Annotated in this window: 57 protein-coding genes and 1 tRNA gene (2 of these 58 running past the window's edge); 27 read left to right on the top strand and 31 right to left on the bottom strand. The window is 61.7% G+C overall.

From position 1 onward, the window contains the following. The 6 genes from J3A64_RS13645 to J3A64_RS13620 form a co-directional block, all read left to right on the top strand. On the top strand, positions 1-629 hold the end of the coding sequence (locus J3A64_RS13645; RefSeq protein ID WP_210064532.1) for an ABC transporter permease subunit. The gene continues 1012 nt to the left of window position 1, outside the view; only the last 629 of its 1641 coding nucleotides appear in the window; its start codon lies off the left edge, out of view; the stop codon is at positions 627-629. Continuing rightward, positions 629-1561 (top strand): sugar ABC transporter permease, encoded by a 933-nt coding sequence (locus J3A64_RS13640; protein ID WP_210064531.1) that lies wholly within the window; start codon positions 629-631, stop codon positions 1559-1561. The genes J3A64_RS13645 and J3A64_RS13640 overlap by 1 nt, the downstream gene beginning before the upstream one ends. Before the next feature lie 2 nt (positions 1562-1563). Then, on the top strand, positions 1564-3486 hold the full coding sequence (locus tag J3A64_RS13635) for a glycoside hydrolase family 13 protein (RefSeq protein WP_210064530.1): 1923 nt from the start codon (positions 1564-1566) through the stop codon (positions 3484-3486). Positions 3487-3616: 130 nt separating this feature from the next. Then, on the top strand, positions 3617-5062 hold the full coding sequence (locus J3A64_RS13630; RefSeq protein ID WP_210064529.1) for an FAD-binding oxidoreductase: 1446 nt from the start codon (positions 3617-3619) through the stop codon (positions 5060-5062). A 276-nt stretch (positions 5063-5338) separates the two neighbouring features. Continuing rightward, positions 5339-6610, top strand: coding sequence for an MFS transporter (locus J3A64_RS13625; RefSeq protein ID WP_307807197.1), 1272 nt, complete (start codon positions 5339-5341; stop codon positions 6608-6610). Positions 6611-6645: 35 nt separating this feature from the next. Then, entirely contained in the window at positions 6646-7158 is a 513-nt protein-coding gene (locus J3A64_RS13620) for a pyridoxamine 5'-phosphate oxidase family protein (RefSeq protein ID WP_011773662.1), read from the top strand. Positions 7159-7161: 3 nt separating this feature from the next. On the opposite strand, the gene J3A64_RS13615 is transcribed toward J3A64_RS13620, so the two are convergent. Then, the gene (locus J3A64_RS13615; RefSeq protein ID WP_011773663.1) at positions 7162-8391 is read right to left on the bottom strand and encodes an amidohydrolase family protein; all 1230 of its coding nucleotides are present in this window, start codon (positions 8389-8391) and stop codon (positions 7162-7164) included. 198 nt (positions 8392-8589) lie between these two features. On the opposite strand from J3A64_RS13615, the gene J3A64_RS13610 reads away from it, so the two are divergent. Beyond that, the gene (locus J3A64_RS13610) at positions 8590-9291 is read left to right on the top strand and encodes a GntR family transcriptional regulator (RefSeq protein WP_286176316.1); all 702 of its coding nucleotides are present in this window, start codon (positions 8590-8592) and stop codon (positions 9289-9291) included. 60 nt (positions 9292-9351) lie between these two features. Here J3A64_RS13610 and J3A64_RS13605 read toward each other — a convergent pair whose 3' ends face one another. The 5 genes from J3A64_RS13605 to J3A64_RS13585 all read right to left on the bottom strand — a co-directional run bounded on the left by J3A64_RS13605 (position 9352) and on the right by J3A64_RS13585 (position 16043). Continuing rightward, a complete protein-coding gene (locus J3A64_RS13605; protein ID WP_011773665.1) occupies positions 9352-10767 on the bottom strand; it encodes a DUF4032 domain-containing protein in 1416 nt (471 codons plus the stop codon). Further along, complete coding sequence (locus J3A64_RS13600; protein ID WP_210064526.1) at positions 10764-12347, bottom strand: beta-N-acetylhexosaminidase; 1584 nt, start codon at positions 12345-12347, stop codon at positions 10764-10766. The genes J3A64_RS13605 and J3A64_RS13600 overlap by 4 nt, the downstream gene beginning before the upstream one ends. Before the next feature lie 117 nt (positions 12348-12464). After that, positions 12465-13547 carry an ABC transporter ATP-binding protein gene (locus J3A64_RS13595; protein ID WP_011773667.1) on the bottom strand — a complete coding sequence of 361 codons (1083 nt, stop codon included), beginning with the start codon at positions 13545-13547 and terminating at the stop codon, positions 12465-12467. A gap of 206 nt (positions 13548-13753) precedes the next feature. Further along, on the bottom strand, positions 13754-14551 hold the full coding sequence (otsB, locus tag J3A64_RS13590; protein ID WP_014920859.1) for a trehalose-phosphatase: 798 nt from the start codon (positions 14549-14551) through the stop codon (positions 13754-13756). After that, the gene (locus J3A64_RS13585; RefSeq protein ID WP_011773669.1) at positions 14541-16043 is read right to left on the bottom strand and encodes a trehalose-6-phosphate synthase; all 1503 of its coding nucleotides are present in this window, start codon (positions 16041-16043) and stop codon (positions 14541-14543) included. Before J3A64_RS13585 ends, otsB begins: the two co-directional genes overlap by 11 nt. A gap of 175 nt (positions 16044-16218) precedes the next feature. On the opposite strand from J3A64_RS13585, the gene J3A64_RS13580 reads away from it, so the two are divergent. Together J3A64_RS13580 and J3A64_RS13575 are read left to right on the top strand one after the other, a co-directional pair. After that, the gene (locus J3A64_RS13580) at positions 16219-17091 is read left to right on the top strand and encodes a thioredoxin domain-containing protein (RefSeq protein ID WP_043469807.1); all 873 of its coding nucleotides are present in this window, start codon (positions 16219-16221) and stop codon (positions 17089-17091) included. A 146-nt stretch (positions 17092-17237) separates the two neighbouring features. Then, positions 17238-17314: transfer RNA gene (locus tag J3A64_RS13575), tRNA-Thr, on the top strand. Positions 17315-17792: 478 nt separating this feature from the next. Here the strand turns inward: J3A64_RS13575 and J3A64_RS13570 are convergent. The 4 genes from J3A64_RS13570 to J3A64_RS23745 form a co-directional block, all read right to left on the bottom strand. Beyond that, positions 17793-18782, bottom strand: a complete 990-nt coding sequence (locus J3A64_RS13570) for an ArsR family transcriptional regulator (protein ID WP_210064525.1) — start codon at positions 18780-18782, stop codon at positions 17793-17795. A 327-nt stretch (positions 18783-19109) separates the two neighbouring features. Continuing rightward, on the bottom strand, positions 19110-20033 hold the full coding sequence (locus tag J3A64_RS13565; protein ID WP_210064524.1) for a ketopantoate reductase family protein: 924 nt from the start codon (positions 20031-20033) through the stop codon (positions 19110-19112). After that, positions 20030-20224: a hypothetical protein gene (locus J3A64_RS23750; protein WP_286176315.1), complete on the bottom strand. Its 195-nt coding sequence runs from the start codon at positions 20222-20224 to the stop codon at positions 20030-20032. Before J3A64_RS23750 ends, J3A64_RS13565 begins: the two co-directional genes overlap by 4 nt. Before the next feature lie 294 nt (positions 20225-20518). Further along, entirely contained in the window at positions 20519-20953 is a 435-nt protein-coding gene (locus tag J3A64_RS23745; RefSeq protein WP_286176313.1) for a hypothetical protein, read from the bottom strand. A gap of 244 nt (positions 20954-21197) precedes the next feature. Between J3A64_RS23745 and J3A64_RS13555 the strand changes: the two genes are divergently transcribed. Then, positions 21198-21482 carry a DUF1905 domain-containing protein gene (locus tag J3A64_RS13555; RefSeq protein WP_210064523.1) on the top strand — a complete coding sequence of 95 codons (285 nt, stop codon included), beginning with the start codon at positions 21198-21200 and terminating at the stop codon, positions 21480-21482. A gap of 261 nt (positions 21483-21743) precedes the next feature. Here the strand turns inward: J3A64_RS13555 and J3A64_RS13550 are convergent, their stop codons facing one another. The 7 genes from J3A64_RS13550 to J3A64_RS13520 form a co-directional block, all read right to left on the bottom strand. Continuing rightward, the gene (locus tag J3A64_RS13550) at positions 21744-22232 is read right to left on the bottom strand and encodes a DUF2306 domain-containing protein (protein WP_210064522.1); all 489 of its coding nucleotides are present in this window, start codon (positions 22230-22232) and stop codon (positions 21744-21746) included. Positions 22233-22593: 361 nt separating this feature from the next. Next, positions 22594-23334, bottom strand: a complete 741-nt coding sequence (locus J3A64_RS13545; RefSeq protein ID WP_210064521.1) for a DedA family protein — start codon at positions 23332-23334, stop codon at positions 22594-22596. A gap of 64 nt (positions 23335-23398) precedes the next feature. Then, a complete protein-coding gene (locus J3A64_RS13540; protein ID WP_187329922.1) occupies positions 23399-24478 on the bottom strand; it encodes a LacI family DNA-binding transcriptional regulator in 1080 nt (359 codons plus the stop codon). Positions 24479-24516: 38 nt separating this feature from the next. Next, complete coding sequence (locus J3A64_RS13535; RefSeq protein ID WP_011773681.1) at positions 24517-25419, bottom strand: carbohydrate ABC transporter permease; 903 nt, start codon at positions 25417-25419, stop codon at positions 24517-24519. Continuing rightward, entirely contained in the window at positions 25416-26297 is an 882-nt protein-coding gene (locus J3A64_RS13530; RefSeq protein ID WP_011773682.1) for a carbohydrate ABC transporter permease, read from the bottom strand. The genes J3A64_RS13535 and J3A64_RS13530 overlap by 4 nt, the downstream gene beginning before the upstream one ends. 46 nt (positions 26298-26343) lie before the next feature. Then, complete coding sequence (locus tag J3A64_RS13525) at positions 26344-27681, bottom strand: ABC transporter substrate-binding protein (protein WP_210064520.1); 1338 nt, start codon at positions 27679-27681, stop codon at positions 26344-26346. A 49-nt stretch (positions 27682-27730) separates the two neighbouring features. Beyond that, positions 27731-29167 (bottom strand): family 43 glycosylhydrolase, encoded by a 1437-nt coding sequence (locus J3A64_RS13520; RefSeq protein WP_011773684.1) that lies wholly within the window; start codon positions 29165-29167, stop codon positions 27731-27733. A gap of 222 nt (positions 29168-29389) precedes the next feature. On the opposite strand from J3A64_RS13520, the gene J3A64_RS13515 reads away from it, so the two are divergent. After that, entirely contained in the window at positions 29390-30949 is a 1560-nt protein-coding gene (locus J3A64_RS13515; protein ID WP_210064519.1) for a glycoside hydrolase family 32 protein, read from the top strand. A 26-nt stretch (positions 30950-30975) separates the two neighbouring features. Here the strand turns inward: J3A64_RS13515 and J3A64_RS13510 are convergent, their stop codons facing one another. After that, a complete protein-coding gene (locus J3A64_RS13510; RefSeq protein ID WP_143711609.1) occupies positions 30976-31209 on the bottom strand; it encodes a hypothetical protein in 234 nt (77 codons plus the stop codon). A gap of 102 nt (positions 31210-31311) precedes the next feature. On the opposite strand from J3A64_RS13510, the gene J3A64_RS13505 reads away from it, so the two are divergent. Beyond that, a complete protein-coding gene (locus J3A64_RS13505; RefSeq protein ID WP_210064518.1) occupies positions 31312-31932 on the top strand; it encodes a dihydrofolate reductase family protein in 621 nt (206 codons plus the stop codon). 123 nt (positions 31933-32055) lie between these two features. Then, positions 32056-33720: an ATP-dependent DNA helicase RecQ gene (locus J3A64_RS13500; RefSeq protein ID WP_011773687.1), complete on the top strand. Its 1665-nt coding sequence runs from the start codon at positions 32056-32058 to the stop codon at positions 33718-33720. Between the two features lie 21 nt (positions 33721-33741). On the opposite strand, the gene J3A64_RS13495 is transcribed toward J3A64_RS13500, so the two are convergent. Both J3A64_RS13495 and J3A64_RS13490 read right to left on the bottom strand, forming a co-directional pair. Beyond that, entirely contained in the window at positions 33742-34665 is a 924-nt protein-coding gene (locus tag J3A64_RS13495; RefSeq protein ID WP_210064517.1) for an NAD(P)H-hydrate dehydratase, read from the bottom strand. Then, entirely contained in the window at positions 34649-35434 is a 786-nt protein-coding gene (locus J3A64_RS13490) for a histidine phosphatase family protein (protein WP_014920873.1), read from the bottom strand. The genes J3A64_RS13495 and J3A64_RS13490 overlap by 17 nt, the downstream gene beginning before the upstream one ends. 124 nt (positions 35435-35558) lie before the next feature. Between J3A64_RS13490 and J3A64_RS13485 the strand changes: the two genes are divergently transcribed. Then, the gene (locus J3A64_RS13485; protein WP_210064516.1) at positions 35559-36854 is read left to right on the top strand and encodes an NAD(P)/FAD-dependent oxidoreductase; all 1296 of its coding nucleotides are present in this window, start codon (positions 35559-35561) and stop codon (positions 36852-36854) included. Here the strand turns inward: J3A64_RS13485 and J3A64_RS13480 are convergent. Both J3A64_RS13480 and J3A64_RS13475 read right to left on the bottom strand, forming a co-directional pair. After that, positions 36840-37124: a DUF3040 domain-containing protein gene (locus tag J3A64_RS13480; protein WP_011773691.1), complete on the bottom strand. Its 285-nt coding sequence runs from the start codon at positions 37122-37124 to the stop codon at positions 36840-36842. The genes J3A64_RS13485 and J3A64_RS13480 overlap by 15 nt on opposite strands. Positions 37125-37230: 106 nt before the next feature. Next, a complete protein-coding gene (locus J3A64_RS13475; RefSeq protein ID WP_286176752.1) occupies positions 37231-37968 on the bottom strand; it encodes a 3-keto-5-aminohexanoate cleavage protein in 738 nt (245 codons plus the stop codon). Positions 37969-38070: 102 nt separating this feature from the next. On the opposite strand from J3A64_RS13475, the gene J3A64_RS13470 reads away from it, so the two are divergent. Further along, the gene (locus J3A64_RS13470; protein ID WP_043805825.1) at positions 38071-38532 is read left to right on the top strand and encodes a GatB/YqeY domain-containing protein; all 462 of its coding nucleotides are present in this window, start codon (positions 38071-38073) and stop codon (positions 38530-38532) included. 35 nt (positions 38533-38567) lie between these two features. On the opposite strand, the gene J3A64_RS13465 is transcribed toward J3A64_RS13470, so the two are convergent. From J3A64_RS13465 to J3A64_RS13440, 6 genes are all read right to left on the bottom strand, one after another. Then, the gene (locus J3A64_RS13465) at positions 38568-39299 is read right to left on the bottom strand and encodes a DUF72 domain-containing protein (protein ID WP_210064514.1); all 732 of its coding nucleotides are present in this window, start codon (positions 39297-39299) and stop codon (positions 38568-38570) included. A gap of 80 nt (positions 39300-39379) precedes the next feature. After that, positions 39380-39853, bottom strand: coding sequence for a hypothetical protein (locus J3A64_RS13460; RefSeq protein WP_210064513.1), 474 nt, complete (start codon positions 39851-39853; stop codon positions 39380-39382). A gap of 284 nt (positions 39854-40137) precedes the next feature. Continuing rightward, positions 40138-40557, bottom strand: a complete 420-nt coding sequence (locus tag J3A64_RS13455) for a hypothetical protein (RefSeq protein WP_210064512.1) — start codon at positions 40555-40557, stop codon at positions 40138-40140. Next, a complete protein-coding gene (locus J3A64_RS13450; protein WP_210064511.1) occupies positions 40558-41541 on the bottom strand; it encodes a DNA/RNA non-specific endonuclease in 984 nt (327 codons plus the stop codon). An 86-nt stretch (positions 41542-41627) separates the two neighbouring features. Beyond that, entirely contained in the window at positions 41628-41846 is a 219-nt protein-coding gene (locus tag J3A64_RS13445) for a hypothetical protein (RefSeq protein ID WP_210064510.1), read from the bottom strand. 112 nt (positions 41847-41958) lie between these two features. Further along, positions 41959-42417, bottom strand: coding sequence for a MarR family winged helix-turn-helix transcriptional regulator (locus J3A64_RS13440; protein ID WP_210064509.1), 459 nt, complete (start codon positions 42415-42417; stop codon positions 41959-41961). 139 nt (positions 42418-42556) lie between these two features. Between J3A64_RS13440 and J3A64_RS13435 the strand changes: the two genes are divergently transcribed. The 9 genes from J3A64_RS13435 to lhgO all read left to right on the top strand — a co-directional run bounded on the left by J3A64_RS13435 (position 42557) and on the right by lhgO (position 51455). Then, positions 42557-43510 (top strand): SDR family NAD(P)-dependent oxidoreductase, encoded by a 954-nt coding sequence (locus tag J3A64_RS13435; RefSeq protein ID WP_210064508.1) that lies wholly within the window; start codon positions 42557-42559, stop codon positions 43508-43510. A 2-nt stretch (positions 43511-43512) separates the two neighbouring features. Next, positions 43513-44403 (top strand): amidohydrolase family protein, encoded by an 891-nt coding sequence (locus tag J3A64_RS13430; protein ID WP_210064507.1) that lies wholly within the window; start codon positions 43513-43515, stop codon positions 44401-44403. 1 nt (position 44404) lies between these two features. Beyond that, positions 44405-45628: an acyl-CoA dehydrogenase family protein gene (locus J3A64_RS13425; protein ID WP_210064506.1), complete on the top strand. Its 1224-nt coding sequence runs from the start codon at positions 44405-44407 to the stop codon at positions 45626-45628. Between the two features lie 37 nt (positions 45629-45665). After that, positions 45666-46121, top strand: coding sequence for a MaoC family dehydratase (locus tag J3A64_RS13420; RefSeq protein WP_011773701.1), 456 nt, complete (start codon positions 45666-45668; stop codon positions 46119-46121). A 58-nt stretch (positions 46122-46179) separates the two neighbouring features. Next, a complete protein-coding gene (locus J3A64_RS13415; protein WP_011773702.1) occupies positions 46180-47505 on the top strand; it encodes an MFS transporter in 1326 nt (441 codons plus the stop codon). A 12-nt stretch (positions 47506-47517) separates the two neighbouring features. Then, on the top strand, positions 47518-49068 hold the full coding sequence (gene menE, locus J3A64_RS13410) for an o-succinylbenzoate--CoA ligase (RefSeq protein ID WP_210064505.1): 1551 nt from the start codon (positions 47518-47520) through the stop codon (positions 49066-49068). Then, entirely contained in the window at positions 49065-49508 is a 444-nt protein-coding gene (locus J3A64_RS13405; RefSeq protein WP_307807196.1) for a DUF3237 family protein, read from the top strand. The genes menE and J3A64_RS13405 overlap by 4 nt, the downstream gene beginning before the upstream one ends. A 109-nt stretch (positions 49509-49617) precedes the next feature. Further along, positions 49618-50109, top strand: coding sequence for a DUF805 domain-containing protein (locus J3A64_RS13400; protein WP_011773704.1), 492 nt, complete (start codon positions 49618-49620; stop codon positions 50107-50109). Between the two features lie 128 nt (positions 50110-50237). Next, positions 50238-51455 carry an L-2-hydroxyglutarate oxidase gene (gene lhgO / locus J3A64_RS13395; protein WP_014920887.1) on the top strand — a complete coding sequence of 406 codons (1218 nt, stop codon included), beginning with the start codon at positions 50238-50240 and terminating at the stop codon, positions 51453-51455. On the opposite strand, the gene J3A64_RS13390 is transcribed toward lhgO, so the two are convergent. Beyond that, the gene (locus J3A64_RS13390) at positions 51456-52211 is read right to left on the bottom strand and encodes a CPBP family intramembrane glutamic endopeptidase (protein ID WP_011773706.1); all 756 of its coding nucleotides are present in this window, start codon (positions 52209-52211) and stop codon (positions 51456-51458) included. A gap of 96 nt (positions 52212-52307) precedes the next feature. Between J3A64_RS13390 and J3A64_RS13385 the strand changes: the two genes are divergently transcribed. The 3 genes from J3A64_RS13385 (at position 52308) to J3A64_RS13375 (ending at position 53713) form a co-directional block, all read left to right on the top strand. After that, a complete protein-coding gene (locus J3A64_RS13385; protein ID WP_011773707.1) occupies positions 52308-52523 on the top strand; it encodes a hypothetical protein in 216 nt (71 codons plus the stop codon). Between the two features lie 125 nt (positions 52524-52648). After that, positions 52649-52951 (top strand): DUF4193 domain-containing protein, encoded by a 303-nt coding sequence (locus tag J3A64_RS13380; protein ID WP_017199882.1) that lies wholly within the window; start codon positions 52649-52651, stop codon positions 52949-52951. Positions 52952-53167: 216 nt separating this feature from the next. Next, positions 53168-53713 (top strand): hypothetical protein, encoded by a 546-nt coding sequence (locus tag J3A64_RS13375; protein WP_210064504.1) that lies wholly within the window; start codon positions 53168-53170, stop codon positions 53711-53713. A gap of 111 nt (positions 53714-53824) precedes the next feature. On the opposite strand, the gene J3A64_RS13370 is transcribed toward J3A64_RS13375, so the two are convergent. Beyond that, a complete protein-coding gene (locus J3A64_RS13370) occupies positions 53825-55363 on the bottom strand; it encodes an APC family permease (RefSeq protein WP_011773710.1) in 1539 nt (512 codons plus the stop codon). Between the two features lie 12 nt (positions 55364-55375). Beyond that, positions 55376-55969: the 3' portion of an agmatine/peptidylarginine deiminase gene (locus J3A64_RS13365; protein WP_210064503.1), read on the bottom strand. It continues 432 nt past the right edge of the window; the window shows 594 of its 1026 coding nt (coding positions 433-1026); its start codon lies off the right edge, out of view — the gene reads right to left on this strand; it ends in the stop codon at positions 55376-55378.

Raw genomic sequence — 55969 nt, 5'->3', positions numbered from 1 at the left:
TCAACCGTGAGGACCTCCGCGGCAAGAAGGCGTACAGGATCCTGATGATCCTGCCCTACGCGTTCCCCGCCTTCCTGTCCGGCTTGGTGTGGTCCGGCATCCTCAATCCCGAGTTCGGCTGGCTCAATCAAACACTGCTGGGCGGCGCGAACATCGGGTGGCTCACGGACCCTGTCCTGGCCAAGATCAGCGTGCTGGTGGTCAATGTGTGGCTCGGCTTCCCATACATGTTCCTGGTCTGCACCGGCGCCCTGCAGTCGCTGCCGTCCGAAATCGATGAGGCCGCCCGCATGGATGGAGCCTCGGCGTGGCGGGTGTTCCGGTCCATCAAGTTGCCACTGCTCCTTGTGTCCGTGGCACCGCTGCTGATCTCTTCCTTTGCCTTCAACTTCAACAACTTCAACGTCATCTACATGCTGACCGGGGGCGGGCCGCGCTTTGCGGACACTGACCGCGATATCGGATCCACCGACATCCTGATCACGCTGGTGTACAAGGTGGCGTTCGGCCAAGGCACGGGGCGCGACTACGGCCTGGCCAGTGCGCTCGCCATCATCATTTTCATCATCGTGGCCACCATTTCGGCCATCAGCTTCAAGCAGACCAAAGCACTCGAGGACGTGAACTGATGAGCGTACGCACACTCGCCTCCAGCAAGGAAACAACGTTCGACGGCGGCCCATTGCCGCTGGCGCCTACACGACGTCCGTTCGGGGTCTGGTTCAAGGACAAAGGCTGGCGGCATGTGGTGGGCATCGTCACCACGATCTTCGCCGTGTTTCCGCTCCTGTATGTACTGTCCGCTGCCCTGGATTCCAACGGCACCCTGGTAGGTTCCAACGGCCTCTTCTCCAGGTTCGATACCGGCAACTTCGTGGCACTCTTCAGCGACCCCACCCGGCCTTTCGGCCGATGGTTCGTGAACACTTTGGTGATTGGTACGGTAACGTCCGCCGCCACCGTTTTCCTCGGTGCCATGGCCGCATACGCGTTCTCCCGCATGCGCTTCAAAGGCCGCCGGATGGGACTGTTGACCCTCCTCTTGCTGCAGATGTTCCCGCAACTGTTGGCCGTCGTCGCGATCTTCCTGCTCCTGAGCGGCGTCTCGCAAGTGATCCCCGCCCTGGGGTTGGGCAGCCAGCTGGGCCTCATCATGGTGTACCTCGGCGGTGCGCTGGGCGTGAACACGTATCTGATGTACGGGTTCTTCAATACAGTTCCTCAGTCCCTGGACGAAGCCGCGAAGATCGACGGTGCCAGCCATGTCCAGATCTTCTTCGGCATCATCCTGCGCCTGGTCACCCCGATCCTCGCTGTTGTGGGTCTCTTGGCGTTCATTGGCATCTCCAGCGAATTCGTCATCGCCAGCGTTGTCCTCACCGATCCTGACAGCCAGACACTCGCCGTCGGGCTCTATTCCTACGTAGCCCAGCAGCGCTCCGAAAATTGGGGCGTCTTCGCAGCAGGTGCCGTCATCGCGGCCATACCTGTCATGGCCTTGTTCCTCTTCCTGCAGAAGTACATCGTCAGCGGCCTCACCGCCGGCTCAGTGAAAGGCTGACCATGCCCATCGCCCTTCCGCACCATGACGGATCCGGACTTCATGCTCCCCACGCCGTGTCCCTTGGCGATACCGTCCGGCTCCGGGTGCGTGTCCCACAGGGGTGGGGTCCGGCGTCGAAGGTTTGGGTCCGGTCCGTCCAGGACGGCGAGCCGCGCTACGACGCTGCGATCCGGCTCGGTTCGGCTGATGGCTGGGACTGGTGGGAAGCGGCGATGCTCGTGGCAAACCCGGTGGCCAAGTACCGCTTCTTGCTGGAAGTCACTGAAACGCACGACGACGATGCTGCCGCCACCGTGGCGAGTGGAAGCACCGTTGGGCGGCGCTACTGGAACCTCAACGCCCAAGGCCTGTTCCGACGGGACGTTTCCGACTCGGCGGACTTCAGGCTGACGGCGTTTGCCCCGGCTCCGGATTGGCTGCGTAAGGGCACCACGTACCAGGTGTTTCCTGACAGGTTTGCCCGTTCCGCCCAAGCGGGGGACCACCCCACGCCCGATTGGGCTATCGCATGTTCCTGGGACACTCCGGTGGTGGGGACGGGCGCGCAGGCACCCACCCAGTTCTATGGGGGAGACGTTCCCGGGATTACGGGCAAACTTGGCCACTTGCAGGACTTGGGCGTGGATATCCTCTACCTGACGCCTTTCTTCCCCGCACGCTCCAACCACCGTTACGATGCGTCCACCTTCGATTCCGTGGACCCGCTCCTGGGCGGAGACCAGGCCCTGGTGGACTTGGTGGAAGCCGCACACGCGCGCGGAATCAAAGTCATAGGGGACCTCACCGCGAACCACTCCGGCGACGCCCACGAGTGGTTCGTCAAGGCGCTCGTCGATCCCGGCTCGGAAGAAGCCGGCTACTACTACTTCAGCGCCGACCATTCCAGCTACGAGTCCTGGTGGGGCGTGCCGTCACTGCCCAAGTTCAACTGGTCCTCGGAGGCACTCCGCCGACGTTTCGTGACGGACGATGATTCCGTGGTGGCCCGCTGGCTTAAGCCGCCGTTCAACCTGGATGGCTGGAGGATCGACGTCGGCAACATGACCGGCCGTCTGGGCGCGGTGGACCTCAACCATGACGTGGCCCGGCTCATTGCGGACAGGGTGCGCGAGATAAACCCGAACGCTGCTTTGCTGGCGGAGTCCACCTCCGATGCCTCCCCGGACTTCACGGGCGAGCACTGGCAGGGAGCCATGACATACTCCCACCTGACCCGGCCGCTGTGGTCCTGGCTCGCGAAAGACGCGCCGAACGTCAACTTCTTTGGCTCACCCCAATCCGGTCCCAACAAGATCGATGCTGAGGACGTCCTCGCAACACATCAGGACCTCGCCGCGGGATTTAGCTGGGGTGTGCGACAAAACAACATGAACGCCCTCAACACGCACGACACTGCGCGGGCGGCAACGGTGATGATCGACGGCGGCCCTGCCGTGGGTGCCGCCCTCACCTTCTGCCTTCCAGGAGTTCCGGTCATGTTTGCCGGCGACGAGTTCGGACTCGAAGGCTTCAACGGCGAGGACTCCAGGACGCCCATGCCGTGGGCTGAGAGCAACCACGTGCTGACGGACATGCGATCCCTCTACGCCAACCTTGCGCGGCTGCGCAGGGAACTGCCGCCGCTGATCGAAGGCGGGGTGCGCTGGCTGCACGCCGAGGGCGACGCCATGGTTTTTGTCCGTGAAACGGCAGAGTCATCAGTGCTGGTGTTCGTCGCAAGGGACACGGCAGAGGTGGTCCTCGACAACTCAGTCCTCTCCAACGGGCAGCTGGAAGCGTTGCTTGCCTCGCCACTGCACCACTCCGGAACAGTGAGCTCCGCACCCGCCGGTCCATCCGGCGTCGACGGTGTTTGCCTACGAGCCGAAGGTACCTCCGCAGGAATCTGGGCGCTGCCGGGGACGGTGCTCCCCACCGGATAGCCGGCGGCTGTGGCCGTGCTCTGCCGTTCTGTGCTGGCTAGACTGTGAGCACTAAAACACTGCGAAGACTGCCGGTTTGGCGTGTCCGCGGTGCGTACGTGGAGGGACCACTGTGTCGGACGAAACGGCTATGGCCGGAACATCAGAAGAAAGCATCAACACCCGGACGGCGGGCCACCGTGAACCTTCACGGCCCTCGACAGGCCAACAAGTATTCCTGGCAGAGCTCGCGGCCGGACTTCGTGCCGGGCAGGTGGCCGAGGATGAAGAAACCCTCACCGTGTACTCCGTGGATCAAGGACCGCTACTGGAGCGGCACCTGCCCCTCGCTGTGGTGTGGGCCGAGTCCGTGGAAGACGTGCAACACATCGTTCGGAGCTGCGCGGCCCACCAGGTGCCCATCGTCGCCCGGGGTGCCGGAACCGGCGTCTCCGGGGGAGCGCACGCCACCCAAGGCTGCATCGTCCTGGGCTTGGAACGGATGAACCGCATCCTGGACCTCAACCCCGACGACGAGACCGCCGTCGTCGAACCCGGCGTCATCAACGCCGACCTCAACACTGCCGCCGCCGAACACGGGCTCATGTACGCGCCCGACCCGGCCAGCTACAAAATGTCCACCATCGGCGGCAACGTGGCCACCAACGCCGGAGGACTTCGGTGCGCCAAATACGGCGTGACGCGCGACTCCGTGCTGGCCCTCGACGTCGTCATGGCCGACGGCTCACTGATGCACACGGGCCACCAAACCTTCAAAGGCGTCGCGGGCTACGACCTCACCGCGCTGCTGGTGGGCTCCGAAGGAACCCTGGGGATCGTGGTGGGAGTGACCGTTCGGCTCAAATACCTGCCGCGCGAAATTCACACGATTGCCGCGTTCTACCAAGACTTCCGCAGCGCCGCCGCCGGAGTGCTCGCAGTAGGCAAAGCCCGCGTTCAGCCCGCCATCATGGAACTCCTGGACAACGGCACCCTGGTGCAGCTCGACGAACTGAACGGCGGCGACCTCCAAAAGCGCGGCAAATCCCTGCTACTCATCCAGACCGACGGCTTCGGAGCGGCTGCAGAAGCCGACGTCGTCCGGCAAGTACTCGCCGACCGCGGCGCCACAGTCACCACGGAAGCCAGCGAAGAAGCCGAAATGCTGGTGGAACTCCGCAGAAACAGCCGCGGCGTCGAAGTGGACGACGAATTCCGGGTCGGCGAAGACATCGCCGTCCCACGCTCGCGCTTGGTGGACTTCGTGGCCGAACTCGAAGCCATGGCCGCCCGATTCCAGGTTCGGCTGAAAGTAGTGGCACACGCCGGCGACGGAAACCTGCACCCCACGTTCTGGATGGACCGCGTAGACCCCGCCACCGACGCCGACGCCCTCCAACGACTCAACGCAGCCCTGGACGAATCAATCCGCGTAGGCCTCGAAATGGGCGGCACCATCACAGGTGAGCACGGCGTGGGCCAATACAAGCTGCGTTGGCTCGGCCTGGAACAGCCCGAACCCGTGCGTGAGCTGCAGCGACGGATCAAGGAATTGTTCGACCCGCAGGGGATTCTGAACCCAGGGAAGGCTATCTAGAGCCGTGGTCCGGCCACACTCTCTCACATCCCTCGTGTTTGGCTGTGACGCTCTCTCACATCCAACCCTCCAGCGGACCACCTCAGCACTTCTTGGTATTCCAGACGCGAAGTAGTCGTATTCCCACCCATAGCGCATCCAGCTTTTTGCCGCATTTACTTTCCACCGCTCTCCTCATAGTCTTATTTGGTATACCAAAGTTGCTATGAGGGGAATGACGTGCGCGAGAAGCGGCAGGCTGGATCTGGACTGAATCCGAGGCTGAGAGTGGGTTTGGTGTTGATCGCGCTTGTCATGGTGTCCGTCAATCTTCGGCCGGCCATTACTACCGTTGCCGGGGTGATGAATCAGGTGCCGGGGGTGTTGAGCCTGGATCCTGGGCTGCTTCCGCTGCTGGGGACGTTGCCGGTGTTGGCCTTCGGTATATCGGGACCTATTGGGCCATGGCTGGCTCGACGACTCGGGACCGGTCGTGCCGTCGCGGTGGCGTTGCTGGTCCTGGCCGCGGCCTTGGTCGTTCGGGCGACCGTGCCTACACTGCTGCTGCCCGGAACCTTCTTGGCGGGCATGGCGATCATGACAGCCAGCGTGCTGGTGCCCCAGATCGTCAAAGCAAACCGCGGCACCGGCTGGTGGACTGGCCTGTGCACCATGGGATTCGGCCTCGGCGCTGCGCTGGGCGCCGGGCTGGTCCAGCCACTGCAGCAGGCCTTCGGCGGCAACCTGCCGTCGGCACTGGCTGTGTGGGCTGTCCCAGCGCTGTTGGGAGCCTTCCTGATCCACCGTTCCGGAGGACGCCCGACGGCGGCAGAGACTTCCGCGCGTGAAGCCGGGGCCGCGGCGGTTTCGTCGCTGACGCAGGACACGCCGTCGTCCTCTGTCTTACTGGCGCCCGTCAACCCGGGGGAAGTCACGCTGCTGCGCAAGCAGCGCACGGCGTGGGCGGTGACAGCCTTCTTCGGGCTTCAGGCCATGCTCTACTTTGCGATCACGTCATGGCTGGCTGTTTACCTCGTCTCCAAAGGGCTGTCATCGGCCGACGCTGCTGCGTTGCTGGCCTGGTTCAGCCTGGCCGGGCTCCCCGCAAGCCTGCTGGCTCCTGTGCTGGCCGGTCGTCCTGCCATTCTGCGGATCATGGCACCCGGCCTCGGACTGGCCGTGGCCCTCGCGCTTTTGGGAGTCCTCACGGCGCCAGCGGGTCTGCAGTTCGTCATGGTGGGGATCCTGGGAGTCGTCCAGAGTGCAGGCTTTGGCCTTGCCATGGCGTTGGTGGTGATCCGTTCGTTCGGTCCGCAGACAGCGGGAAAGCTCTCGGCCATGAGCCAAGGGCTGGGGTTCGCCCTTGCCTCGCTCGGTCCACTCGTGGCCGGACTCCTCCATACCTGGACAGGAGGTTGGGAAGTTACGTTCTGGGCGCTCGCGGCCGAAGCGGTGATTCTGGCTGCTGCAGGCTTCCTGGCGATCCGTGGCCCCGTAGTCAACGTTGAGCCCGTGAGCCGAAATTCATCCCCCAACGGACTATTCACTCTCGCACGCGGGGGTGAATAGTCCGTTAGACGGTGTTCGGCCACTGTCGGCGGGCTATGCTCCGGCGTATCCTCGGCGATATGACGAACTCACCATCAGGGACTCAACAGCCGGAAACACCCGCCACGGAAATCCTGGAAACCAACGAATGCTGGGAGCTCCTCCGTGGCGTCTCGGTGGGCCGGCTTGCCGTGTGGGTGGACAATCACCCGGACATCTTTCCGGTGAATTACAAAGTGGATCACGGGACCATGGTGTTCCGGACGGGCGAAGGCACCAAACTTCACGCAGCCCTGGGCGACGCGCCCGTGGCCATCGAAGCCGACGGCGTCAACGCCGAAACAGGGGTGGCTTGGAGCGTGGTGGTCAAGGGCCAAGCGTCGGCCGTGAAGCTGACGCAGGACGTGCTGGATACCATCGGACTCCTGCTGTTCCCGTGGGAAGCCGGCCAGAAGGACCAGTTCATCCGTATCACGCCCAGCGAGGTGACGGGCCGTCGCTTCAAGGTAACGCCTCCTGTGACGTGGTGGTCGCCGCTGGATGACGCGCCCACGGCGCGAGGCGAGTAGCCCTCAGACCAGCTCCAACTGGTCAGCCACCACCTTGCCGGCGTGGATGACGGTCCGGTCTTTACCACGGTCCATCACTGTGGAAGCCACAGTTTCGCCATCCACCAGCAACAGTTCCGCAGGATCGCCAACCTCGACGCCGGGACGATGGGCCGTGTCCTTCAGCCTGGTAGCGCTGGGGTCAAGGATGCTCGCACCACCGATCGTGGCGATGGCCAGGCAGTGCTCGATCAGCTCGTCCTTGCGGAAACCGTGGGTGAAGGCAAGCTGCCAGGTGCGGTCCAGCATGTCCGTGTTGCCGTACGGGGACCAGTAGTCACGTTGGCCGTCCTCGCCCAAGCCCAAACGAACGCCGGCTTCGGTGAGCAGGGGGATGGGCAGTTGGCCTGCAGCAGACGGAGCAACCGAGGCCAAGGACACGTCCAGTTCCGCGAAGGCATCAATGAGCCTGCGCGTTGTGGCCACATTAACGCTGCCCAATTGGTAGGCGTGGGACATGGTTACCTTTCCCTGCATCCCCAGCGCCCGGGTGCGCTCGAGCACCAGGTCGGTGCTGAAAACACCCAATTCGCCGGGCTCGTGGAGGTGGATGTCGATGGGAACCTGGTACTTCTCTGCCAGGGCAAACACGATGTCCAGGTGCTTGGCCGGATCGCGGTCAAGAGTGCAGGGATCGATGCCACCCATGACGTTGGCACCGGCTCTCAGTGCCTCCTCCATAAGCTCCACCGTCCCTTCCTCCAGCAACAATCCAGCCTGGGGGAAAGCGATGATGTCCACGGAAGCCTGGCCGGCGAATTTCTCCTTGGCGGCAGCAACGGCGTCGAAACGCTCGAGCCTGCAGTCCACGTCAACCTGCGCGTAGGAGCGGACCCGGGTGGTACCCCGGGCGATCATCCGGCCCAGGGTGTCGTTCACGCGATCCTGCAGGGGGACTTCCGCGTTGCGCCAGTTTTGACGGTCGTTCATCATCATGGTCCACACGCCCGGACCTCCGGTGTGCTCCCGGAACGGAAGGCCGATACGGGTGGAATCAAGGTGAACGTGGACGTCCGAGAAGGACGGGAGCAGCAAACGTCCGCGGCCATCCACCACCGTAACGCCATCTGGAAGCACACGGGCCGGATCATGCGGTTCGACGGCGACGATCTTGCCGCCTGCTTCGCCCGCCACCAGGGTGACGTCGCTGAGCGCTTGCCCCCAGGGGCGGACGGCGCGGATCAGGGTATTCAATGGTTACTCCTTCGATAGTGAATCTATTGCCTGCTTCTATTGCACGCCCGCCAGCACCGTCGCGGCTCTTCGACACGATGCGCAACGCCTACACGGTCCGGGATGCCCGGAACCGCCCGGCCGATGAGCTGTTTCCTCCCGTGTATGCTCGGTTGGAACGCTGACCGGCGCCGTCCGGCACCTGGAGCGGACGCTGGCATGAAGGGAAGTTTGACTGTGGCTGAAGCGATGCCGGAATCCGGTAATGGCCGCGATGAAGAGGCCCGCGCGGAGAACGTCTACCAACTGGTGTTGGAAGGCATCGTCACGGGAGCGTACGCCCAAGGAATGCGCCTGCGGGAACGTGAACTCTCGGAGCTTTACAACGTCTCCCGCATTCCCGTGCGCGAAGCCATTCAGCGCCTGGAGCAGGACGGGTTCGTGGCAACCTTCCCACGCCGCGGTGCCGTAGTACGGCAACTGACCCTCACGGATGTTAACGAGCTCTTCGATGTTCGCCTCTGCTTGGAGACGTTCGCCGCAAGGATGGCCGCTACCCGTGTAGCGGAGGGCAGCGACGGCGGACGGCTGGAGGAACTCATGGAGGCCTCCAAGGCAGCCATTGACGAAGAACGGACCGACGACGTTGCTGTCATCAGCGCCGAGCTTCACGCCGAGATTGTGCGCCTGTCCGGCAACCGGCTGCTGATTGAATCGGTGAAACCGCTGTTCGGGCGGATGCGCTGGATCTTCGGGCTGGCCCATAACCGCAGCAACGAACTCCAGCGGGACGAACACACCGAGCTGTGCAACGCCATCCTGAGGGGTAAGCCGGACCTGGCCTACTCGCTGGCGTACTCGCACATCGAGTTGGGCCGCGAACCCGTCTTGGCAGGCCTCGCGGAAACGCTGGAACCCTAGGTTAAAGCTCGACGTCGGCACTCGCCTGAGTGCCGACCGTCGAGTTCGTTTCAACGTGCGTTAGTCGTCCGCGTCCGGGTACTCGTCCTCGTCGTCGTACCGGCCGGATTCCTCCACTTCCACCTCAAGGATCTTGAGGAGCTCCGTATCCGGGTTCAGCATGATGGCGGCCTCGTCGCGGCGGTGCTGCAGCACCGTATCCAGGTAGGACTGCACGGTCTCCGCCAGGGGCACGTACCTGTCCTGCTTCTGGCTCATGTACCAGCGGTGCTCCAGGACCTCGTGCACCACTTCCGCGGGCTCCAGCTTTCCGGCCAAGTGGCGCGGAATGGAACGCACAATGGGCTCGAAGATCTGGCTGACCCAAATGTGGGCGCTGATTTCCTCGTCCAGATCCGGGTTGTTGTCCGCGCGGAACTGGTCCATGTCGTTGAGGAGCCTGCGGGCCTGGTTTTCCTGGGCGTCCAGGCCCGTAAGGCGCAGCAAACGACGCTGGTGGTGACCGGCGTCCACCACCTTGGGCTGGAGCTGGATGGTGGATCCGTCCGCCGTGGTCTTGATGGCGTACTCCTCCACATCGAAGCCCAGCTCGTTGAGGCGCCGGATTCGGGCGGCAACGCGCCACCGTTCGCCGAGCTCGAAGGACTCCTTCTCGGTCAGCTCGGTCCAGAGGCGTCGGTAGCTGTCCATGATCAGCTCACTGGTGGCTACGGGATCCACCTTCTCCTCGATGAGTCCGCCGTCCAGCAAATCCATCAGTTCGCCGGCGATGTTCACCCGGGCGATTTCGAGGTCGTATTCACGCTGGCCCATGGAGAGATCGGGGTAGAGCTCTCCCGTTTCAGCATCCACCAGGTACGCGGCAAAGGCGCCGGCGTCGCGGCGGAACAACGTGTTGGACAGTGAAACGTCACCCCAGTAGAAGCCCACAAGGTGCAGGCGTACCAGCAGCAGCGCCTGGGCGTCGATCAGGCGAGTCAAGGTGTCTTTGCGGAGCATCTGCGAGAACAGTGCGCGGTACGGCATGGAGAATTTCAGGTGCCGGGTGACCAGCACTGGATTCAGGGGCCTGCCGTCCGCTGTGGTCCTGCCCGTGATGACAGCCACCGGCTCCACGCAGGGCACGTCCAGCCGGGCCAGCTTCCGCAGCATGTGGTACTCGTGGCGGGCAACGTGCTCCGACGTTTCCTTGATGGCGATCACCGAGCCACCCAAGTGCGCGAAACGGACGATGTGCCGGGAAATACCGCGGGGGAGAGCGGCCAGGTTCTCAGCCGGCCAGTCTTCCAAGGCAATATGCCAGGGGAGGTCCAGCAACTCCGGATCTGCCGCAGCGGCAGTAATGTTCAGGGAACCGATGACACTGGCCGGCGGTGCGGTGTCCTGCGCACTGGCGGCCTCGGTCCTGGGGAGCTTGCCGATCTGCCCGTAATCGGTGGGTTCGTCGTGCCACTGGGCTTCGTTTTGCTCGCTCATGCCTCAATTGTTCCGTACTTGGATGCGCTTCCGGCTATCGTGCCAGGAAAGGGATACTCCGGCTTCGCGGACCACTCGACGTCGGGCGCTTCTTGGAAGGCGACACCTTGCGTGGCGAGCCGCTCACCCAAGGCGCCCAAACGACGTCGGAAGTCACCCGGGTTGCGAACCTCCTGACCGGACCACGCGACTTCCGCCAAGGAGACCGCCCTCGGGTACAGGAGCCATTGGGCCTGCTGGTTGTTGCGAACGGTTTCGGTCCACAGCGGGCCTTCGACGCCGAGGATCTGCTGGTCCTGCAACCCGCCTTGGGCAGGGTCCCAGTTGTAGTACTCGGACCAGGTGAAAGGCCCGCCTTCCACCCATTCGAGGCCGACAGGGCTGTCCGACGCATACTTCTGGTCCAGGTAGGTGTTGGCCGCGGGGGACATGATCACCCGTGACCCGTTTTGTTCAGCCTGCCGCACAGTGGGTTCGAAATCGCCGTGCCAGTACTGAATGACGGAACCTTGCGGAAGCTCGACGGCGGCGAATTCGTTCCAGCCCACCACGGATTTGCCGGTCTCGGCGCCGATCCTCACGAACCGCTGCACCATGGAGACGTAGTCGTCATGTCCGGTGACGTGGGCTTCGTCGCCACCAATGTGAAGGTAAGGTCCCACGGTGATCGCGGCGAGCTGGCCGAGGACCTCGCGTACGAACTCGTAGGTTGCGGGCAAGTCTTCAGTGAGCGTTGACCAGCCCACCTCCGACGTAGTGCTCATCGGCTTGGCCTGGCCGTCGGGATTCAGCTGCGGGATCGCGGCGAGGGCGGCGTTGACGTGGCCGGGAAGATCGATCTCCGGTATGACCAGCACGTTCTTGGTGCCGGCGTAGGCCTGGATGTCCTTGAAATCCTGCTGGGTGTAGAAGCCGGAATTGCCCCGGGGAGGCATTGCGGTGGAAACCTCCACCGCGCCCTGGCCGCCCACTTCGGTCAGCTTGGCGTAGGGCAAACCGGACGGGTTCTTTGCGGGCTCATGAATTTCGATGCGCCATGCTTGATCGTCCGTGAGGTGCAGGTGCAGGGCATTGAACTTGAACTGCGTCATGACGTCGATCTGCTCCTTCACCTCCTGCACCGTGAAGAAGTTGCGGGCAACGTCCAGCATGAGGCCGCGGTACGCAAAGCGCGGAGCATCCGCAATCTCGACGGCGGGAATCACCCACGTGCCTGCCTGAGGATCAGTGCCCTCAATGGAAGCAGGAAAAAGCTGGCGGAGTGTCTGCACTCCGTTGAAGAGTCCCGCTGGAGTGGAGGCCGCGAGTACGACCCCACCCTCGGTGACGCTGAGCTCGTAAGCTTCCGGGCCGCCGTCGAATGTCTCCACCAACTCGAGGGAGATGTCACCGGGGCGAGTGTCCTCAACGGTGGGGAGGTCGAAACCAGTGCCGCGGCGCAGCAGCGAGGCAAGCTGCCTGGCTACAGGGGTAGCTGCGCCGGAAGCGGCGATCCGTGCTGTGGGGGCGAGTGTGAAGGCCGGGCCGTTCAGGAGTGCGACGTGCGAGGGGCGGGGGATCAGGTTGTCCGTCGTGTTCATGCCGTTCTTTCGCAGGAGTTAGGTTAAAGCGAGAGCGGCCCGACCGGGTGGGGTCGGGCCGCTGTCACAATGCGGATGTACTGGCCGGTGGGCGGACCCAGCCGGCGGTTGGCGGGATTAGTCGCCCAGGCGCAGGCCGGTCTTCGTGTCGAACAGGTGCACGTGGCCGGACTGCGGACGAACGAAGATGGACTCACCCTTCATCGGAGGGCGGCGACCGTCGACGCGAGCAACGATGTCGTGGCTCTTGCCGTCAAGGATGGTGTGGCCGTAGACGTAAGCGTCGGCGCCGAGTTCTTCCACGACGTCAACCTCAACCTGGAGGCCTTCGCCGTTGCCGACAGTCTCGAGGTCTTCCGGACGCGAACCAACGGTGACGGTCTGGCCGTGAGCCTCTTCGAGGATGTTGCGCGGCACGGGGTAAACCGTCCCACCGAACTGGACGCCGCCGTCGACGACCGGCAGTTCAAGCAGGTTCATGGCCGGGGAGCCGATGAATCCTGCAACGAAGACGTTCTGCGGGCGGTCGTAGAGGTTGCGCGGGGTGTCAACCTGCTGCAGGAGGCCGTCCTTCAGGACAGCAACGCGGTCACCCATGGTCATGGCCTCGACCTGGTCGTGCGTCACGTAAACCGTGGTGACGCCCAGGCGGCGGGTCAGGGATGCGATCTGCGTACGGGTCTGGACGCGGAGCTTGGCGTCAAGGTTGGAAAGCGGCTCATCCATGAGGAAGACCTGTGGGTTACGGACGATTGCACGGCCCATGGCAACACGCTGGCGCTGACCGCCGGAGAGTGCCTTCGGCTTGCGGTCCAGGTACTGCTCGAGGTCAAGAAGCTTGGCGGCTTCGCGGACACGCTCGGCGCGCTCTTCCTTGGAGATGCCGGCGATCTTCAGTGCGAAGCCCATGTTGTCCGCAACGGTCATGTGCGGGTAAAGGGCGTAGTTCTGGAAGACCATTGCAATGTCGCGGTCCTTCGGCGGAACGTCCGTGACGTCGCGGTCGCCGATCAGGATGCGGCCGGCGTTGACGTCCTCAAGGCCTGCGAGCATGCGCAGCGAGGTGGACTTACCGCAACCGGAGGGTCCAACGAGGACCAGGAATTCGCCATCGGCGATGTCGATGTTGAGCTTATCGACGGCGGGCTTATCTGTGCCCGGGTACAGACGCGTAGCGTTATCAAAAGTAACTGTAGCCACAGTTATCAATCCCTTCACCGGCAGGTACGTGCCGGACGATCCGTTGTGAATGGTTCATTTTCTTCAGTTGAACTCCCCGGCCAATGGCCGGGGAGGATCGTGTGACGTCGCACGGTACTGTGCGTCACATCACATCCAAGAGTATGTCAGACTTTTTGACTTACTACCTAAATGTTACGAACGTCACACGTTGCGCTCGTCACTCGCTAAGCATCGGTGGTGACCCTGCGCCGTTCCCGCAGCAACGCTTCCAGCAACTCCGCCACGTGCACAGGCGCCTCCACCCGATACTGGGCCTGGGTGAAATCCAAGCCCACCTTGATGCCGACGTCGTCGCCCATCAGCCGGCCCAACGCATCCTCATCGGTGACATCGTCACCAGCGAACAGGATGGCCGTCGCTCCGGTCGCCTGACGCAGGAACTCCACAGCCTCACCCTTGGAGGCATGGACGACGGACGTCTCCAGAACCCGCTTCCCCGTCTTCAGGTAGACACCGGGGTGCTCCCGGAGCACCCGCATCGCGGCCTCGACGGCGTCATCCGCAACGTCGTCGTCGGCCATCCTCGTGTGGAGGACGACGCCGGCGGGTTTGTCCTCGAGCAGCGTCCCCGGAGCGATGTTCACGATCTCCGAAAGAACCTCACGCACCGCGGCCAGCTTCAGGCGCTGATCTTCGTCCAGTTCCAGGCCCAAAGATCCCTCACCCAGCCAGACCTCGGCACCGTGGCTGCCGATCAGCAGCGTATCCGCCGGGGGCGAGGCGACCAGCCGCAGGCTGTCCAGTGCGCGGCCCGAGATGAGTGCCGTCGTCGTACGCGGAAGTTGGGCGAGGGCCTCCAGCGCCGCGGCGGACCGGGGCAGGGGGCGTGCGTCCTCCGCGCGGTCGACGATAGGGGACAGGGTGCCGTCGAAATCCAGGGCAACCAGAAGGTGCTCCGTGCCGGAAATGCGCCGGACGGCATCCAGCAGTTCCGGTGACAGGGAAAGGTTCTCAGCTGTCATCACGCACCACCTTTTCCTCCAAGGCAGCCAGGAACTCAGCTGACCAATGATCCACGTCGTGGTCCAGGATCTGCTTGCGCATCAGCTTCATGCGGCGGCGGGCTTCCTTGGGCGGGAGATTCACAGCGCGCAGGATGGCCGACTTCAGGCCGTCGATGTCGTGCGGGTTGATCAGGAGCGCTTGCTTGAGTTGGTCGGCGGCGCCGGCGAACTCGCTGAGAACCAACGCGCCATCGTCCTCCGAACGGGCCGTGACATACTCCTTAGCCACCAGGTTCATGCCATCACGCAGGGCCGTTACGAGCATGACATCCGCGGCGAGGTACAGCGCCACCATTTCCTCCACCGGATAGCTGTGGTGCAGGTAGCGGACGGCCGTGTTCTGGATGGTGTCGTACGTGCCGTTGATATGGCCAACAGTGCCTTCGATCTCCTCGCGCAGGAGCCTGTACTGTTCCACGCGTTCGCGGCTGGGGCTCGCCACCTGAATCAGGGTGGCGTCCTCTACCTTGATGCTGCCCTCGCGAAGAAGTTCCTCGAAGGCCTTGAGACGGTGGCCGATGCCCTTGGTGTAATCCAGTCGGTCAACACCCAGCAGGATGGTCTTGGGATCTCCCAGGTCCTTGCGGATCTGCTTGGCCCGCTCGATGATGTCCGGCCTGGCGGCCAGCTCGCGGATCTGGTCAACGTCGATGGAAATGGGAAAGGCCTGCGCCCGCGCGATGTGCGTAACTTCGCCATCCGGGCCCTTCACGTGAACCTGCTGCTGCTTGACGCTGGCACCCAGGAAGCGCCGGGCAGAGCGCATGAAGTTACCGGCGTCGCTGGGGCGCTGGAAGCCCAGAAGGTCAGCGCCCAGCAAGCCGTCAATGATCTCCCGGCGCCAAGGGAGCTGCGCGAAGATCTCCGGGGGAGGGAAGGGAATGTGGTTGAAGAAGCCGATCTTCAGGTCCGGCCTGGCCTCGCGGAGCATTCGCGGAACCAACTGGAGCTGGTAGTCCTGGACCCACACAGTGGCGCCTTCGGCGGCATGGCGAATGATGGCGTCGGCAAACTTCTTATTGACCTGGCGGTACGAATCCCACCACGTACGGTGGAACTCCGGCGGTGCGATCACGTCGTGGTAAAGCGGCCAGATGGTCGCGTTGGAGAAGCCCTCGTAGTACAGCTCCACTTCGTGGCTGCTGAGCTGGACCGGGACCAGGTCCATGCCTTCGTGGCTGAAGGGACGCACCGTCTCGTCGGGCGCTCCATGCCAACCCACCCACGCGCCGTCGGACTTTGTCATCATCGGCGCGAGCGCCGTGACCAGGCCCCCGGGTGAACGACGCCAGCCGTCGCCGCCGTCGTCGTTTCCGTCGCTGCTGCACCTGTCAACGGGCAGCCTGTTGGAAACCACCATGAAATCGAACTTGCTCGCCGTGGGCTTCTTTGTTGGAGAAGCCTTGGTGCCCTGTCCGGTACTGAGTTTTTCGCTTGCCGGTTCCTGCATTAACGCTCCCTGGGGTTGCTGTGACTCAACTCCCAGCCTACTAGCGGAATCTTCCTCGGCAGTTGATCGTTCAACAACCGGGTCAATGGGTATGGGAAAACCTTCAAGTTTGCTCCCGTAAACTGGGCCCGTTGCCCTAGCTATGCACTATGACGTCGAATACCCCGAGGAACTGATGAGCCCCGCAAACGAACCACGCCTGTCCAAGGCCGAAAAGACCGCCCAGGCGCGGGAGAAAGCGCGCGCAATCCGCGAAGAGCAGCTGAAGAAGGAGAAGCGCAACAAGCTTCTTGTCGGCTGGGGCATCGTGGTGGCCGTGGTGGTCATCATCGGGATAATCGCGGCTGTGGTTATTGGCAATCGTGAGGTCTCCGTGGCCGATCAGGGTCCGACGCCGGCCAACGGCAACGTGCACGGTGGCATAACGCTGCTGGCCAACACTGAAGTCCTGAAAACGGAACCTGCCACCGTCAACGTGGCTGACGTTCCGGCTCCTCCCGCCACCAAGCCGGCTACGGTAACGGTTCCGGCCGGCGAAGCCGAGGCCGGCAAGCCCGTCAAGGTTGTTGCCTACATCGACTTCATTTGCCCGGTCTGCAAGCAGTTCGAGAGCACTTACGGGGAGTCCCTCACCAGCCTCCGCAACGAAGGCAAGATTTCCGTCGAGTACCGCGCCCTGGGCTTCCTGGACCGCCAGTCCACCACCAACTACTCTTCCCGCGCAGCCAACGCTGCTGCCTGCGTAGTGAACTCATCCCCCGAGAAGTACGCGGAATTCTTCAACCTGCTCTTCGAACGCCAGCCGGCTGAAGGCGGAGCGGGCATCTCCGACAACGACCTCAAGAAAATGGCCACCGAAATCGGTGCGGCCAACATCGACTCCTGCATCGACAGCAAGCAGTTCCGTCCGTGGGTGAAGGTTGCCACGCAGGAAGCTGCAGCGATCGGCGTCACCGGTACGCCCACCGTGTTCATCGACGGCAAGCAGTGGGACGGCCGGACCGACCTGAACGCCGAGATCCAGACGGCAATTGACGCCAAGGGCTAACCTTCGCGGAATGCACGACGGCGGCCGGTCACCCCTGCGGGTGGCCGGCCGCTGTTGCTTTGGAGCGGCTAATTTCGTTGACGGGGATGGTCTGGGCTAACCTTATCTAGCGCTCTTTCGCGCTTTGCTTCGGGTAACCGGAGCGCGCCTCCTTAGCTCAGTTGGCCAGAGCACCGCTCTTGTAAAGCGGGGGTCGTCGGTTCGAATCCGACAGGGGGCTCCACCACCCCTCCCTTCCGGCGATTTTGTCCGGAGCGGAGGGGTTTTTCGTGTCGGAAATGCAGGGCACTACACGTTGACAACACGCTTTCAAGAAGCCAGACGACACCAGCGGGCTCCTGGGCTGCATAGAGGGAGCCATGCAGCCAGGCAACAAGACCTTGGGACTGCCATTGACCGGAACAACCCCGCCATGGGCACAACCGTGGTCGTTGTGACGATTCTCTGGCTTGTTCTGGGGCAGTTCATCGGACCAAAACTCCAGGCCCGGAGGACCGAGGTCCAGAACCCCGAAGCTTGAGCGCCTCTAACCGGCAATGGCTTCAGACTGGTCTTGCTCTCTCAGACGTCGATAATCAGCCTGCCATCCCGTTAGTGGGTCACTTTGCGGAGCTCCAAGCCCTTTGCCGCTTCGGCGACGTCGGCCAGCGCCCGATACCCGAGATTTGCTGCGTTGGACATGGAGATGACGTTGATGGTGTTCATCGAGCAGCTTTCGCCACGATGACTTTGCGGAGCTGGTCAGCTGCCTCTTGGATGTCGACAGCGTCCCCGGCCATGACGTCCCGGAGCGTGATCAGCGGGTCGGCCAAGGGGATCCCATCCGAGTGGTGCACCAGGGACGCGGTGGCCCACAGGGTGAAGTCTTCAGGGACGGTGGTGATAAGCGTTGCTTCCTCCGGAGTCGCGGGGGCGAAGCCGGCATCGGTGAAATCCACAGCTTCATGGACGTAGACGACGGCGTTGTCCGGCAACCGCCAGGGCGCGTAAAAGTCCGCCGCAGCGTCCCCGGAGACCAAAGGGGATGCGCCCAGCGCAGTGGCGTATTCGGCGGCCTTCTTGGCTTGCTCGGCAGTGGAATCCAGCCCATACCAATAAGACGTCACGCCCCGGGGCCCGGGGTAGCTGGCCAGCAACGATGTGATGATGGCGTCAACGTCGTGGGCGTGCCAGCCCCACTGATCGCGGTCGACAAAAGCCCCCAGCGTTTTCAGGTGCTTGTTCACCGCCGGCTGGCTAATGCCGGCCGCTGCTGCGAGCTCCTGCTGCGTTTGCGGCCCATCTGCGAGGGCCAAGGCGCGCAGCAATGCCCACCGGCCCCACGGCGCCCGCCCGTGGGTCTTCTCAACGGCTTCGGGCTTATGGCGTGGTTCCAGGCGCTGAACACCGCCAATGATGACTGAGACCGGAGCGATGGTAATCAGGTCAACCTTGTCCTGGAGAGCCGCTTCGGTGAGTCGCTCGGTTGGGCGGAACGTGACAATCAGCGTCCGAGTCTCCCGTTCAAGGATGGCCCGCAGCTTACTGGGCGTCGGGGGAGTGGCCGCCAGCTGCACCTTCACTTCCCAGACGCTGCTGTCCGGGAGCGTCAAAGACAGTGCATCGAGGTTGCCGCCCGTGATCCGCACGTCCGCTTCGCGCAACAGCAACATCGCCTGCGAGAGGATCAGGTCCCGTTCCATTTCGTTCATCCATAACCTAGGTTGCGTTGTCAAATAACAACAGCCGGGAAAACCTAACTTAGGTTATAAGCGTTCAAACAAAGCACGGCAATGCTGGCCTCTCTGGCCAGAGCATGGCGGGGCCGGCCACATGCAGCTCTTTTACCGGCACAACGTTCGGAACTACGCATGGTCAATGGTGAAGGGCTTGATGTGGCAGCATGCTGTCGGGGCGTTTAGCCTCGCCCGTTCAGAAGGGGCCCCCATAATGTCACCGCATCAGACGCCGGCCCGAGTTCCCGATGCTGACCGCTATCAGGGGCGGGACAGCCATGCGCCGTACTGTGGGAGTCTCGCTCATGAGCTCAGCCTTGCTTGCCGTTCCCGAGGTAGCTGTGAGTTCAGGATGAACGAATGGGTTGGAGTTGCCACCCTTACTTGGGCGGCCCGGGCAACAATCGCCCCGTTTTGATCTGCCAATTCTGACGGCAATCCTGAAGCCAGGTCGCGCTGCATCGATGACGTCGTCGAAGGGTCGAAGACGTCAGTGTAGACCGAGAAGACTTCCTCCACGTCCTCCCTCGTAAACGTGACGCCGTAGGCATGAGCTACCGAGGCGACCTCAACGATGCCATCACGGACCATTGACCGGGTCTCGGGATGCGTGCGGGTCACCCCGACGGGGACTCCTGAGACGGCGCCTACCCCGCCATAGGAAGCGATCAGGGCGATCTTCTTCCAGAGCGCGCGTTGGACGTCCTGGGCAAGGGTCGCCGTGACGGAGCTTTCGTTGATGGCATCGACCACCCTCTCGGCGATGCCGGTGTCTGCGCCGACCTCATCGAAGAGTCCGGCGCTGAGGATGGCTTCTCCGCCGATAAGCTCAACAGCCAGTGGGGCCGTGCGCTTGACGATGACAACGCAGGTTGTGGCGATGACCGGGGAGGCAGGGAAGATGCGCCGGGCGACTTCGGGGGCCTCTATGCCGTTTTGAAGTGTGACCAGCGGGGTCCCGTTGCTGATCTTGCCCTGCAGCTCAAGAAGGGCGTCCTCGACCTGCCAGGCTTTGGTGGCAATCAGGACAACGTCGACATCCACCGGGTCTATCTCAGAAACCACACTTACCCCGGATATGGTTTCTGTTCGACCTCCGGTGAACAGGTGCAGTTTGGCGTCCTGGGTGGATGACCGGGCTTTCAGCACTACGCGGTGGCCGGCCTGGGCCAGGCGTGCGGAGAAGTACAAACCCATGCCTCCGGCGCCGTAAACGAGGATGTTCACGGCCTCAACCTCTCATGCTGGCCGGAGCGGATTTCAGTAGCTCCAGCCCCCTTCATGCAAAGCTCAAGCTTGTCGTCATTGTTGGCGCTGAAGGGGGCGCGTTCGCTGGCATCACGGATGGTTTCGTGGGAGCTGGCCTTGATCGAGAAGTCGTTGTACCGGGGTTTATGTGTGCTCGGAAACTGGAGCATGGGTCGCCTATCGCTCGAAGGAGAAAGGTGTGGCCTCGAGAGAAATCCGGCTATTTCGAAGCCCATGCCGATGTTTGCAAGGCCCTCGTGGCTTATCAAGCCGGACGACCGGTTCTTGGACAGCTTTCGTGACTTCCTGCGGATTGCACGTCGGTCACAATCCGGCGGATGTCCAGGTGCCGTTCTTGCGCCTTCCGAGTCCGCCTCTGGATCAAGGGGCGGGCAGCTTGCTATCGGACTCGAATGCCCACATGGGTTGCCTGCGGTCTGCCACTGACCGGTGGTGTGCTCGGCCTAGTGCGTGGACCTGCGGACGGCTTCGGTCCCGAGCAGCCAGCACAGCACGGCGGCGGTCAGACAAATCACCACGACGACAGCTCCGGTGATGCCCCCGAAGGTGTTGCGGGGCCGGGCGAGCACCGAGTAACCGGACACCAAGGCTGCCAATGCCGGCACGGCGACTGACACAGCCATGACCGTTCGGCGGAACGGGATCTGGTCCCTGTAGTACGCAGCGGAGTGCTGGCCGGCAGCAAGATAGCCGCCTAAGCACGGGTTAGTACCAGCACGATTACGGACAGTTTTCCCTTCAGGCCGCTTTCGGTCAGCTTGGCGCTGGCCGGTGCGGGGGTCTTGGCGGCCGGCCTCTGCGCCAGCTGTTTTCTGGCAAGGGGAACGAGGCGTCGGGAGTTCACCTTCATCGGGTCCGGGATGCTGGGAATGGCCCATGTTGGTCATTGGAGCTCTGACGCTAATGGAGACCAACACTCCTGTGTAAACCCCCGCGACGGGTGCATCACGCCACCGCGCGTCGCGACTTGTCAGAGTAGCCAGAAGGACTGCACTGCCCCATGAGTGACGACCGCGAGGCGGAGGTGGCGCGGGGACAACGGCTCCGCAGATCCAAGACAAAGCAGTCCAGCTTGTGTTTTGCTTCTTGCGGACTTCGGCTCAGAGACCAGGAGAAGAGAAGATGGCAGAACCACAACCACTGAACATCACCTTCGTCGCCCAGCTCGGCAAAGTCCGGCCTGGTGACACGTGGACTTGTGTCCAGCTACCCGATTCAGCGAAGATCTTTGGAACCCGTGGACTGGTCAAAGTGTCCGGCACCGTAGACGGGCACCCGTTTACTGGAGCCTTCATGGCGCTGGGAGACGGCACGCACAAACTCCCGGTGGCTGCTCCTGTCCGCAAAGCCATCGGGAAGGACGACGGTGACACAGTAGAAGTTCACCTCACTCGGCGCCTGAACTGACAAGGTCATCCCGCTCAGATCAACTTCGGCAGACTCAACAAAGACCATGCCGACCCGCGGCGACCGTACCTCTCTTAGAGATCCTTCAGCGGTCGCAGCTCCTTGTCCTTGAAGGTCTCAGGACGATCGCGCGGATTCGAGTCGGCGTCGAGGAACAGCCGGTAGTAACATACCCGAGCGCTGCCGTTGGCTTGGATGATGTTGATTCCGGCGAGGACCGCAGCGGCCGGTGCGACGTTCAGCAGAGCGCCGTGCGCGCGGCTATCCGCGGGGCACCACCCCGGCCTTCCGGCGCAGTTGCATCAGCCCGGCGACGGTCAGCCCGGCAGTGAGTGCAAGGGCGGCCACCCAGAGGGTGAGGCCTGCGAGGTCGTGGATGGCCATTTGGGGGAGCCTCCGATCAGGCACGGCCACGACGCCGATGAACGCGCCGACGAGTCCGAAGTAGCTGCCGGTCATGAAGCGCTGGTGGGCCCGGATGTTGCCCTTACTGACGGCCCACAAGCCCATCGTCAGGGTGCAGAACGTCAGAACGGAAAGCGCGTGGAGCCAATTGAACCCGCCATCGATGGTCCGGATCCCGAACGAGGTGACCACGACGACGTACATGGCAACCGCCCAGATGCGGCCCAGAATCTTGTGCGCTGCGCTCCCTTTATTGCGGCGGAGCAGGTTCACGGCGCCGAATATCAGGGTGTAGCCCGCTGCGATGGCGTGCAGAGCGATGAGGAAGGTCCACGGCGAAGGCATACGGCCAGCGTACTGGGCGGTGGCTGCTTGTTTCCGTATGTGTCAGCTCCGGAACTGTGGCAGCAGCGACGAAGCGCTGATTTATTGCGGCGAGGAGTCAGCCTGCCTGGTTGACCTTGGATGCGGCAGCATTCGCTTTGACGTACATGCGCATCAGAAGTCCCACCAACATCGCCGTAAAGCCAAGGCCAATGAGGAAGATCCACGGCACGCTGGCACCTCGAATCTTCTCGTAGCACTCCTTAACCGCGGCGAATACGATCCCGTTTCAGAGCTTTTGGAAGAAATGAAGGTAGACAGAACTGCGGTGCGGACCCGACTGCTCTGAACCGACCGCACAATGACGCCGGACGTGGGTGGGCTAGCGGGTACTTTCCTTGCGCTTTTTGACCCTTCGAATGATGAGCCACACTAAGAGCGCAGCCAGTCCTGCATAAACGGCGTAGTTGAGAAATCGGGAGTACTGGTCCACCAAATGATATTGCTTGCCGAGCAGTGCGCCCGCTCCAATGAGCAGTGCGTTCCACAGACCGGTTCCCGCGACAGTGAAGACGCTGAAGGTCGCCAGGTTCATGCGTTCGGCACCTGCCGGGAGGGAAATGAGGCTGCGCACGCCGGGTAGCAGCCGACCGAAGAAGATCGCTGATTTGCCGTGACGTTCAAACCATTCGGCGGCCTTCTCGAAATCTTCCCGATCGACCAGCGGCAGCTTTGACAGTAGCTTTATTGACCGTTCCAAACCCACTTTGTATCCCAGCCAGTACAGGAGCATCGCTCCGGCGTAAGCCCCGAGCGTGCTGGTGACAAACACCAGGATCAGGTTCATGCTTCCCTGCTGGGTAAGGAATCCAGCCAGTGGGAGGATCACCTCGCTGGGTATGGGTGGGAATACAGTCTCCAGAAGCGTCAGCAAGCCCACGCCCCATTCACCGAGGGCTTCGATTACCTGCGCGGCGATACCGACAATCCCGGTCAATTCATCGGCTGCAGCAGTCGCCTTAAGAAAACTGATCAGGTCGATCTCCTTTCCTAAGCGACGCCCCACAGAGGCCTGAAGCGCAAGCTGCCGGTTCCAAAGGGAAGCCCAGTGATGGGGGACCACTGGGCTTCCACCTCAACGCTATTCCTATCCAAGCCCTCGGGCAACAAGCAATGACAACAGGTCTCTAGGCGGGCGAATGAACGGCAACGGAGCCGCGCTCAACCGCCGGGCAAGCGATCTTCACAGCGGACTCGAGAGGCGCGGCATCCAGGCCCAACAGCATCCGAACACCCGCAGCGCCTAGTTCGTAGTGGGGCAGTGACACTGTTGAAAGCGGCGGCCGGAGGTGGGCGGCGATGACTTCCTGGTTGTCGAAACCCACCACGGCCATGTCCTCCGGGATGGAGAGGCCGTTTTCCCGCAGGCCGTCGTAAAGCCCCATGGCCATACGGTCGTTGTAGCAGTACACGGCGCCAACCCCAAGCTCGAGCAAATCCTGCGTGGCGCCGTAGCCGCCTTCCTGATCCGGGTACGCTTCGAGCACCAAATCGGGATCAAAAGGTATTCCAGCGGCTTCGAGTGCGTCCTTATAGCCCTGGAGTCGACCGTCCTTGGCGGGTGCGGGGGTTGTGGTGTTGATGAACGCGATGCGCCGGTGGCCGCCGCGGAGCAGGATGTCCGTGGCGGACTGTCCACCTTGCGCTTCGTCCGGCACCACGGCGCGTGCCGTCCCGGCCTCGGGGGAGAAACAGTTCACCAGGACGAAATCCGCCTCGCGAAGGGTTTCCGGGACATCGGTGGGTCGGTGGAACCACGTTGAGTACAGGATGCCGCGGACCTTGTATTCCAGCATCATGGCGATCGCATCTTTTTCGAGGTCCTGATTGCCTTCGGTATTGGCGATCAGCAAGGCGTAACCGTGTTTCCACGCTTCGTCTTGCGCGCCATGGATGATCTGGCCTGCGAAGGGCGTGGTGGCGACGCCGTCGGCCACCAACCCGATGAACTTCGAGGTTCCACTGACCAGTGTTTTGGCCATGGCATTTGGACGGTAGCCCAGTTGAGCAATTGCCTCAGTGACCCGCTGACGTGTCTCGTCTGCGATGCGCGCGTTCTTCTTTTTGTTGATGACCAGGGAGACCGTGGCAGTGGAAACCCCCGCTAGTTCAGCGACTTCGCGGAGGGTCACCGGATGGGCGCGGCCCACTGCGGCATGAACGATGGGGGCGGCCGCGTTGCCCGAATTTTTCTCCTGCGAAATCATCTGTCCTCCTTCTGGAGTATATCCGCCTGCCATGGCGGTCATCCCTTCGTCGCCCCGCTTTCCAAGCCCTGGATCATGGCCTTGTTCAGAACCAGGAAGACCAGGAGCAGCGGAGTGATGGTCACGCACACGGCCGCAAAGGTGGCTGTCCAATCCACTTTGCCCATGGCCCCGATGTAGTTCTGCAGGCCCAAGGGAATCGTCTTCAAGTCCTCGGAGAGAACAAAAGTGTTGGCGAAGATGAAGTCGTTCCAAATGAAGATGCTGTTCACCAGGACAACGGTGACCACGGTGTTGAGTGAGAGCGGCAGGGTGATCAGACCAAAAATCCTGTAAGGTCCGGCGCCGTCCAAGGATGCGGCTTCGTAGGTTTCCCGCGGAATGTATTCGAAGAAGGAGGAGAACAGGTAAATGGACATGGGCAGGGCGAAACCGGCCAAGGGGATAATCATTGACTGATAGGTGTCCAGCAGGTTCACGGCGGAGTAGTCGATGAACAGCGGGACCAAAGCGATCTGAACCGGAACAATGATCCCGATCAGGAACAGGGCACGGACGAAGCGGCTCAGCCGGAATCCCAGAACCTGTATGGCGTATGCAGCCATCATGCCGAACAACACTATGAGGATGTTGGCCCCCATGGTGACAATGAAACTGTTCAGGATATTCCGGCCCAGGTCTCCCGTTTCGAAGGCCCTCGCGTAGTTTTCCCACGTCAACGAGCTGGGGAGCGCGAAGGGATCGCCGGTTGCGAAATCGTGTTCCGTCCGCAGGCTGGTAAGGAACAGCCAGGCGAGCGGGTAGACCTGGACGATGACGATGAGCATAATCAGTACCCGCGAGAGTGTCCGGTACAGGCTCGGCTTGCGCCGCCGTCGCTGACGAACCGGCGAGGGCAGAGTCGAAGCGCGCGGGGTAGACGGGGCTGTCTGGGTGATCATGAATCTGCCTTCCGCTTGAGCATGAACAAGATGAGGCCGACGGCGACGAGGCACTCGATCACGATGAAGACGGAGATGGTACTTGCGTAGCCGAAGTCCGTGCTGGTGAAGGCTGTCTTGTACATGTAGGTGGTGAGCAGCTCGGAGGACTGCCCAGGGCCACCGTTGGTCATGAGGTACGGGATATCGAAACCGCGCAAGCCGTAGGTGGTGGCCATGATGGTGGTAGTAATCCACACGGGACGTATATAAGGGAACCGGATCTTGGTGAAGAGGGTCCACTTCGAGGCGCCGTCCAGGACAGCTGCTTCTTCGAGTTCCTTGGGAACCGCGATCAGGGCGGCGTAAATGATGAGCATGTACAGCCCTGTAAACCGCCAGCCTTCGGGGGCGGATACGGCGGCCAGCACCGTGTTCACATCGGAGAGCCAGGCCCGTTCGAAGGAACCCAAACCTATCCAATGCAGCAGCTGGTTCAACAGGCCCACTGGGTCAATGGAGTAGATACGGACAAAGAGGAAAGCAATTGCCACGGTGGAGATCACAGCTGGCAGCAAGTAGAGGGTTTTGATGAGTTCCCGGCCCCGGCGAAGTGACGTGAGGAGACTGGCTACAACCAGTGCTCCGCCGAGCTGCAGCACCAGGCAGATGGCCAGGTAGAGGAGCGCGTTGAAGAAGGACCTCCAGAAAATGTCGTCCGCGGTGAGCATCCGGACATAGTTGGCGAGCCCTACGAACTCCATCTCGCTGATGCCGTTCCAGGAGAAGAAGCTCAGGAACAACGACTGAAGAATCGGGAAGAGTACGGCTGCGCAGTAGAGCAGCAGGGGTGGAAGCAGGAAAACCAGGACCGAGGTTCTTGACCTGTTGGGTAGCATGGTGGGCCTTTCGGGCGGGGGCCTTGGGAGCCCCCGCCGCTTCGGTTTACTTGAAGAACTTGGGGGCGTTCTGCTTGATGGCGTCGTCCATGGTCTTGGTGAACTGTTCGGGCGTAATGTTGCCCTGGACCAGTAGGACGAGTTCCTGTTGCAGCCGGCCGTTGGTGGTGGGGTCCAGCTGGGTATCCCACGGCATGGCTTGCTTGCCCCCAAGGGTGTCGGCCGTTTCGAGAGCCTTCTTGTACAGCGGAGTCGCGTTCGCCGGGATGGCCGTTTGTACGTTGGTGGTGGGAGAAAGGGCCCCGGTGGCAGCGTATTCAGCCGGGTACTTCTCCAAGGCGAACTTCAGGAAGTCGCTCACCAACGGATCGTAGGTCTTCGAATTCACTGCCATGCCAATGCCGGAGGGTGAGACGAACTCGTTGGCAGATGTCACCGAACCTTCAGTGGTGGGCAAGGTGAAGAAATCGATGTCGTCGCGGACGTCAGGATTGAGTTTGTCGGTGGCGAGGCTGGGAAGTTCCCACGTGCCGATGTTGTACATGGCGGCCTGTCCCGAGGTGAACTGGTTCTGCGCGTCAGAATATCCTTGGGCGGAGAAGCCCTCTTGGAAGCACTTCGCCTTGCCAAGGTCAGCCATCCAGTTCACAGTCTTCTGGCCGGCTTCATCCGAGAAGGATGCCTCGCCCTTCTTTAGCTTCTGGACGAAGTCGGGCCCCGCTTCACGGAACGGCTGGTACGCGACGTAGCGTTCCAGCGGCCACTGGTCCTGTCCGTCGATGGCGATCGGGGTGATCCCGGCATTCCGCAAGGCAGTGCACATGGCGGGGATGTCATCGAGAGACTTTGGCACGGAAACGCCGGCCTTTTCCATCAGGGCCTTGTTGTACCAGATGAACTCGAGTTCGAACTGGAACGGGATCATGTACAGGGAGCCGTCGTCGAAGCGCTGGTAGTCAAGTGCGCCGGGCCGGTAGTCGTCGTAGACGTTTAGTGATTTCAGGAGCTTGTCGGCGTCCACCATTTTGCCTTGCTTGGCCAGCTCCTGGGCGAAGGGGGTGGCATCCGTATCGAACAGTTCCGGCAACTTGTTGGCCGCGGCCAGGGTTTCGAGTTTTTGAATGTAGGAGGGCCGGTCCGGGGTGGTGATGAGATTCAGTGCGAAGCCAGGGTGGTCCTTGGCGTAGTCGTCTGCGAGCTTCTTCATGATGTTGATGACAGCTCCGTCGGCGGGCCTGGAGAGCAACCAGGAAATTTCGCGGGGCTTGATCTCTCCGGTGGGGCTGACGTTGGAGGGGTCGCTGGCGGCTCCTCCGCCGCCGCATGCTGTCAAAGCCAGGGCAGCTACGGCTGCGACGGCGGCAGCACGGAATAGTTTGTTCATTGCGGCAATCTCCCTTGATTGGAACAGAGGTTGGGGATGGGATGAATATTCAGTGGTCGGTGCGTTGACGTACTTCAAGTTCGGTGACAGTGGCTGATCCTTCGCCCGCGAAGAGGCCGATCCTCCCAGCTGTCAGGTCGTAGATCCTGGTGCTGAGCGCAACCTGACGGTCGACGACGGCGACGCAAATGTCGCCGTCGACGATGACCTCAAGCGTGTGCTCGCCAGGGGTGAGGTCGCAGGGCCGCTCGAGTTCGACGTCGAACGGGACGTCCCCGGAGACGTGCCACTGCGCGTCGCCGGTGATGGTACGAGGCCAGCGGTCAAAGACGAGCCGTCCCCGCTTGGGTTCCAGGCGCAGGACGTAAGAATGGTCGCCGTCGTGGCTGGAGCGCAGCAGCAGCCCGCATTCGGTGGTGTCAGGGGCGATGTCCAGCACCGCTTTGGCGTAGAACTGCTGAGGCAACTCCTCGTCCGACACCAGCGCCGTGTACCCGTCCGGGACGTGGAGCCGAGCCGGCAACGAACCGGTCAGGGGCACGGAGACGTCGTCCCAGAAGCTCTCCACGAGCTCGTCTGCGAACGAGAACCCCAGCGTCCCGTCCGGATTTTGGCGCGCTTCCAGCACGGACATGGTTCCTGCCCATTGCCAAGCGCCCTGATCGGCGTTGCCTTCCTTGCTGGCAATCCATCCGAAGAAGAAGCGCCGCCCGTCACGTTCGGCGGTTTTTGAGGCATAGAAGGCGCGGCCGTCGATGCTGTCCAACGCCGGCACAGTCCAAGGCCCGTCGGGACTCTTGGCCATGCGGTATCGGGTGGTGAACGATTCCGAGAATTCGGAGTACACCATGTACCACCAGTCTCCCCAGGAGAAGACGTCCGGGCATTCGTGGGTGATGTAGCGGCGTGGATCCCAGAAGGGTTCGGTGTGCTGCCAGGTCATCAGGTCAGTGGACACGCACTGTGCGATGACGCCGCGGCGCCGTTCCGGTCCTTCGGAGTGCCTGGCCGCGAGGAGCATTCTCCACTGGTTCTTGCTGTCGTCCCAGAACACGAAGGGGTCGCGCCAGTCGCCGGATTCGTAGCCGTCCGGGGCGCCGAACGTGAGCTCCGGGTGTTTTTGCCAGGTTCGCATGCCATCCGTGCTCGTGGCGTGCATGACCAATTGCCGGGGCATGCCGTCGGGGCCGACGTTTCGCGGGTTCTGGCCGGTGTAGAACAGGTGATGGACGCCGGCTGCGTCCGCAAGGACGCTGCCCGTGTAGGCGTTGAAGTCCAGGTCGCTTTCACTGCCGTGGCTCAACGAAACGCCGTGGTCCTCAAACTGCGTGAGGTCTTTTGTGGTGACGAGATTCCAAGAGGTGCCTGGTTTCGGGTCTGAGCGGTCTTCGTGAAGGTAGAAGAGCCAGAACTCCCCGTCCTTCTCGAAAGGGATAAGGTCGCCAACCCATCCGTGGGTGGGTTGGAAGAAGACTGAGCGTTTCATCGGCGCTGATGTCCATTCTGCTAAAGCGTTTGATCACTGAAAGTTAGCGTGTATTTCCGATTCATTCAAGCGTTTTAGCAAAATCTATTCCTCGTAATTTTGATAATGCTAAAACGCTTGACCAGCAAGACTTCGTGCCACTAGGGTCCTGCATAGCTTCGGCTTCCCCCACTGAATGACCCTCGGCGCGCTGTTGCGCCGAACCTTGAGAGGAACGAATCAATGACGTACGACATCTCTCGACGCACTGCACTACAAGGTGCAAGCGCTGGCGCCATCGCGCTGTTCTTGTGCAACGCCGCCCCCGTAGCCGCGCACGCCCAGACATCACTTCGGGCTGTTTACCACATGACTCCGCCTTCCGGCTGGCTGTGTGATCCGCAACGTCCAGTCCATACCAACGGCGCGTACCAGCTCTACTACCTCCACTCCAGCCAGAACAACGGGCCGGGTGGATGGGATCACGCAACTACCGGTGACGGCGTCGCCTTCACTCATCACGGTGAGGTCATGCCCTTGCAGCCCGACTTCCCGGTGTGGTCGGGATCGGCGGTAGTGGACATCGCGAACACCGCTGGTTTCGGTGCCGGGACCGTAGTCGCACTGGCTACTCAGCCAACTGGCGGCATTCGAAAGTTCCAGGAGCAGTACCTGTACTGGTCAACCGACGGCGGTTACACGTTCTCCGCCCTCCCGGACCCGGTAATCGTGAACACAGACGGACGATCTGCCGCCACCCAAGCTGAGATTGAGAACGCAGAGTGGTTCCGAGACCCGAAGATCCACTGGGACGGAGCGCGTAATGAGTGGGTGTGTGTGATCGGACGGGCTCGGTACGCAGCGTTTTACACCTCCGCAAACCTGCGGGACTGGAACTGGAAATCCAACTTCGATTACCCGAACCACGCCCTGGGAGGCATTGAATGTCCTGATCTTTTTGAGATGACCGCAGGCGACGGCACGCGGCATTGGGTGTTTGGTGCGAGCATGGATGCATACGGCGTCGATCTGCCTATGACCTTTGCCTATTGGACGGGTACTTGGAACGGCGCGGCGTTCATTGCTGATGACTTAACTCCGCAGTGGCTCGATTGGGGATGGGACTGGTACGCCGCCGTGACTTGGCCCTCCGTCGAGGCCCCCGAAACGAAGCGTCTGGCGATCGCTTGGATGAACAACTGGAAGTACGCCGCCCGCGACGTACCCACAGATGCCTCCGACGGTTACAACGGGCAGAACTCCATGACGCGTGAACTTCGGTTGGAGCGTCAATCCGGAGGTTGGTACAGCTTGCTGAGCTCCCCGGTCGGCGCGCTGCAGGGTTATGTCACCGCCACTACGACCCTGCCCGACCGCACGGTTAGCGGCAGTCTGGTACTGCCATGGAACGGGCGCGCTTACGAACTGGAGGTCCACATTTCATGGAACCTGGCCGCTAACGTCGGGGTATCTGTTGGCCGTTCCCCGGACGGATCCCGACATACCAATATCGGCAAATACGGCGATGAGTTATACGTCGACCGTGCGCCTTCAGACCAAGATGGGTACACGCTGGTGCCGTACACTCGGGCCGCAGCCCCTATCGACGCCAACGCGCGGTCAGTCCATCTACGCATCTTCGTGGACACGCAGAGCGTTGAGGTGTTTGTGAACTCGGGGCACACTGTGCTTTCACAGCAGGTTCACTTCGCGGACGGCGATAGCGGCATCTCACTCTATGCGGACGGTGGCCCTGCGAACTTCTCCGGAATCACCATCCGGGAGTTTGGCAATCCGCTGTAGCCGGGCTGTAGCCTGCGGCCGCATGGCTAAGCGCCGTGTGGCCGCGCGTGGGCGTGGTGCCCCGAGCGGACCTTCAGTGAGGATGGCCGAAACCGGTGGACGGCGCGCGGCTCACGCCTGGGGCGGCGGGGGTGGTGTGCTCTGGGCTTGTGCTCGTCCTCGGCGCGCGACGAGGGAAGGAGGGCCAAGGGCAGGATGGTGGCACCGAGCCAGACGACCACACCGATGAGCACTAAAAGGATGGCTGACGTGGGCTCCATGGAATAAGCATAGGCACAACTGCCACCGTTTATAAGTAGCCTGATTACCTTCTCTGGGGGCAGTATTCTTGACAACCCGGGCGTTGCCACCACACTGATCTCATGTACAGGAACAGCCGCGTTTCCGCCCAGTTTTCGGTGTCCCTCGATGGATTTATCGCCCGGGAAGACGACGGAATCGGGCCGTTGTTCGATTGGTATGAAGCCGGAAATGTTGAAACCTGGATGCCCGGCCATCCCGTGCCGTTTCACCTCAGCGAAGCTGATGCCGCCTACTGGAACTCGCTTCCAAGGGAGGGTGCATTCATCTCCGGCAGGCGTATCTTCGATATGACTAAGGGATGGGGCGGACATCCGCCCAATGAGTCACCCACCGTTGTCCTGACGCACCGGGAACCCCCGGCGGATTGGCCACCGGTCCGGCGGGACGGCAAGCCGGTGCCGTTCGAATTCGTCGGAGACCTGGACTCAGCCCTGGAACGCGCGGCCGACCTCGCGGAGGGCAAGGAGATAGGCGCCGCGGGCGCGGACGTTGTGCAGCAGTGCTTGCGCCGCGGTGTGATTGACGAACTCCGTGTAGACCTGGTGCCTGTCCTCCTCGGAAGCGGTATTCGCTGGTTCGAGCACCTGGAAACGGACATCGTGCTGGACGATCCCGTGATCGTTCCGGGAACACGCGTCACCCACCTGAGCTATCAGGTGCGGTCCCGGGATCCGCGCTAACTTCACCCGGGGTTATCCACAACCGGGCAAACAGCGTACGACGGCGGAGCCTCGCCCGCGCTAGGCTGGTCACCTCGGCTGATGCAAGTGGCCGCAGGAACCACAACGCGGAGCCACACTTTAATGTCCGATGACCTTGCCCTGACCGCCCTGGCGGCCTCTTCCTTTTCCTTGCCTGAGCTACGAGAGGGCCAGCTCGCTGGCATGACCGCCCTCGTCGAGAGGCGTGATGTCCTGGCCGTTATGCCCACCGGTTACGGAAAATCTGCTACCTACCAAGTCGCAGCGCTGTACCTTCACAACAAAACGGGCCGACCCGCCGTCGTGGTTTCTCCTCTTATTGCCTTGCAGGAAGATCAACTGGACGGGTTGGCAGAGCACCTGGGTGAGGGAGCCGGCGTCGCCATCAATTCTTCCCGCAGCGATGCGGAGGTGGAGGCAGCCTGGCAGGCCGTAGAGTCCGGCCAAGCAGCTTTCCTGTTCCTCGCCCCCGAGCAACTGTCCAAGCGGGAAACCGTGGAGCGCATCGCCAATCTGGACATCACCATGTTCGTAGTGGACGAGGCACATTGCGTATCTTCCTGGGGCCATGACTTCCGCCCGGATTACCTCGAGCTGGGCCACGTCCGCGAACACCTGGGTAACCCGCCGGTCATAGCCCTGACCGCAACCGCGTCCCCACCAGTGCGTGACGAAATCGTGAAGCGGCTGGGCATGACGGAACCGGTGGTTCTGGTTCGTGGCTTCGATCGCCCGAACATCAGCCTCGATGTTGTCCGGCATCAGGAGGACAAAGGCAAGCGAAAAGCTGTGATGGAACAGGTAGTCGCGCTTGCCAAGGCGGAGGGACTGGGGCTGCTGTATGCCGCTACCCGCAAGGCCACCGAAAAATACGCGGCCAAACTGACCGAGCATGGTCTCCGCGCCGAGGCCTACCACGCGGGGCGGGCGGACTCTGACCGGGAAAGTATCCACGAGAGATTCCTGGACGATCAACTGGACGTCGTGGTTGCCACTACAGCCTTTGGTATGGGCATAGACAAGCCCAATGTCCGCTTCGTGGTGCATGCGGATATTCCGGAGTCATTGGACTCCTACTACCAGGAAATCGGCCGCGCGGGCCGCGACGGCGAACCGGCCACTGCGATACTGCATTACCGTGCCGAAGACCTGGGGTTGCGTAAGTTCTTCGCCACCCATTCCCCGGACGCGGAGGCGCTCACAGCGGTGCTGAAAGTCATCAAGAACGCGGGCGCACCCGTCCCGAAAACCGCTTTGGTGGAGCTCACCGGCTTCCCCGCCCGCCGCGTCACCGCGCTGGTGAACCAGTTGGAGGAAGCCGGTGCCGTCACAACAGGCAAGCGCGGCACCCGGCTCAGTTCCAAAGCCAAGCTGACCACGCTGGTGGACCGCGCCGTCGAGCTGGCTGAGGCACGGCAACGCGTTGACCAGTCCCGGCTCACCATGATGCGCGCGTACGCCGAGACGGATGCTTGCCGCCGTCAGTTCCTGCTTGGCTACTTTGGGGAGGACCTGCCGGAACCTTGCGGAAACTGTGATGCGTGCGCTGAAATTCACGACGACGCGGGGTCGGGTTCCGCCGGTCACCTCACCTCAACAGCCGAGAACCTGTTCCCGTTGCAGTCCACCGTGATCCACAAAGAGTGGGGTCCGGGTCTGGTGATGCGGCACGAGGACGACGTCATGACTGTTCTGTTCGAACAGGAGGGCTATAAGACGCTGTCCCGTGCCGCCGTCGTGGAGCATGAATTGCTGAAGCCCGCTTAGGTTCCCGTCGCGAACCGCCCGTCAGGTATTGAGTTCCAGCATGAGGGCGGGCAGTTCGTCGGCGAGCTCGCGGGCCAGGAATCCGAGCGGGCCGAGCTTGCTGGCCAGGCGGTCGGCAGCGGCGGCGTGAAGGTGCGTGCCCCAGCAAGCAGCTTGAGCGTCGCTGGTACCGCGCGCGCGGAGCCCCGCAATGGCGCCTGCCAAAACATCGCCGCTGCCGGACGTTCCCAGCCCGCCATAGCCGGTGGTGATCTTCCACAGCGTCGAGTCGTCTGCTGTTTCGGCGCCGGGTCCGGCGATGTATCCCTGACAACTCACCACCGCATCGAACCTGCGAGCGACCTCAGCTACATCAGCTCCAAGATCCCCTACATCCCTGCCCAGGAGTATTCCGGTCTCTGTGGGGTTCGGCGTGAGGATCAGCCGGCCACGCCACGGTTCCAGTACATCCTCAACCTTGACCAGTCCGCCCAAGGCAAAAGCGTCAAGAACGACGGCGGGACCTCCTTCAGTGCCGGGGGCAGCGTGGGACTCCTCCCGCTCCAACAGCGTTCGCAGCAGCGATTCCGCCAGTTCCAGATCGTCCAAGCCTGGCCCGATCAGCATGGCATCGGCGCGCTCCAGGTAGGACGAGATCCGGTCCAACCCCTCACCGGTTACGGACCCGCCGGCGTTCTCGGGCAGTCCAAGTGCGCCGCACTCCGGCAACGCGACTCCCACCTGCACTGCCACGGATTCGGCAACGGCCAAGGTAATTTTCCCGGCTCCTGCGCGAAGGGCTGAGATTCCGGCCAGCAAAGCCGCGCCAGGGGTCACACGTGCTCCACCGATGACCAGCACGGCACCGCGCGAGTACTTGTCATCTCCCGGTGCCGGCAGCGGCCAGTCACGCAAAAGCGACGGTGTCACCAGCGTGGGTGTGGTGGAGTCACTGGGGGTGGACACTGGCGTCCCCGGCGTGCTCAGTGACAGTGACACCTTGTTCGGTGAGGTGGTCAGCCACGTTGAAGCTTTCCAGTTCCCAAGGCCCCGCACCCGAAGGGCGCACGTACCTTGTGATCGATGCATTCAGCACAGACGTTGTGGCTGCCAAGTCAAGAATTTCCTCCTCGGACATTCCTTCCAAGACGTAACGGACCAGCAGGATGACGGCGTCGTGGCAGACCAGCATCACCCGCTGCCCTGTTCCCAAAGTGTTGAGCTCATCCAGGATTGAGCGTATGCGGAGTGCAACATCGGCCCACGATTCGCCGCCAGGTGGCCGGTAGTACAGCTTGCCCAGCCATAGCCGCCTCTCGGCCTCGTCCGGATATCGGGTCTCCACACCCAAGCGTGTCAACCGGTCCAAGATGCCCAGTTCGCGGTCGCGGAGACGCTCATCGGTGAGAACCTTCACGGGCCAGCCTGCCGTCTCAACTGCGATTTCCGCCGTCTGCAGGGCCCTCGCATAGGGGGAGGAAACAACAGCATCCGGCCGGAGTTCATCGGCGATCCGGGCCAGCGCCGTCCCCAATGCTTTGGCTTGGTCCTGTCCAGTGCCGGAGAGATTTACGTCAGGATCCCTGGCCGGAACATCTATGACCTCGGCTCCAGCCAAACGTGCCTCCGTTGCGGCCACGTTGCCTTCGCTCTCGCCGTGCCGGATCAGGAGCAGCTCGACGGCTCCCGCTTCCTGCACTGCGTCCGTCAGCCCGTCCTCGTTCACAAAGATCACCCTTCCGCGTGCGTTGCCGAATGCAGAACACTACCCACTGCGTACCCACAGGGCCAGAGGATAAACGCTCGACGGCAATCGCGAACCCCTGTTGCCCGGACTTGGAGTGAAGTAAGTTGCTCGCATGGAGGACTCATACCCAGTCATCATTGTCGGTGCCGGTTTCGCAGGCGTGGCAGCAGCCAAGGAGCTCGGGCGCAAGGGCGTTCGCGTCTTGCTGATCGATGCGAACAACTACCACCAGTTCCAGCCGCTCCTCTATCAAGTAGCAACATCGCAAATCGGAGTGTCAGCCATTGCCCGGCCACTGCGTTCCGTTTTCCGCCGCTTCAAAACGGTCAAGGTTCTGACGTCGAAGGTGGACTCCGTCAGCGCCGCCGAGCGAGCGGTCAGGACTGCTGATGGGCGAACCTTGCGGGCGGATATCCTGGTCATCGCGGTTGGGGCGGTCCCGAACTTCTTCAACACACCCGGTGCGGAAGATCATGCGTTCCCGCTGTATTCCGTCACGGATGCGACGAGGCTTGGGACCGGCCTCACCCGGTTGTTGGACCAGGCCGACAGAAACCCCGACGGGTCAGTGGATGTAGTGGTGGTAGGCGGCGGACCTACCGGAGTTGAAACGGCTGGAGCGATGGCCGAAAACGTCAAATACGTTGTGAGTAAGTACTTCTCGCGCGAGCTGGCAGCACGCTGCCGTGTGCATCTGGTGGATATGGTTCCCAGCGTCCTCAACATGTTTTCCAAGAAGTCCCAGAGCTATGCCACTGAGCACTTGAAGAAGGTGGGAGTTCAACTGCACATGGGTGTGGGCGTGACTGAGGTCCGGCACAACGGAGTGACTTTGGCCGACGGGAGCTCCGTGCCCGGACAGATCGTGGTGTGGGCCGGGGGACTCAAAGCGGGCGACCTCATTTCCGGATCCGGCCTTGCTCAGGGGAGAGGCGGACGAATAGATGTCCGTCCGGACCTGACTGCCCCGGACGCGGATGGCGTCTACGTCATTGGAGATGCAGCCAACATCACGGATTCAACGGGGGCAAAACTACCGCAGCTGGGTTCGGTGGCCCAACAGGCCGGGAAATGGGCGGCGAAGAACATTCTTGCGGACCTCAGCGGGGGCAGTCGAACGCCCTTCCGTTATGTGGACAAGGGCTACATGGCGATGGTGGGGCGTGGCGCCGCGGTGGCAGAGTTGGGTCGCAAGAGAATCCAGTTGCAGGGCATCCTTGCCTTCCTGTCCTGGCTGTTGGTACACCTCGCTCTATTGTCAGGGCTCCAGCAAAAAATCCGCGCCCTGTTCTCCTGGCTTAACGGCTACCTCCTCCACAGCCCTGCGCAGGTAGTGGTCAGCGGGCCGATGGAGAGGGAACCGACGGAGCAGGAACCGCCGGGGGCGTTGCCTTCAAAGGAGTCTTGACGAGGACTCATTTTTGTATTTCCTGTGAGCCAACAATGCGTGTGCAACAAGAAGCATGCCGGCGAGGGCAAACGGAAATACGTTGAAGGGGATGGCTAGCAGGATCAACAGCACTCCGACGGCGGCAGTCACGACGTCGCGGATACGGGGGTGAACAGGACCGCGTACAGGAACTCCGGATTCCAGTTGCCGAGCCAAGTCAGGGTCTTGGATGAAGAGCTCGCGCTCAAGCTGCTGAAGTACCTTGCGCTCCCTTTCTGAAAGTGGCATGGGAGTTCCTCCTAAGCGCTGCGGCTCCTTGATGCGGTTAGCGGGTCAACTGGTTTCCAGGTGAACCTGATGTCCAGCGACTCGATAAGCTAAGCATGCTTAGTATTCAGGCCGCAAGGAGAATTTTTGCTGCAGCAATGAGCTCGGCATTGCCGTCAGCTTGGATTCCTTCTGGGAGCACGAGCGTGTCCTCAAGGCCGATTCTGGTGTCCAATCCCCACCGGGCCGCAAGCTGCAGCGCAGCCCAGGCTGATCGGTCCTCACCATGGAGCAGGGCGGGCGGCTGGACGGCATGCTGGCTATCGGATTGTGCCTGGTCAGTCACCAGATCCAGGAGGCTCTTGGCTTCCGTTTCCACGTTCTCGGCCGGAATGTCTTGAATTTCCACCAGCACCCTCAAACATTTGCCCCGCAGCGGAGAGGAGGCCCACTGACGTGCCGCGTCGGCGTGCCAAATTCCGGCCTCTACGCCGATGCCGCGGGCGTGAAGGGCTTCAGCGACTTCCTCTGCGCCCTCCTCGTGCCAATTTACGGATGCGAAATCAGGAAGCTCGTGCCAGGACTCAATCATCCTCAACCGGGTTGGTGCATCCGGGGAGCTCCAAGCACCTGTTGTCACGCCCAATGGAGTGGCTGGGCAGGCCTTACGGAGAGCAGTCAGCCATGAGGCCAGGTAGTGAGGTTCCAGGGTGTCCTCACCCAGCGGATTCTTGGGGTGGAAGTGCAGAGTGTGGGCGCCGGCAGCCACTGACGCCGCTGCTTCGCGGGCAATGCCGGTCGGATCAGCTGTCAACCGATGGTGCTGTGAGACCTCTCGAGCCCCGTTGATACAAGCCTGTAGCATCACACGGCCCATGTTATGGCTTGCTCCCGGTGCGGCGGGAGACCCGGGGTGACTACCCAAGCTGGGAAGATAGCAGGAAGACCCCGAACAAGGAGCAACATCATGACACTCAAAGAACGCTTGAAAGCCGACGTCGTAGACCACATGAAAGCCGGCAACAAGATTGCCCTCACCACTGTCCGCAACGTGTTGGGCGAGATAACTACCCGCGAGAAGTCCGGAAAGACTCCCGTTGAGCTGGACGACGCCCAGGTGACATCGCTGCTCCAAAAGGAAGCTGCGAAGCGCCGGGACACAGCCCGCATTTACACGGAGGCCGGAGAAACAGACCGTGCAGCGGCCGAAGTCGCTGAGGCGGAGATCATCGAGGCCTACCTGCCAAAGGCCCTCACCCGCGAAGAAGTAGAGGCAATCGTGGACGAGGCAATTGAGGCCCTGAAGGCTGACGGGCAGGAACTTTCCATGCGCTCCATCGGAGCGGTCATGAAGCCCGTTACGGCCAAGGTTGCAGGACGTTTTGACGGCAAGACCGTCAGTGAGATCGTGCGCGGACGCCTGGCCTAGAGGCGCCCGCCATCCAAGCTTGGGGATCAGCGAGCTCAGCTGACCCCAAGCAGCCACCGCAAAGTGTCAGCATTCCGCACGGCGTTACCGCCGCCGTCGTTGTTGAAGTAGGCATAGACATCCTTGCCGGAACCGTCCCACTCCCGAATCCTGTCCGCCCACCATCGGAGATCGTCATCGGAGTATGAGCCACCGTAAAGGTGCTCGTGGTCCGGGCCGTGCAGGCGAATGTACACGAACGGTGCGGTGGCCCGGAGGATGCACGGCAGGTTGGCGCCACTCATAATGCAGTAGGCGGCTCCGTGGCGTTCAAGCAAGGCATAGATGTCCGGGTGGTCCCAACTGTCATGCCGAAACTCGACGGTGATGCGGATCCACTCCGGAAACGCGGACAGGAAATAGTCGAGTCGGGCGTCGTCCCGTTCAAATCCTGGTGGCAGCTGGACCAACAGGACCGCTCTTTTGTCGCCTAGTTCGTGCCAGCACCGGACGATCCGTTCCACCCAAACTTCCGGATCGTAGAGTTTCTTGCCGTGCGTGAGGCCCCGCGGTGCTTTCACCGACATGGCAAAGCCAGCCGGAAGCCGTACCCTCCAACTCGCGAACGACGTGTCGCGAGGCCAACGGTAGAAACTCGCATTCAGTTCCACCGTATTGAATCGTGCCGTGTAATGGGCCAGGCGCTTGGACGCCGGAAGGCCCGGGGGATACAGCACGTTCTCCCAATGGTCGTAGCTCCAGCCCGAGGTGCCGATGTGGATGCCCATGGTGTGGATACTAACGGGTTCCGGAGTGGGCTCTACGCAGGCTCCTCGAAGAATTCAGAATTTAATGAAAGAGCTGTGCCTTATATCTGTTTCACTTTCAGTGAGTAAGTGATGGCCCCTCTACTGCCCATATCGTGTACTTGAGCGAGCATGCCGTTGGCGGTCTTTCGTACGGTTACATCGCTCGATGCCGGCAGTGGGCGTTTGATGCTGTCTGCCCAGTACGAAATAATTCCAATTTCCGGTTCGCCGAATGGTTGTTCAATAGCATCAATAATTTCTTCCGTTAACGCGGCAAACCATGTAGCATTCCAGAGTTCTCCGATTTCCTCGACGAGGTAGGACAAGCCGGAACTCGAAGGCATGAAGTCGTCATCCCGAGGGAGAAAAGCAATTTCCAACGAGTTCCCTAGGCGAGTATCGGCACCAACTGTCCCAGTCTCGGATACCATCTTGCCGGTAGGCCAGTCGCTGGCTCGCCCGTAGAGCAGCACGGTCAGGCCACCCTTTGTCCAAACCTGCTTGGCGTCGTCCTTCTGAAGAAACGGCTTCAAGCCTGGTCAGGAGGGTGGCGAGGCTTCCGACTGGCGGGAGTTGGCCGAACACCATTGACTGCTATCGGTAGGCTATGCTCCGAACAGTTTCTTGCTGATCCTGGCAAAGACGCCCGGTTCGTCCGAAGAAACGATGACTGCAGGATCCCTGGAAAAATCCGTACCGGAGTCGCTAACTGGTAGGCGCTTGTTGTTCCAGTCAACGGTACCCTACTCCCGGTTATAGAGCGGTGGAGACATGTGGGCGGTCTCTAGAATAGACAGCATCCAAGGGGGGATGTTTTCTAGCGTCCGCGGAAATGCCAATAACTCGGAGGAGATGACTTCCGCCGTACCTTTGCGTCCTGAAGTTGCCGTTGGCGGTTGAACTTCTTCATCAAAGACTCGAATGGAGCCGGAAGCTTGGGGAATAGATGTACTTGAGCAGTCACCCAGCTTCCGATTCCTGGCTGGTAAGCATCCTTCTTTAGCTCTTTCAACCACATCAGGGCAGATCGGCTAATGCGCTGGTTCGTAGTAAACGTCCATTGTCCAGCAATACGTACATCAACATACCGGTGTGAATAACCAGCAAAGATATACTGGGTAATTAGCACTTCGTCAACATCAGTAAAGTCACCGCCTGAACCCATGCAAACTTTATGAAGATTCAGCAAAGCTTCCTGAACTTTGGTGCTGTTAGTCGAGTTGCTGAAATCAGGCACTTACATATCTCCCTGGACGAGGTTGTCGAATTCTGCAAACTCCGCTCGCCCACCGGCGAATCTGTAATCGACCGTCAGCGAGCTCGGAAGCCCTGGCTTGGGACCCGGGACGGCTTCCACTTCCATATGCAAGTCTATGGTTTGTCCGGCATTGAAGCGTTCTTGGGCCTGGGAGAACAGATCTCTCTCGAGTTGGTAGAACGCCAAGGCGTTGGCATCACTGTTCGGATTGCCGTGGCCTCTGTTCTGGAACATGTGCTGAGCGAGTAGATTGGCGCTCTCACCCGGACCACCAAAAAGCGACGCGATCAAGTGTCCGCCATCATAGGCGGAACCGCCAACCCTCCTGCCCGCTAACAGCTGCTGCCAGGCATTACGATTCATGTCACCCTTGAGGGTTCCAGTGATATGTGCCCCAATGAATTTTGGCTTTGCGAAATCGTCCGTGATAAGCGTGAACGTGTTCTGTAGTCCGCCGTCGACTTGGGCGATGACGTTGTAGGTGACGTTGGGCATGGGTTTGTTCAGTTCGGGGGACCACGCGCCCTTGACGCCTGCGTATGTGTCTACGCGCGTGACTGTGCCGGTGTCGTCGGTGTAGTACTTCTCTACCGTGTTTTCCGTGAGCGCACCTGTGCTGTCCCTCATCACGCTGCGGTGTTCGGTGATGTATTCGGTGTTTGGTTTGAGAGTGGTGCGTGCGGCGAAGTTCTCTTTGCGGTGGATCGGGAACGCGCTGTCGCCGTGCCGATAGACGACGGTGTTGGTGACGTTGTCCGGTTTCGCGAAGCACGTTACTTCCAGGGTGCCGGGAGAGGGCTCGGTGACTGGCGTCTGCAGGCGGAAGCGGGCGTAGCTTTCGACGGCGCGACGGTGGTCCTCGATCATGCCGCCCGCAACAGCCTCCATGAGCCGCATCTGGAAAGTAAGGGCCGATGGCGGCCCCAACTCCAGACTGCCGTGGTGGTAGGCGACTACGGCCATGGAGCCCCCGCCGATATAGGCCTGGTGTCAGACAAGTTCACAAGTCACCTGAGAGCGGCTGTGGACAAGTCAGAGTTCCCTCGAAATCAGTGCCTGCCGATGGTCCTCGCCATCAAAGCTTGGAGGTCTTCGGCCACCTTGGCTACCTCGCGCTGCCTGGCGGACCGGCTTGGCTTTGAACCATGAGTGACTTGGCGGGGCGGCCGGTTGGTGGCGCGGGCTTGGCGGTGGATCTGGGGATCACGCACGGGGGCGTCGGCAGTGACGGCACCCTGCAGGGGATCGTGGAAAAGTGGGAAGTTCATAGTTTCCGATCCTGACAGAAGCGCCCGCATGCCGATATGGACAGGTGCATACGCTAGTCGGGCGCTGCTGTGCAGATGTCCATCGCTGGCTAGGACCGGGCTGGCGCCGAGCCTAGCCCCACAACGCCTTCTTGAGCAGCGTCCTCAATTGCACGTTCTCTTCCTCACTCAGCGCCGCGAGCTGGGTCTGCTCGCACACTTCCAGCGCCGCCCGCGCCTTGTTGTGGATCCGCCGGCCCTCAGTTGTGGAGACGATGATCTTGGCCCGACGGTCCTGCTTGCCTTGGGCTCGTTTGACGAGCCCGCGGTGCTCGAGGTCGTCCACAAGGCTGACCACTTGGCTGGGGTCCAGGCTGAGGAAATCGGCGAGCTCACGTTGCGTGGGTTCCAAGCCGCTGCACGCGAGGGTCAGCACGGAAAATGACCGTTCCCGGAGTCCGTAATCAGCCAAGGCCTTGTTGTTGAGGAGTGAACCTGTGGCGTGAAGTTTGGCCAGTAACAGGCCCACATCGCTGCCGATTTTTGCTGCCGCCAGGCGCGGGGTTTCCACTTCGGTGCTTTGCGGGCCCATGACAACTCCAATAGTAATGAAAAACAATCGTTGACTTTTTCAATGATCCGTATTCTCATTGATCATGACAAGGATCTCACGATGCAGTGGGATCGGCCTCACCGGCTCCGGCCGGTTACTGCATGCGAAGGAGCACGCCATGAGCTTGAACGGCAAGGTTGCAATCGTCACCGGGAGTGGACAGGGTCTTGGACTCGCTTACGCGAAGGAACTCGCCCGGCGGGGTGCCGCCGTCGTGATCAACGACGTGAACGCTGAGACCGCTGCGGAAGCCGTTGCGCAGATTGAGGCCGACGGCGGCCGGGCCACCGCCGTGGTGGTTCCAGTGGGCACCACGGACGCCGCCAAAGCGCTGGTTGCGGGCGCTGTTGAAGCCTTCGGCCGGCTGGACATCCTGGTCACCAACGCCGGGATCCTGCGGGACAAGAGCCTGTTGAAGATGACGGACGAGGATTTTGACCTGGTGATCAACGTGCACCTCAAGGGTACGTTCACCTGTGTGCGTGAGGCGTTCGCGTACTTCAAGGAAAACAACATCGCGGGTCGGATCATCACCATCGGGTCACCGACGGGCCAGCGCGGAAACTTCGGGCAGAGCAACTACGCAGCGGCGAAGGCCGGCATCGTGGGCATGGTCCGAACCTGGGCGCTGGAGATGAAGAAGGCCGGCGTGACGGTCAATTCGGTGATTCCGGTGGCGGCGACAGCGATGACCAAGACGGTCCCGTACTTCCAGAAGGCCGTAGAAGCCGAGGAACGCGGCGAGGCCATGCCGTCCTTCTTCCGCCACGACCTCGGCTTCGGAACGGCCGACGACGTCGCGGGGCTAATCGCGTTCCTTGCCTCTGACGCGGCTGCGGGAGTGACCGGCCAAGCGATCGGTGCCGGCGGTGACCGGCTTCAGGTCTGGACGCACCCGACGGCGGCCACCACTGAATACCGCGACGGCGGCTGGAGCTATGAAGCACTGCAAGAGAATGCCGGCTCCCTGTTTGGCGCGGAGGCGCTGCAGAGCTTCGGCGAGGAATTCCTGCCGCTTCCCGAGGAACTCCGGCCCGAGCCAGCCAAATCTGAAGCGGTACAGGCGCGCTGATCATGGCCGACCATTATGAACTGGGCATCGACGCATCGGCGTTGGATGCGATCGACATGCACGTCCACCTCGAAGTGGACAGCTGCGGGCACGGCTCGCTCCCGGACGCGCTGACGGAAGCCTCGGCGAAGTACTTCAAGTCCGAGGACCGCACCCCGTCCCTGGACAGGATCGCCGAGGTGTACCGGGAACTGAACATGGCCGCCGTCGTCTTTACTGTCGATGCCCGCACGCAGCTCAAGCATGAGCCCAACAGCATCCCTGAGCTGATTGCCGGAGCTGCGCGGAACAATGATGTGCTCATTCCGTTCGGCAGTGTTGACCCCAGGACCGGGGAGGACGCGATCGCCGGGGCCAAGCACCAGGCCATGGAGCTCGGCGCCCGGGGTTTCAAGTTCCACCCCTCGCTGCAGGGCTTCGACCCGTCCAACGAGCAGTTCTACCCGCTCTGGGAAACGCTCCAGGAACTCGGGCTGCCGTGTATTTTCCACACGGGCCAGAACGGTATGGGTGCCGGGCTTCCCGGCGGGTACGGCATCAAGCTGGCGTACTCGAACCCGCTCCTGCTCGACGCCGTGGCGGCTGATTTCCCGGGGCTGCAGATCATCATGGCCCACCCGTCAGTGCCGTGGCAGGACGAAGCGAACTCCATCGCGACCCACAAATCCAACGTATTCATCGACCTGTCAGGCTGGTCGCCCAAGTACTTCCCGGAATCGCTGGTTCGGCTGTCCAACTCCGTGCTGCAGGACAAGGTGTTGTTCGGCACCGACTTCCCGCTGATTACGCCGCAGAAGTGGTTGGGTGCGTTCGCGGACCTGCCGCTGAAGGACGAGGTTCGGCCGAAGATCCTCAAGGACAACGCCGTCCGGCTGCTGGGACTGGGCGGTTGAGATGAGCACGACTGCGACACCGGGGACGGGCACGGATCAGAGGCTGTATTCCGTGGCGGATTGGTACGACGCTGAGGCGCTGCTGAGCACCGAAGAACGCCAGGTGTTGGGCCGCTTGAGGGCCTTCCTGGAGACCGAAGCGAAACCTCTGTTGGCCGAATACTGGGAGAGGGGCGAATTCCCCGAGCAGCTCGCGAGGCCGCTGATCGACCTTGACGTGATGGAACCGGCCGATCTCACCCTTGAGGCCCCCGCGCGGGGAATCTTCCACGGTTTCCGAATCTTCGAACTTGCCCGCACGGACGCTTCCCTGGCTACTTGGTACACCGCCCAAGCTGGACTGTTCCGCACCGCAATCCGGGTGGGTGCCTCCGAAGATCAGCAAAAGGAGTGGATGCCCAAGGTCATCGACTTCTCCCTCAAGGGCGTCTTCTCGTTGACAGAACCGGAGCACGGCTCGGACATCGCGGGAGGGCTTTCCACCACCGCCCGGTTCGAAGCAAACCTCGACGGCGGAACTTGGGTTTTGGATGGCGCGAAGCGGTGGATCGGGGGCGCCTCAACGGCGGATGTGCTGTGCGTTTTCGCCCGCGACGTCGCCGACGGACAGGTCAAAGCATTCCTCGTGGACCGCACCGCCGCCGGAGTAACCTTGGAGAAAATCCACGGGAAGACCTCGCTGCGGATGATGCAGAACGCCCACATCACCCTGGACAATGTGCGGGTCCCCGAGGCCATGCGGCTGCACAACGTGAACTCGTTCAAGGACGTTGCCGCGATGCTCAGGGCCATGCGCTCGGATGTTGCCTGGATCGCCACCGGTATCCAGGCCGGCGCCTTCGAAGCCGCCCTGGCCTACGTCAAGGAACGTCAACAGTTCGGCCGGTCCCTGGGCTCTTATCAGCTGGTCCAGGAAAAGCTGGCACGGATGCTCGGCAACATCACGGCATCCCTCTCTCTGGTGGTCCGGCTCACCGAACAGCAGGCATGGGGTATCTACCGGGACCAGGATTCTGCCCTGGCCAAGATGCAGACCAGCCTCATGATGCGCGAAACCGTCGCCCTGGCCCGCGAAGTGGTGGGCGGAAACGGCATAACGCTCGCGGCCGACGTCGCGCGTTTCCATGCCGACGCGGAAGCCGTCTATTCCTACGAAGGCACCCACGAAATCAACGCCCTCATCGTCGGGCGCGCCCTGACGGGCGAGAGTGCTTTCATCCACTGAACAACGCACACCAAAACACAACAACCAGGAGGCAAAGATGCCCAATCTCGTCGTCGATTTCGACACCCTGCTCACCATGTCCGGCAAGGACCTCGGGACCACCGACTACCGCGAAATCACCCAGCAGCAGATCAACCTGTTCGCCGACGCCACCGATGACCAGCAGTGGATCCACACGGACCCCGAGCGCGCCAAGGACGGCCCCTTCGGCGCCCCCATCGCACACGGATTCCTCACCCTGTCCCTGATCATCCCGTTCTGGGGCGAACTGTTCGACGTCGAAGGCGTCACCACCAAGGTCAACTACGGCCTGGACAAAGTCCGTTTCACCTCCCCGGTCAAAGTCGGCTCCAAGGTCCGCATGCACGGCACCATTGCCGAGGTCACCGAGGTCAAAGGCGGAGCCCAGATCAAGGTCAACGCCACCATCGAGATCGAAGGCCAGGAACGCCCCGCCGTCGTGGCCGAATTCCTCGCCCGTTTCTACAAGTAAGAAGCGCTTTTACAAGTAAAGATCCCACCCCTTTTCCCTCCTCTCCCAAGGAACAGCCATGTCAGGACACACTGCGCTCGCACAGTCGAGCACGGCCGCTAAGCGCAAAGAGGCGCGCACGGTCATCATGTCCAGCTATCTGGGCAGCACCATCGAGTTCTACGACTTCCTGCTGTACGCAACGGCCGCCGCGGTTGCCTTCCCCAAGGTGTTCTTCGCCGGTACTGACGAGTGGGTCGGCGTGGTCGCCGCGTATGCCACCTTCGCGGCGGGCTATGTTGCCCGGCCTTTGGGCGGCATCATCTTCGGGCACTTCGGTGACCGCATCGGCCGAAAGGGCATGCTGATCGTCTCCATGGCGATGATGGGCATCGCCTCCACGTTGATTGGACTGATTCCTGGCGCCAACATCATCGGACCGTGGGGTGCCGTGATTCTGGTGGTCCTGCGTGTATGCCAGGGCATCGCCGTCGGCGGTGAATGGGGTGGGGCCGCCCTCATGGCTTTGGAGCATTCGGACCCCAAGAGGCGCGGGTTTGCGGCGTCGTTCGTGAACGCCGGTGCCCCAACGGGCGCAGTTCTGGGCACCGTGGTCATGGGCATCTTCTCTGCCCTTCCCCAGGACGCGTTCCTGGCCTGGGGTTGGCGTGTGCCGTTCCTGTTGTCCTTCGTCCTCTTGATCGTAGGGATGTTCGTCCGGCTCCGGGTCTCCGAGAGCCCGATCTTCGCCGAAGCCGTGGCCAAGGAAAGCGCCCAGGGCTACAAACGCAAGATCCCGCTGCTGGAAGTTCTGAAGCGTCCCAAAGCGCTGATCATGATCATGTTTGCCGGTGCTGCCGGCTTCGGCCTCCAAGTAGTACTGCCCACGTTCTCCGTAACCTATGCAGTATCCAAGGGCGCACCACAGCAGGGCGTACTGTATGCCTTCGCAGGTGCCTCGGCCATCTCCATCCTGTTCGTGCTCCTGGGCGGCCGGTTGTCCGATCGCTTCGGCCGACGTCCGGTCATGGTCACGGGCCTGGCCCTGTTCATCCTGTACCTGTTCCCGATGTTCGGGATGCTCAGCTCCGGCAACATCGCCTTGGTCTTCCTGGCCTTCACGGTGGCGCTGATTCTGCATTCGTCCCTCTACGGGCCCCTTGCAGCGTTCGTTTCCGAGCAGTTCGGCACCACTAACCGCTATACCGGCGCGGCCGTCGGCTACCAGCTGGCAACCTTGATCGGCGCTGGTTTCACCCCGGGAATCGTCGCCGGACTCTACAAGGACGCCGGCCAGAGTATCGTCCCCGTGGTGGTGTTCCTGTCCGTCATGTCGCTGGTATCGATTGTCTTCATCCTGCTGACGCGGGAGTCTAAGAACAACGACCTCTCTACGGTCAGTTAGGGGTACCGGACCATGGACAACAACGGAGTTGGATCCTGGCTGCACCGGCGCCGGATCAAGTCCGGGACCAAAGCGGCTGTTATTTCCGGCGGGCACACTGTGACCTACGCGGAACTCTCAGACAGGACCGACCGCCTGGCCAACGCGCTCAAGGGTAGGGGAGTGGCCAAGGGGGACAGGGTGGCTTACCTCGGTGAGAATCACCCGTCTTTCGTGGAGACGTTCTTCGCCTGTGGGCTTCTGGGCGCGATCTTCGTCCCGCTGAATACCCGCCTGGCGGCCCCGGAACTGCAGTTTCAACTACAGGACTCGGGGGCACGGCTCTTGATCGGCGCAGCAACTTTGGAGGTCATAGCCGCCGCCGCAGTGGCGGATACGGAAGTATCCCACCGGCTTGTAGTGGCGCCCGACGACGGCACTGACGGTTCCGTTGTTAAGCTGCCATCCGGCGTCGAGCACTATGGTGAAGTGCTTGACGCGGCACCGGCGACGCCGCTGGACGAGTCCGTGACCTTGGACGATGCCGCCATGATCCTTTACACGTCCGGCACTACCGGCAAGCCCAAAGGGGCGCTGCTGACGCACGGCAACATCACATGGAACTGCATCAACACGGTGGTGGACATGGACCTGAGCCGCAACGACGTAGCGCTCATGATCTCACCGCTGTTCCATGTGGCGTCCCTGGACATGGGCTTGCTGCCCATGCTGCTCAAAGGCGCCACGGTGGTGCTTGAATCCAAGTTCGACGCCGGTCGTGCACTGCAGCTGGTGGCACAGCACAAGGTCACCACGCTCAACGGCGTCCCCACCACTTTTCAAATGCTCTGTGACCACCCCGGATGGTCGACGGCGGACCTCACGTCCCTGGAAAAGCTCACCTGCGGAGGTTCCGCGGTTCCGGGCCGGGTTTTGGAGGCGTATGAGCAGCGCGGCATTGGATTCACCAGCTGCTACGGCATGACCGAAACCGCTCCCGGCACCACGATGCTGCCGGTATCGAGGTCCAAAGAGAAGGCCGGGTCTGCGGGATTGCCACACTTCTTCACTGACGTGCGGATCGCGGAACCCCTGGGCGGCATTGCTGCTCCTGGTGAGGTGGGCGAGATCCAGATCTCGGGCCCCAACGTGATCAAGGAATACTGGAACCGGCCGGAAGCCACCGCGGAAAGCTACTCTGATTCGTCGTGGTTCCGCTCCGGCGACATGGGCTACCAAGACGGCGACGGTTTCCTGTTCGTCTCGGACCGCATCAAGGACATGATCATTTCCGGCGGCGAAAACATCTACCCGGCCGAAGTGGAAGCTGCCATTGCGGAGTTGCCGGCGGTGGGGAGCGTGGCCGTGATCGGAGTCGATGACCAGAAGTGGGGTGAAGTGCCCCGGGCGATCGTCACGTTGAGGGAGAACGCTTCTCTCACCGAAGAACAACTGCGCTCGCATCTTGAGGGCCGGTTGGCGCGGTACAAGATTCCCAAGTCCGTAGTGTTCGTGGAGGAAATGCCTCGGACGGCCAGCGGCAAAATCCGGAAGATGGATCTCCGAAAGCAATACGCACAGTGACCGCATTTCCGGAGTCGCCTGCGTTGACGTTCCTCGCGACGTTGAGCGTTGACGTGGGCTCGCCGGTTGACGTGGGGCCAACGCCCGAGGGGCACCGCCGGATCATTCCAATTGTTGGTGGGACTGTCGCCGGCCCCGGACTCAACGGGCGGGTTCTTCCGGCCGGCGCGGATTACCAAATCCTGCGCAGCGCCGAACTGACGGAGCTGGATGCGAGGTACGCCGTGGAGCTCGATGATGGTTCCGTGGTCTATGTGCACAACCTTGCTCTCCGGTTCGGGGCTGCGGAGGACATCGCCAGGATTAACAGGGCGCCGTCGGCCGGGCTCGGTGGAAATCGACGTCTTCACTGTCGCCTAACGGAACAAGCTGGGCGAGGAGATGAATTTCCTCCGGGCTTTCCTGCGACATATTCCGTTATCAGGCTAAATCCGGGTTAATTTCGTCCATCGAACTGCGTAATTCGCTGCTGGGGCATTACGATAGGCACGACTCATCACTGAGTACGACTCATCGCAATGATTCACACCTAGCCCGGGGGAAATACCAATGACCAGCTACCCGCAACAACCTCAGCAAACCGAGCAGTACGGCGTCCAGGCCGGCGAGCCCCCGCTGTGGGCTCCCTACTACGGCGCTCCCATCGGCGCAGCTATAAGGCGTTTCTTCAAGAAGTACACCGCATTCAGTGGCCGCGCGAGCCGCAGTGAGTACTGGTGGGTCGCCCTCGCATTGGGCGTCATCGGGATCGTCCTACAGATCCTCACCGGCATTCTCGGTGCAGCTGGATCCACGACTACCAGCAGCGGAACGGTTCCCGGTCCGGGGGCCGTCGTCGGCCTCATCCTGATTTTCGTTTTCTACCTGGCGGTCCTTATCCCCTCCATCGCACTGCTGGTTCGTCGTCTTCACGATGGCAACTTCAGTGGCTGGCTGGCCCTCCTCGGACTTATCCCGTTCGTGGGTGGACTTGCCATCCTGGTCTTCGCGCTCCTGCCGTCCAACCCGGCCGGCCAGCGTTTTGACCAGCCGACTGCATAGTTTTTCCGCATCAAGTAAAGGGGCGGCACGCAATGTGCCGCCCCTTTTGCGTGCCGTTGTGCTGTTTCGCCTTGGTTGCCGTGAAATGCTGTGACTGACACGGGCCGACCCCAAAGACGAGGAGTGCCATGCCCCACCCTCCACACACGAGAACCATCAAGCGGTGCGCCGTGGTCGGCGGCGGGATCATCGGCATTGCGGTGGCCAGGGAACTCACCAACAGACTCCACGACGTCCAAGTCACCGTGTACGAAAAGGAAGACCGGCTCGCAGCCCACCAGACCGGGCATAACTCAGGTGTGGTCCACGCAGGCCTTTACTACGAACCCGGCGGCCTGAAGGCAAAGCTGTGCCGCAGGGGTGTGGAGTTGCTGCAGGAGTTCTGCACCGCGAAGAACCTTCCCTATGAAGCGTGCGGCAAGTTGGTCATCGCCCAGACACCCGAGGAATCCCAGCGCTTGGACAATATCTTCGCCCGCGCCACAGCTAACGGCGTCCCGGGCGTAAGGATGCTTCGGGGCGAGCAGATACGCGAGGTGGAGCCGAACGCCGTCGGGCTTTCTGCTTTGCATTCGCCGGAAACGGCGATCGTTGACTACACGGCCATCACCAACGCGCTTGCCGACGACGTTCGCGGCTCGGGCGGGGCCATCCGCCTTGGGCAGGAGGTCACGTCTCTCGCGCAGCAGGGCAGTGGAGTAGTGGTCACCACCAAGGACGGAGGCGAACACTATGACCTGGTTGTGGTTTGCGCGGGGCTCCAATCTGACCGGGTGGCCGAGGCGACCGGCGAGCCGGCAACGCCACGGATCGTGCCGTTCTTCGGGCAGTACTTCCTGTTGGGCAAGGAAGCCCGGGACCACGTGCGTGGCCTCATTTACCCCGTCCCGGACCCTAAACACCCGTTCCTTGGCGTCCATCTCACCAAACGTATTGACGGCGAGATGATGCTCGGCCCGAATGCGTTTATCTCATTCGGCCGTGAGTCTTACGCATGGAACGAAGTGAATGTTCGCGACATCCTGAACTACACGCTCTTTCCGGGCTTCTGGAATTTTGCCCGTCAGAATGTGCCGTCAGCTGTTCGCGAATTTCAAACCGTCGTGAGCAAGAAGAGGTTCATCCGCGAGGCTGTTCGTTTTGTGCCGTCGTTGGAGGGCGCCACGGTACTTCCCGGGACCCGTGGCGTGCGCGCCCAGGCCATGAACGGTGACGGTTCACTGGTGGACGACTTTGTGATCGCACGACGCCGGGACGCGGTCCTGGTGCGCAACGCCCCCTCTCCGGGGGCTACTTCGTCTATGGCCATCGCGGAGTACATCGTGGAACGGGCTTTGCGGGAGTAGCTAATTTCGCGCAGCCGACAAGATGATAAGCAGCACCAGAGCGTTGTTGACGGAGTGTAAGAGTACGGGCGCCCAGAGGTTCTGATGGAATCTTTTCAGCAGCGCCAACGCGACGCCCAGCACGAAGAGATAGGCAAAGCTCAACGGGACAAGGTGGACAGCTGCAAAGATTGCCGCTGAGATCGCCACGGCGGCAAACGGTCCGCAACGTCGCGACAATCCGCTGAGAAAGGCTCCTCTAAAGAGGACTTCTTCCCAGAGGGGAGTCAACACAGCAACTATCAGGACGGTCAGAGCAATCAGCGGCGCCGGGAGTGTGGCAACCCGGCCCAACGCGCCGTTTGAGGAGTTTTCCGCAGCACCATCTACTCCCAAGAGGCCGAGACCTGCCAAGAAGAGACCTTGGGCGCAGGCGGAAGCCACTATCGCAGCCGGGATCTGCCAGAGTAAGTGCAGCGTGCGCGCGTCCGCCCGTCGGAACCCGAGCATGACGGGAGTGAGCTGGTTTCTGCGAATCAAATGTACGTATGTTGCCAGCATTGCGGCTGCAGTTGCCCCTCCGAGGATAACTGGAACAGCCACTTCGGCGGTGACATGAACCAGACCGGACAACCCCGCTGCAACTGCTGCCAAGGCCACTGCGGCAACGTAGACAACAACCCACATCAGGGCCCATAAAGCCTGTTTCAGTGACACCGCCGGGGGCGGTTGGGACGTTGCTCCCGCATGGTTAATAGCGTCAGTTGCCAACAGCATCCCCCGAGTGTTCATCATGTGAGCCTAGCGGAGTAGTTAACAAGCTCGTGACGCGGCGGAAACGGCCCCCAAACCCGGGGTGGATACGGTTGCGGCATGATCGCTTCACTGGCCACGCTGGCAACCCGTATCGGCTCCACTCTGGGAGCATGGATTGAGGCAGCCTACGTCCTGGACTGCAGTGTCCCTGAGGAGGACGCAGGGCACGGAACCGTGAGCGAAGTGCTGTGGCTTCCTGCCCTCAGCGGCGTCACGGTCGCCAGTGCGCGGGCCATGCAATCGCATGCTGTGAAGGTGCGTAAAGAGCCTTAGAGCCCGCCCGGATTGCTGCCAAATGTTGCGTTGGGCACACTATTCGTTTATCGCGTGTGATATGCCCTAAACTGCTTCACTGAGGTGCCGGAATGGGCACTATGCAGCAACGAAAGCGAACCTCAATGGCTACTGATTACGATGCCCCGCGCAAGACAGAAGAAGAGTCTCCCGCCGAATCGCTTGAGGCCCTTCAGGCATCCCGTGGGAACACTGCGCAGACTGCGGTCATCGACGTCGAGGAAAACGATACGGCCGAAGGAATCGACCTTCCCGGCGCGGATCTTTCCGGTGAAGAACTGACCGTCATTGTGGTCCCTGAGCAGTCCGACGAATTCACGTGTGGCTCCTGCTTCCTGGTCCGCCACAGGTCCCAGATTGCGCTGGAAAAGAACGGTCTTAAGTACTGCAAGGACTGCGAAGGCTAAATAACGCCCCGATCACGTTATCTTCGATCACGAACATGTGAGCGAAGACCTTAAAAACGACCGGAAAATGCGGTTGGAAGGGGTCTCCGATGACCCTCCCGTGACCACCCGGCGGCCCTTTTAACGGTTATGTGCCGAAGCGGCCACAACCCACCCAAAGCCCCTGCTGCGCTCCTACTGTTGAAGTATCAACTTCGCCTGAAGGGGGCACAAAAAATGAGGAAATTTGGAGCGGGTTTGGCAGCTGTCCTTGCGGCTGCCGGGCTCGGTCTGGTGACACCGGGGCCAGCCTCGGCAGCAACGTATTGCGGCATCTCGTGGGGTTCGATGGCCAAAGCCGACCTCGACTGGAGCGCCGCCAATGTCACCAACGTTCGCACTGGCCAACAGCCCTGCTACGACCGTCTGGTGATTGATATGACCGGCAAGGTGGCCGGCTACGTGGTTCAGTATGTTCCGGTGGTGACCCAGGATGCCACCGGCTACCCCATCCCTGTGCTGGGGGATGCTGATCTGCAAGTGATGGTCACGGCGCCGTCGTACAACCAGTACAGCCAGCCGACCTACGAGCCGGCGGCCAAGGCGGAACTGTCCAACGTCTCCGGGTACCAGACGTTCCGGCAAGTCGTTTACGCGGGCAGCTTTGAGGGCACCACGAGCATCGGCCTGGGAGTCCGGGCGCGGCTTCCGTTCCGGGTCTTCACCTTGGACGGACCCGGCGGCGGTTCCCGCCTTGTGGTGGATGTAGCCCACCGCTGGTAGGGGCTTCCCGGAAACGCGGGATTGCGGCCAGAACATACGAAAGCTGCCAGTTCGCCGGAAGAAATCGGGCGAACTGGCAGCTTTCCAGCGTTTTCGAGGCTCTATGGCGAGTTACTCAGGTACCACCAAGGCCGGCGTATCCTTCCGGATGGTCTCGCCGCGGAAGAACCCGGGCCGAACACGGGACATGATCAGCATGACCACAGCGCCCAAGGCCAGGATCCCGATGCCCAGAACGAACACGAGGCCCACTCCGAAGATCTCCGAGCCGCTGCCAAACTCCGGAGCCCAGCTGTCCACGGCGGTCTGCAGGAACACCACGAACAGGCCTACACCACCGAACAGCGGGCATACGAGCCGCAGGAAGAAGTTCCTGGCGCTGGAGAACACGCTGTTACGGAAGTACCAGACGCAGGCGATGGCCGTGAGTCCGTAGTAGAAGCAGATCATCAGGCCCAGGGCCAGGATGGTGTCGTTCAGGACGTTCTCGCTGATCACGTGCATCACCGCGTAGAAGCCCGCGGACAGCACACCCGCCGCAATGGTGGCGAAGCCCGGCGTCGAGAATTTCTTGCTCATGTGGCTGAAGCGCTCAGGCAGGGCGCCGTAGTGCGCCATGGCAAGCAGGCTGCGCGACGGCGAGGTGAACGTGGACTGCAAGGATGCCGCAGAGCTGGACAGCACTGCCAGGGACATGAGGATGGCGAACGGTCCCATCACGGGTGATGCAAGGGCCGTGAACACGTTGGCGTGGTTGTCGGCGTTGTTCAGGCCGATTCCGGTGTCTCCCACGCCGGCGAACATCATGGTGGCGATGGTGACCAGCAGGTAGATGCCCAACACGATGACCGCTGTCAGCGTGCCTGCGAGGCCTGCGGTCTTCTTGCCGTTGGCGGTCTCCTCGTTGACTGTGAGGCAGACGTCCCAGCCCCAGTAGACGAAGATCGACAACGAGATGCCGGCCGCGATCTGCCCGAAGGTTTCGATCTTGGTGACGTCGAACCAATCCCAGCTGAAAGGAACGGCGGTTTCGGACGTGGACCAGTTGGCGAACGCCATACCTACGAACAAACCCAGTACCAACAGCTGGAATCCCACCAGGCCGTACTGGACGATCTTGGTGGTGTGCAGGCCGCGGTAGCTGATCCACACGGCCAGCGCCACAAAGACGAAGCAGGTGGCAACGTTGAGCAGCTTGTTCGAGGCAAGGTCGGCGAGCTCGGGTGAGCCCGTGGCCTGCGCCAGGAACAGGTAGAAGAAGTCCACTGCGACGCCTGCCAGGTTGGACAAGACGATGATGTTGGCCGCGAGCAAGCCCCAGCCACCCATCCAGCCCACCCACGGTCCGAACGCTTTAGTGACCCAGGTGAATGTGGTGCCGCTGTCCGGTGAGTCTGCGTTGAGCTCCCGGTAGGCCAGCGATACCAGAATCATCGGGATGAAACCGATCAGGAAAATGACGGGCAATTGCAGCCCGACTTCGTTGACGGTTGGACCGAGCGCACCGGTGAGTGTGTACGCCGGGGCGATGGTTGAGATGCCAAGAACGACGACGGCGAGGAGCCCCAGCTGCCCCGTCTTCAGTCCCTTGCCGCTGATGTCATGCGACTCTGCAGCTTCATTGCCGCTGCGGCGGATTGTCTGGCTCATGTAAGGCCCTTTCTAGATGGCCGAAGGCTGCTGCTGCGTGATGCAGTGGATACCGCCGCCCCGTGCGAAAAGTTCGCGTGCGTCAACACCGATCACGCGGCGTCCGGGGTAGGCGTCGGCGAGAATGCGGAGTGCTTTCTCGTCCATGGGGTCGTTGAAAGTGCAGGCGATAACCCCGCCGTTGACCACAAGGTGGTTGATGTAGCTGTAGTCCACAAACCCCTCATCGTCGGTAAGAGTTTCCGGGGCGGGAACTTCGATAATGTTCCAGTCCCGGCCAGCTGCGTCATGGGTGGTGCGCAGGAAGTCGATGATCTCGCGGGAGACCGTGTAGTCGGGGTGCTCGGGGTTTTGCTGGGAGTGGACCAGCAGAGTGCCCGGGCTGGGAATCGCGGCCACGATGTCCACGTGTCCGCGGGTGCCGAACTTTTCGGAGTCGCGAGTGAGGCCGCGAGGAAGCCACACCACGTGGGTGGCGCCGATGGTGCGGGCAAGTTCCTGCTCGATGTCAGCCTTGGTCAGGCCTGGATTGCGACCCTGATCGAGCTGCACAGTCTCGGTGACCAGGACGGTACCTTCGCCATCAACGTGTATGCCTCCGCCCTC

This window comes from Pseudarthrobacter sp. PvP004, from assembly GCF_017876035.1.
Taxonomy (GTDB): Bacteria; Actinomycetota; Actinomycetes; order Actinomycetales; family Micrococcaceae; genus Arthrobacter; species Arthrobacter aurescens_A.
The sequence above is the reverse complement of the archived record's forward strand: the minus strand, read 5'-3'. Positions and strand labels throughout refer to the sequence as shown.

Coding starts and splice junctions, on each gene's coding strand:
- J3A64_RS13445 (WP_210064510.1), bottom strand. CDS start 41,846: ATGAACTTCCCACTTTTCCACGATCCCCTGCAGGGTGCCGTCACTGCC.
- J3A64_RS13580 (WP_043469807.1), top strand. CDS start 16,219: ATGAGCCCCGCAAACGAACCACGCCTGTCCAAGGCCGAAAAGACCGCC.
- J3A64_RS13435 (WP_210064508.1), top strand. CDS start 42,557: ATGAGCTTGAACGGCAAGGTTGCAATCGTCACCGGGAGTGGACAGGGT.
- J3A64_RS13635 (WP_210064530.1), top strand. CDS start 1,564: ATGCCCATCGCCCTTCCGCACCATGACGGATCCGGACTTCATGCTCCC.
- J3A64_RS13515 (WP_210064519.1), top strand. CDS start 29,390: ATGACGTACGACATCTCTCGACGCACTGCACTACAAGGTGCAAGCGCT.
- J3A64_RS13425 (WP_210064506.1), top strand. CDS start 44,405: ATGAGCACGACTGCGACACCGGGGACGGGCACGGATCAGAGGCTGTAT.
- J3A64_RS13370 (WP_011773710.1), bottom strand. CDS start 55,363: ATGAGCCAGACAATCCGCCGCAGCGGCAATGAAGCTGCAGAGTCGCAT.
- J3A64_RS13550 (WP_210064522.1), bottom strand. CDS start 22,232: ATGCCTTCGCCGTGGACCTTCCTCATCGCTCTGCACGCCATCGCAGCG.
- J3A64_RS13470 (WP_043805825.1), top strand. CDS start 38,071: ATGACACTCAAAGAACGCTTGAAAGCCGACGTCGTAGACCACATGAAA.
- J3A64_RS13540 (WP_187329922.1), bottom strand. CDS start 24,478: ATGATTTCGCAGGAGAAAAATTCGGGCAACGCGGCCGCCCCCATCGTT.
- J3A64_RS13465 (WP_210064514.1), bottom strand. CDS start 39,299: ATGGGCATCCACATCGGCACCTCGGGCTGGAGCTACGACCATTGGGAG.
- menE (WP_210064505.1), top strand. CDS start 47,518: ATGGACAACAACGGAGTTGGATCCTGGCTGCACCGGCGCCGGATCAAG.
- J3A64_RS13400 (WP_011773704.1), top strand. CDS start 49,618: ATGACCAGCTACCCGCAACAACCTCAGCAAACCGAGCAGTACGGCGTC.
- J3A64_RS13535 (WP_011773681.1), bottom strand. CDS start 25,419: ATGATCACCCAGACAGCCCCGTCTACCCCGCGCGCTTCGACTCTGCCC.
- J3A64_RS13570 (WP_210064525.1), bottom strand. CDS start 18,782: ATGAACGAAATGGAACGGGACCTGATCCTCTCGCAGGCGATGTTGCTG.
- J3A64_RS13415 (WP_011773702.1), top strand. CDS start 46,180: ATGTCAGGACACACTGCGCTCGCACAGTCGAGCACGGCCGCTAAGCGC.
- J3A64_RS13480 (WP_011773691.1), bottom strand. CDS start 37,124: ATGCCACTTTCAGAAAGGGAGCGCAAGGTACTTCAGCAGCTTGAGCGC.
- J3A64_RS13610 (WP_286176316.1), top strand. CDS start 8,590: ATGAAGGGAAGTTTGACTGTGGCTGAAGCGATGCCGGAATCCGGTAAT.
- J3A64_RS13630 (WP_210064529.1), top strand. CDS start 3,617: ATGGCCGGAACATCAGAAGAAAGCATCAACACCCGGACGGCGGGCCAC.
- J3A64_RS13505 (WP_210064518.1), top strand. CDS start 31,312: ATGTACAGGAACAGCCGCGTTTCCGCCCAGTTTTCGGTGTCCCTCGAT.
- J3A64_RS13600 (WP_210064526.1), bottom strand. CDS start 12,347: ATGAACACGACGGACAACCTGATCCCCCGCCCCTCGCACGTCGCACTC.
- J3A64_RS13450 (WP_210064511.1), bottom strand. CDS start 41,541: ATGGCCGTAGTCGCCTACCACCACGGCAGTCTGGAGTTGGGGCCGCCA.
- J3A64_RS13525 (WP_210064520.1), bottom strand. CDS start 27,681: ATGAACAAACTATTCCGTGCTGCCGCCGTCGCAGCCGTAGCTGCCCTG.
- J3A64_RS13420 (WP_011773701.1), top strand. CDS start 45,666: ATGCCCAATCTCGTCGTCGATTTCGACACCCTGCTCACCATGTCCGGC.
- J3A64_RS13500 (WP_011773687.1), top strand. CDS start 32,056: ATGTCCGATGACCTTGCCCTGACCGCCCTGGCGGCCTCTTCCTTTTCC.
- J3A64_RS13380 (WP_017199882.1), top strand. CDS start 52,649: ATGGCTACTGATTACGATGCCCCGCGCAAGACAGAAGAAGAGTCTCCC.
- J3A64_RS23745 (WP_286176313.1), bottom strand. CDS start 20,953: ATGGGCCATTCCCAGCATCCCGGACCCGATGAAGGTGAACTCCCGACG.
- J3A64_RS13530 (WP_011773682.1), bottom strand. CDS start 26,297: ATGCTACCCAACAGGTCAAGAACCTCGGTCCTGGTTTTCCTGCTTCCA.
- J3A64_RS13620 (WP_011773662.1), top strand. CDS start 6,646: ATGCTCCGGCGTATCCTCGGCGATATGACGAACTCACCATCAGGGACT.
- J3A64_RS13640 (WP_210064531.1), top strand. CDS start 629: ATGAGCGTACGCACACTCGCCTCCAGCAAGGAAACAACGTTCGACGGC.
- J3A64_RS13585 (WP_011773669.1), bottom strand. CDS start 16,043: ATGCAGGAACCGGCAAGCGAAAAACTCAGTACCGGACAGGGCACCAAG.
- J3A64_RS13440 (WP_210064509.1), bottom strand. CDS start 42,417: ATGGGCCCGCAAAGCACCGAAGTGGAAACCCCGCGCCTGGCGGCAGCA.
- J3A64_RS13475 (WP_286176752.1), bottom strand. CDS start 37,968: ATGCTACAGGCTTGTATCAACGGGGCTCGAGAGGTCTCACAGCACCAT.
- J3A64_RS23750 (WP_286176315.1), bottom strand. CDS start 20,224: ATGCTCCAGTTTCCGAGCACACATAAACCCCGGTACAACGACTTCTCG.
- J3A64_RS13605 (WP_011773665.1), bottom strand. CDS start 10,767: ATGAGCGAGCAAAACGAAGCCCAGTGGCACGACGAACCCACCGATTAC.
- J3A64_RS13390 (WP_011773706.1), bottom strand. CDS start 52,211: ATGCTGTTGGCAACTGACGCTATTAACCATGCGGGAGCAACGTCCCAA.
- J3A64_RS13385 (WP_011773707.1), top strand. CDS start 52,308: ATGATCGCTTCACTGGCCACGCTGGCAACCCGTATCGGCTCCACTCTG.
- J3A64_RS13430 (WP_210064507.1), top strand. CDS start 43,513: ATGGCCGACCATTATGAACTGGGCATCGACGCATCGGCGTTGGATGCG.
- J3A64_RS13510 (WP_143711609.1), bottom strand. CDS start 31,209: ATGGAGCCCACGTCAGCCATCCTTTTAGTGCTCATCGGTGTGGTCGTC.
- lhgO (WP_014920887.1), top strand. CDS start 50,238: ATGCCCCACCCTCCACACACGAGAACCATCAAGCGGTGCGCCGTGGTC.
- J3A64_RS13520 (WP_011773684.1), bottom strand. CDS start 29,167: ATGAAACGCTCAGTCTTCTTCCAACCCACCCACGGATGGGTTGGCGAC.
- otsB (WP_014920859.1), bottom strand. CDS start 14,551: ATGACAGCTGAGAACCTTTCCCTGTCACCGGAACTGCTGGATGCCGTC.
- J3A64_RS13555 (WP_210064523.1), top strand. CDS start 21,198: ATGGCAGAACCACAACCACTGAACATCACCTTCGTCGCCCAGCTCGGC.
- J3A64_RS13375 (WP_210064504.1), top strand. CDS start 53,168: ATGAGGAAATTTGGAGCGGGTTTGGCAGCTGTCCTTGCGGCTGCCGGG.
- J3A64_RS13485 (WP_210064516.1), top strand. CDS start 35,559: ATGGAGGACTCATACCCAGTCATCATTGTCGGTGCCGGTTTCGCAGGC.